Origin of the sequence: Atlanticothrix silvestris CENA357 (assembly GCF_016056295.1) — a bacterium.
In the GTDB taxonomy this organism is placed as follows: Bacteria; Cyanobacteriota; Cyanobacteriia; order Cyanobacteriales; family Nostocaceae; genus Atlanticothrix; species Atlanticothrix silvestris.
Genome location: NZ_JAECZB010000092.1, coordinates 1 through 57671, shown reverse-complemented (window position 1 = coordinate 57671; position 57671 = coordinate 1). Strand labels below are relative to the sequence as shown.

Sequence of the window (57671 nt, the reverse complement as noted above, 5' to 3'; positions counted from 1 at the left end):
AAAAAACACCATTTTCATCTATATAATCAGTCCAACTATAAGCAACTTTCGCCTCTACATTTTCCTGCAAAGCCTTAAATTGACTTGCTAATTTCTCATGTGTCCAAATATCATCTGCATCTAAGAAACTCACAAATTTCCCAACTGATTGATGTAGTCCACGGTTACGACTAACATTTCCACCAGCATTTTCAAAACAAAATATTTTGATACGAGAGTCTTGAATTTGTGAGACAATATCTAAAGTTGAATCTTGTGAACCATCGTTAATTATAATTAATTCAAAATCTGTAAACGTTTGGTTTAAGACAGAATCTATTGTTGCTTTAATAGTTTTTTCACTATTGTAAGCAGGTATAACAACAGAAATTTTTGGTATTTGTTGACTTATATCAGTCATAAGTTGTATTGGTATTGCTGACTGCAAGTTGATTAAAATAGTAAATTAATGAATAAAAAGGACTTAACATACTACTCAAATAAAATTCAATTTCAAATAGTGCAATTATATTATTTTTTAATTGCCCTCTATACTTAATGAGATGAAATAAAATTCGGCGCAGATTACCTAAAATAGTTTTGAAAAAAAGTATTGGTTTTTGCCAATTTTTAGCGTTGATTAACCGTAACTGAAAAATGCACAGCCCACACCCGCGTGCTAGATTCATTAAATAGTCTTTTTCTAATCGCCAATGTGGTATTTGATGTTCAACATGCATTACAGGGTTGTACCAAATTTCCCAGCCTGCTTTGTGTAAGTGTAGGAGTACTTCTAAGTCGTCTCCGCTAATCATTAATTTGCCAATTCTACCCTTCAAGCTTAATTGTTGAGGAACACTTTCACACCAAGCTTGTCTCCGAATCACTAATGCAGCACCGGGAGGAAGGATTAATTTATCTGCATCAAATAAATATGTTTCTTGTCCGTGTTCTCTAATAGCTAGAAAAGCCTGGATTCTAGAAAAGTTCTCTGGCGGTTTTACTTCAAAAGCACCATGAATTTGACCACTCCAAGCACCAGCTTGGGGATGTTCTTGACCAAAAATATAAGACTGCAAAACCCAATCCGGTGCAGGTAAATTATCATCATCTAAAAATGCGATAAGCTTTCCTTTAGCTTCATTTACAGCCCGGAGTCTTGCAAAAGTTATTCCTTGTTGTGTTTCTAAACAATACTTTAACTTAACATTATTATGCGATTTACACTTTTCTTGATAGTTCTGAACGATTTCAAATGTATCATCAGAGCTATTATTATCAACAATAATGATTTCCCAATTAATTTTTTCTAGTCCGGTCTGTGTCAAAAGCCGATCTAAAACTTGAGGAAAGCGTTTTGCTCCATTATATGTAGGAATGGCAACTGTGAAATCTAATTCTTTAATTGCTAATTCATTCATAAATTGATAAATTTTATTTACTAGTATTTAATTTTAAATATCCTTTTTTCCAAAGGTAAAAAGGACTAATTAGACTACTTAAAAATAATTGCATTTCACAAGCTATCACCAAATCATGTTTTACTTTGGTGCGATATTTGAGTAAATGTAAAATAATTTTACGTAAATCGTTAATCATGTAACCTACAACAACAGCAGGCTTATACCAAGGTTTGACGTTTACCATTCTGGTAACATAACGGCTAAGTCCAATACCTCTAAAAAATGGAATTAAATAATCTTTTTGTAATCTTGTATTAGGTATCTTATGATAAATTTCCATTTCGGGATTATACCAAATTTCCCATCCTGATTTTTGGAGGTAGCATAACATTTCTAAGTCTTCGCTAGTAAGCATATTATCAGTTACTCTACCAGTTAAAATAGGTTGACTTGGTACACTTTCTAACCAAGCTTGGCGGCGAACAACAAGTCCAGCAGAAGGAGGTAATAGTCTTTTTTTTGGTTCGTACAGCAGTGGTATATCTCCGCGCTCTGTGATTGCTAAAAAGGGAATGATTCGCCGAAAATTTTCTGATGGTTCTACTTCCCAATCTGGATGAATTTGGCTAGCGTAAGCTCCAGCATGAGGATATTTTTGAGCAAAAGTATAAGCTGCTGCTACCCAGTTTGATACCGGATAATTATCATCATCCAGAAAACCTATTAGTTTACCCAAGGCAACTTCAACTGCTTTTTTTCTGGCATAAGCTGCTCCCTGCTTAGCTTCAAAACAATATTTTAAGGGATAAGGGCATTGCCAGTTTTCTTGATAACTTTGAACAAGTTTTGCTGTATTGTCAGTGCTATTATTATCTACAACGATAATTTCCCAAGAAAAGTTTTCGGTGTCAAGTTGATTTCGTAGTCGTTCCAGTAATTCAGGCAAACGACTTGCACCATTGTATGTTGGTATTGCTACAGTAAAATCAAGGTTATCAGTCATCTTTATAAAATCATACTTTTATTGAGTAATGCTTAGCGATCGCTAAAAATATAACATTATTTACTATGTAGCTATTTAGCTAATAGTAAATAATAATACTTAAAATAAAAAACTGCACCTGATGTCACAATTCTGCTATCAAAATGCAGTTTAATGTACCGTATTTTACCGGATTTATCTTGAGTTTTGCTAAAAACACCATTTTTTAATTGCACTCACTGTCTTTTCTTGTGATCATGGCTCCTAAAAGACTTTTTACAATGACGCATCGCTTGACATTATTCGCAGCTACAATGATTTTTAAACCGGGTGGCTCTGTCGAACCTGTTGGTATTGCGCCAAAGTTAGGATTTGGTAGAGTTCCCAGATAGTCGAAGGTAATTGTTTGTGATTTATTAGTTGCATTATACACACTAGTATAAGTAGTACCAGCTGTGTTGGGACTGGCAATATTTGTCTCCAATAACACGGCTCCGTTTGGAATTTGTAAGTCCCCATCCAAGCTTTGCCAATTAGGCGTAGAAGTAGTGGGATAAATAGAAGTTTTGATGATGTTGCTATCAGTTGTAAAACTGACGCTGTAGCTAAGTTTTTTCTTTTTAGCTTCTGTCTGTGCATTCTGTATTGCAGCCAAAACAGCGTCGTTAGCTTTATTAAGTCGTTGTCGATTGACAAAAGCTGACCAACTAGGAAGGGCGATCGCTGCTAAAATTCCAATCATCAGCACTACTGCTATAACTTCTACTAAGCTAAATCCGGTATCTAGTTGAAGGTGTTTAGACCCATAGAATGATGACCAGACAAAACCTTTGTGATTATTGTTTTTTAAAATTGATAAATCTGCTCTGTGCATAATACCTTTTGATTGGTTAACTAAAGGATTTGTAGAGCCTATTTAGTAAATAAGTATCCACGTCCTTGGTTCCGAATATTCACGCTAGGAAAATAATTTCTTTTACTATCAGCGTAAGTTAGGGCATTATCTTGCACACGAGCAAGTGCATTGCCTGTTAAGTATACTTGTGCTAAAACTTCTGGGGCATCAACACAAACAAAAAACCCACTTGTTTGACTGCCTACAAGTTTGGGAGTAGGGTTCAAACCAGGACAAGCTGTAGCAGTAACACTGCTGTTAACTGTAAGACCAGGGGCAGTAGTGCTAACGTAATCAACTAAAGTAACTACAGGTTGATCATAATTAGCAGATGCCGCTTGCCACTGATTCATCTTTTCTTTGAGTGTGGCACCGATTTTATCTAGTGGTGGTTTATTAAACCCTGGATCACTACCTCTTCCTGTAGTATTAGCAGTAGCTGCGGCCACTTGACCTCGAATTTGAAATCTACCGATCCGCGCTTCTCTAGACCAATTCGGATTTGCCTTATTTGGATTGGTGATTAAGTAGTAAGCTACTAATGAATAAGCAAAACCATCATCTGTGAGAGTGGCACTAGTCTGGGTGTTGGCGCTAATGCCTATACTATTGGGTAAAAATTCACGTTTCCAAAAAACTAGTATTGGTTTACAAACAGCTGAATCGTTACAGTTAGTAGCTGTTTTAACTGGTGGTATTTGATCTTGAATCCCTGAGCTAGAAATAGTAGTAGTGTTGCTATTTCTCGTCAACCCATCAGCATCGTAGATGTAAACTGCCTGCTGCAAGTCACGAGCCATATAATCCAATGCTGCTTGTATTTCTTGCTCGGTACTTGCCTTTGCTTGTTCTTTGCGATCGCTATCCATCATGCTAATCATAAACCCCATTAAAGGTGTGATAACTAGGAACGCTAGAATCATTGCTACTAATAGCTCAATTAGGGTAAAGCCACTATTTGTGTTATTTATGCCAGAACGTTTTAATTGAGTATTCAGGATAAATTTTAGTGAACTCATCATGCTACTGTTTCCCTTATGCTGACAGATACCAAATAATTAATATTGAATTGTTACAAACAACTTTTGGTGACACTAGAATTGGGAGTAGGTATACGAGCGCACAGGTCATTATATGTGGGCACAGTATCGCTGATGTCTGCTGTCATTTCTACCAAAGGTGCTTTACGCCGATCATCTGCACCTGCTGTGAAAGTATTTTGTGTCACTTTTTCGTTGTTACCTGTAACGTTATTTCTAGAGAGAGTATTGTTGTTTTTAAAAGCATCTGCTCTATACACTCGAACTCCTAGAGCGTATCCTGTCTTACCAGGGGCTGTTGTACCAGTAGGATCAACAGTAGGGCGAAAAGCCTGCACAACCATATCTGTGACGCTTGAACTTTCACAGCTGCCACTACCATCAAAATCTATGCAGTACAAATTTGTTGGAGGGGTAGTTGATGTAGTTGTCGATGTGCAGTAAGAGTTTACCGTACAGTTAAAGCTACTACCTGTTGTAGGTGCAGGAATTACTGAGAGACTAGTGTTAGTAGCAGGGGGGGCTGGGGCTGGAATTTTTTGAGTTCGCACCGCATCGATATATGATCTAGCAGCTTGACTTGCCAATTCTACTCTTCGAGACTGTACACGGGTTGCCACTGACAAGGCAATAACCGGAGCGATCGCAGCTAGCAAAATACTCACAACAAGTATCGTTACCAAAGATTCAATAATAGTGAAACCACCTTCGGTATATACTAGGTAAAATAGGGTTATCTTGCCTAAATCAAAAGTCTTTAACCTTTGTTTGTTTGTTTGTTTGCTAATCATCATGGCAATTCACCCTAATTTAACTATCTGCTGGTATTGAAGGACAGCCTGAGCGATATTCATTAGGAACAGCAGGTGTTGTGTAAGTTGCTCCTGATGTAGTACCAGTATTATCATTAGCTTCTCCAGCACAGAGCAAAGTTTTCACCCAGGTATCATCTCGACCAACTTCTCTAAAATACTCATTTGGACGATCTGTTGAGGGGGAGGTAAATCTTTGGGCAAATAGGTCAGGTTGTTCTGACAAAATACCAACATCAAACCCCCACTGTCTATCTGGTGGATTGTAGAAGGGTAATAGACCAGAGAGGTTAGAGGTTGGGTAAGTATCTAATGCGTAGTCAAAAAAGCTGAGATTATTGCTCGCTGTTGCAGTAGTTGTTGATTTGGCGGTGAGAATAGGTGCAAGTGGTGCTGTGGCGTAGTTACTCCGTTTCAATTGAATAAAGCTACCACTAATTTTGCTTGTGATACTGCCCCAGTTTTCTAAGAACCGCACAAAGTTTTGCAAACCTGATGAGGTTTCTTCTGGTCTCGCAGGGCTATTTCCTAATACGAATGTTGCATTAGTAGTAGTGCTAGCGGCTTGCTGTATCCATCTATCCTTAAAATTGTTTTGTGCTGTTCCGTCACTCCTGATGCTAGAGGTATTGCTTGCGTCATGAATCTGCAAAACTGGCACTAAGAGTGGCTGACCATCTGTAGCGGTAGGAGCAGAGTAGAATAGGAACTCGCTGTTGCCGTAACTTGCATTAGCAATTGCAGTCGGATCGGTACTAGAAACAGTTTTTGTTCTAAACCAGAGAGCGCTGTTTCCCTTTTTGCCGTAATGAGTGCCTTCTACTAAGCTACTGGTAGCATGAATACATCCATTATTGGCATACGTAATGCCAGTAGTATCTAAGGGACAACCCACCCCCATAGGCTTATAAATACTACTAACCTGAACTAGGTTATTAGTGTTGTCACGCGCAAAGGCAACCCGACGAGGATAACGACGCTCTGTGGCAACCAAAGCTTGTTTATCACCTGTATCGCCAGCTCCAAGTCTTTCTCTAATACTTTTACTACATGTGGTCGTACTACCACTGGTACTACAAGAAGATCCAATGTACCAACTTGATGGGAAAGCGGAAGAGAATGCAGTAGTCCAATTTGATAGTGCAGTTGTAGTAGCAGTAGTAGAACCAGCAGCAGCAGCAATGGCTTGACCTAACTGATAGGTTTTGATGTCTTTTTCAACAAGCTGGATATTACTACCGTTTACTGTGTAAGTTTGTGAATTGGCACTTAAAACACCATCTCCATTAATATCAAACCCAATTACCCAATGTTTAGTAAGGTCTGGAGAACTATTATCACACTCTGAAACTGGCAACTGACGGCAAATTTCCATGACGTACATGGGGTATGTATCAACTCGTCGCTGAATGGGTGTTACTCCGTTTGCTGTGTAAGAGCCTAAACTCGTTTTGGGATAATTCTTATTACCTCCGCTGGTTTGCCACCAATCTGTACTAGTGGCAAAATTATTTTCCCAAAAACCATTTTTTAGACGATCTTGTCTTCTTGTATCATTAACCTCAACTGCAATACCAGTGTTATTGTTCAGGTCATAGTCCCCTTCAGTACGGAAACCATCTTGAAAACTATCAGAAAGTAAGGTCATTGAATCGGCAATAATTGTTGCAGGTCGCCAAAAGTCACCACTACCTGTAGGACAGCCAGTTCTTCCTGGACGACAGGCAAAGCTATTGTTAGGAGTGGCGCGATCATAAAAGTTGGTAGTTGGCTCTGTTTCTGTAAATTCTTCAATTTCTGTAGTGCTACTTGTGCTTGTGCGATGAAAGTTGAAATTACCCTTGATATAAGCGGGTAAATCTGTCGTCAGAATTAGACCTTTTTCTCTGGTATTGAAAGCATTCGTAGTAGTTCTGGCTAAAGTTGCCCCGTTGATTAGGCGTATGCCATTTGGGCGGCGTTTGGGGTCAAGCTGAAAATCGGTCGGACTGAGTAAATCTTTTTGAGCAGTTATGTCACTTTCATCACGCAAAGCATCTTCTCTAGTTGCGTAAATAATGCCACTATAAGGCAACAGATATTCAGTACTAATTGCAGTAGTGGCTATGGAACCTAAATCAATGTCTGTTACCCGAATTTCTAATGGTTGACGCTGTTCTAGGTCTAGGTCGTAGGTGGTTGATGTGCTTGATGCACCAATTTGCTTTGCTTCCCTAGCGTCTAAAAAGGTTGCTTCTTTGATTGCGCCATGAACAGGCTGATTAGTGGGAGTGCTAACGAAAGCAGTTGTAGGGTCTAGAATCGAAATAGCACAAAGCGCTGTATCAATTGCTGAATAATCAGTTAGTTGTAAACCAGTACTGGGTACTGTAGTACCACTGCCAATTTTTGCTAGGGCATCTTGCAAGGGTTCATTAGCCCAACGCCCATTGGGAAATATCAATTTGCTTTGTCGTACCAGAAGCGCTTTATTTGTCGTAAAGGCGTTTCTCCCAGGAAAATCATAGACAATGCCATTGTTAGATTTACCGCCAGTAGCAGCATTCCAAGGTAAACCGCTTTTATTCTTACTTGTAACATCAGTTGTTGGGTCATAGTAGCTACTTACACAAGCAATTGGGGTTTGATCAGTACCATTGCTTATCTTGTAATGATAGACGGCTGTAGCCCGCATTAGCAGATCGCCTTGCCTAGTGTTTAAAGGTTCTGGACTAGTCATCGGCATGGTATCTGGCCAAACAGAAATATAATCAGGGGTTGGAGTCCCAGGTGGTAAAGGATTTGGGGCTGGTGGTGAATTTAAGAAAGAATTACTACGTGCATAAGAAGATGTACCACCTACTATATTAGTAGCTCCATCATCTACATAAATACCTGCACCAGTAATAATCCTGACACCACCTATACTATCTAAATCATTGGCAGGATTTTTTGCGGCACTTTCCTCCCAAAAGCCGTTGCGGTTGAATATACCTAGATCGGCAAGTGGCTGTATTTGCGTATTACGCCATCTTTGTCTCTGTGATTCTGTGCCATTTCTAGTCCAGTTAACTGCCGAACCACTACTGGAGATGAATTGGTTAGCTTCTGAGCCAACATATTGAGTATCTTGTAGCCACTTAGCAGGGAGGTTGTTACCGATAAAAACCCGATCGCCTAATTCGGTTTGAACAGCTTCTTTCTTTTGTAAATTTGGATGTGTTGCTCTTAATTGAGTTGGAGTAACAGTAATACTGGTTGCACCCGTGAACTGGTTGCTTGAGTTTAGTGGCTCCCTCCAAGCTTGTGGAGGATCTAAGCTAACAGTGATAGTAGTGGTATACGCAGAGAGTATGGTTGCTGGAGTCGCATTTGATGCTGCTTCTGCAAAGGGTACTCGGCGTGTACGATTTCGTAAATAAATTTCTATTTCGTCATATAAAAAATTTTTAGCTGTAGTGCTATCGTCACCACTCTGTACTTTACTAGCAACATTCCTTTTCACTTCATCTGGGTAGCCACTGCCGTTAACAGCCGTTACTAAGGCGCTAGAACTAGTTGCACTATTACAAGTGGTACATAAAGCGATTGCATCCTCTTTCATCCTTGCAATGCGTTGATTATATGCAGCATCATTGAATCCAATTGCGCCACCACCAGCGCTGTTTGTAGATTTATTAGTACCGTTAATAACAGCATTGGTAGTACTTATAGCATTCCCAAAACCTCTATACAGGTCAGCTGTTACATCTTGAGTGCCAGTTTGAGAAAGACTACCATTACCTACATTTCCTCCAACAATAATTTGCCCGTTTTCTTGATTATAGAAACAGGATTTTTTGCTGCTAACTTGCCTAAAAGTTATATTACCACCACTGTTAATTGCCCCTACCAACAAGTTGCTATTAGTATGAACTCTGCCATTCAACAATAAGGTAGTGCTACCAACTATGACTTCTAAATCATTATCAAACCAAACCGCGTTGTTGGTAAGAGGAATACGTGTACGATCTTGTTGAAATTCTAGTGCAATAACACCTTTATTACCTTTGTATGCTTCTGAATTGCTGCTATTAATTGGCAATGTAGTACTAGTCGGCAGACTATTGTACATCTGTTGAGTAATTGGTACATTAACGGTATAAACAAAGAAACTTTTACCCAAATTACCGCTATTTAACTTATACCAACTTGAATTACCCACCAAACTAGAAAAACCAGTAGCATTTGGACAGTTGGGATTTCCAGAATCATTATCCATTGGTGGGGTTCTAGCTTCCAGGGAACTTCTTTCACGAGTAAATACCCCGCTAGAGTTGGTTTTAGGTGTGTGAAAGTATATGCCATAGAGAGTAAGTGTGTCTTTTTTACCGTTATTATCTGTATCAACTGCATATTTCCAAGCAGTTTTTAGTGTTTCATCGTCATCTATAAAGTCGTCGCTTGGGTCGCTTGGAGTACCGTTATTATTTGTCGCACCAACTTGAATAGTGTTGTCGCCATTGATGTCAAAAGCCAGCTTTAAACGAGTCTCATCACCAAGCCGATATTTATCTTTTTTGATAGCATCATATAAAGCATTATCAGAAGGTGTTCCCCGTGGTAGTGTTGGGTCTCCAAATAGAGCATCTAGCTTGGCTCTAGCGCGATCAATTGCTGGAGTTGCAGCGTTGATAACAACCTCATTCACCCGGACGTTACTAGCATTTTTTGCCCGTTCAAAAGACCTAAATAAAATTGCCGTGGTCAGCAGTACAACTACTAGCGATACCATTACTACTGTTGGCAACACAAAACCAGCGTTTACCGAACCTCGCCGTCTTTTAGTAATAAATAAGGTTCGCAATAACCAAACAATTTGTTTTTTAATTGCATATAAAAAACTTTTACTTAGATATTTTGAGACTTTTTGTATTGTCTTGAATAGCTGGCGTTTTAAAGACATAGCTACTTTCCTGTCAAATGGTTGATCACGGATAAATCCTTTTTGGACAAATAAAAATTATGCCTGTAGAAGTAATTTCCAGACATAAATTAAAAATTCTGTTTATGTAACTATCTACCCTGTTTAACTAACTCCCAAATGCAATATCAAAATATCAAGAATGGTTTGCTTAAGTTATATCATTTGTTAAGATTTTAGATTTTCTGGAAAATACTGATTTTTTCAAAATTATGTAATTCCTAGATGATGATGAATAACTTCACATTAACTTTGCAAAAATGTATTTTACCTAGGTGTCAGTTTATGAAGATATAGTTAGCGGATTTAAGCTTAGAGTACCCATCTGTTAAGAAAACATATCAATTGAGAGCAAAATAACATACATAAATTTAAAGCCTCCCCAATTTGGGGAGGCTTCTGTAGTAAATATTCTTAAACCTAGGCAAACGTCCAGGAATTAAAGTTGAGAGTCCATGCTTTGGTTGAGAAGCTTAGTAATGATTTAGATTAATCCCAGCTTCTTTAGCCATTGCTTCCAAGCCTTTGGTTTCTAAGGTTTTGATGGCTTTGGTAGACAGCTTCAGTTTTACCCAGCGATTTCCACCTGCCCACCAAACCCGCTTCGATTGAAGGTTGGCATGTTGAAGGCGCTTGGTACGGCGGTGAGAGTGAGAAATTGCAAAGGCGTTATTTGCCTTTTTACCAGTTAGTTCACAGCGACGAGACATAAAAAAGTATCTCCAGATGATGATTTAAGTACAGCCTTTCTATTTTAGGGGCTTATACAACAGAAAGGGCAGAATCAACTCAAGCCCTGGCGAATGGATTCGCGCGCCAGTTGCTTCAAGTCGGCAGAGCCGCCCAACGCACTGACTTGGCTACACAAACAAAGTCGGCACTTCGACAGGCTCAGTGACCACCTGCGCGGACTAAAAAAGTTAGGGTTTCCAAACCCACGAAGGTGGGTTTTGTTTGTGTAGTTGCGGTTTCCAACCGCCTTTTTAACTACTTGCTAGCTTGTTCTGTCAGCTTGGTGAGTACATCATTTGAGCGCTCAACAAAAGATTTCATGCCTTCAGCATCAAAACCTTTCTGAGACATCAACGCCAAATCATAAACGTGTTGGCAAATCATGTCTACCAATTGCGCTGTTGGTGATTGTCCATCACCTTGAATAATACTGCCTTGGCTGAGATTCGCCAGATTTTGAATTAGGGGATGAGCAGTATTGACTAGCAAAATGTGGTCTTCAGGAAACTCTGCATTCTGCTGCTGCATCATGGCGTTCATTTCGCGGAGGCGGCGGAGGATTTCTGGTAATAGTACCATCGCTGGCGGTGTGCCTTGAGGATCTTCAGATTTCAAAGCCTCGGTGCGGATATTTACTTTAGGTTTGTTGAGGGATTTCTCAAATAGTTCTTTGATGACCTCACTACGGGTTTTATTTGTCTTGGGATCAACTATTTCCCCAGATTTGTCTTGTTCTAGCAGGGTATTATCTAAGTCGGAATCTACCCGTGTAAATTTGACATCCTGATATTCCCGTTCTAAGAAGTTTATAAAGTGGGTGTCGATGAAGGAGTCCATAAACAGGACTTCCAAGCCTTGATTTTTATGTAGTTCTACGTAGGTAGCTTGAGTAGCTGCATCAGTGCAGTAAAAAACCCGGTTTTCGTGGCGTTCTTTATTACGTTCTAAGTATTCTTTCAGAGTGGTATATGGAGAGCCAGAAGTGGCGGCTGGGGAGTCAGAAGAAGGTGTAACATCTTGCCAAGCATCATCTTCATTAGATTGAACTTGAACTGAAGCAGTTTCACTATTTTCTACTTTCTCTGCTGTGGTACGGAAGATGATGATGTCTTCGATTTGCTTTTTGAATTTCTCGTCGTTGAGAACACCAAATTTGACAAAAGTACCAAGGTCTTTCCAGGCACTGATGTATTGTTCGCGGTTGTCGCGGTAAAGTTCTTTAAGGCGATCGCCTACTTTTTTGGCTATATAATCGCCGATTTTTTTTACTGTGCGATCGCCTTGCAATGCACTACGTGATACGTTTAGGGGAATATCAGTGCTATCAATTACACCCCGCATCGGCATAAGAAATTGGGGGATAATTTCTTCGCAGTTGTCACTGACAAAAACTTGATTACAAAATAGCTTGATCTGCCCTTTGGCAACATCTACATCAGGTCTCATTTTGGGAAAATACAGAATCCCGTTGATGATGAAGGGATAATCAGTATTTAGATGCACCCACAACAGTGGTTCTTCTTGAAAAGGATATAGGTAGCGATAAAACTCTAGATAATCTTCTTGAGTTAGGTTATTAGAAGACTCACGCCACGGTGCTTTTTGCCTATTTAAGACTTCGCCATCCATTTTAATTGGTACTGGCATGAAATCGCAGTAGGTCTTAACAAGATTTTGAATACGTGCTGTTTCTAAAAACTCCTCTTCTTCTCCTTGCAGGGTGAGAGTGATGGTAGTACCGCGAGTTGTGCGGGTTGAATCTTCTAGGGTGAATTGTGGGGAACCATCACAACTCCAATGAACAGCCTGCGCGCCTTCTTGGTAGGAGAGAGTATCGATTTCGACTTTTTGCGCCACCATAAAGGAGGAGTAAAAGCCTAAACCAAAGTGACCGATAATTGGTTGGTCTGATTTGCCTTGATACTTATGAATAAATTCTTCGGCACTAGAGAAAGCAACCTGATTGATGTATTTTTTAACTTCCTCTGCTGTCATCCCAATGCCATTATCGGTAATGGAGAGGGTCTTTTTATCTTTATCTATAGCGATTTGAATTTCTGGTTCACCGATGTCTCCCGCATATTCCCCGGCGCGGGATACCATGTTTAGCTTTTGAATTGCGTCTACAGCGTTGGATACCAATTCCCGCAAGAAGATTTGGTGGTCTGAGTAGAGCGACTTCTTGATGATTGGGAAAATATTCTCAGTATGAATACTGATAGTGCCTTGTTCTAGCATGATTGGTAATCTTCGATGTAAGTATTTGAAATTATGTTTGTGGCAAACATCCCACAGCCCTCCATTTTCCAAGATAAACCCGAAGAATATGAGAGGGCATGATACCAATTAGGATTTTAAAGGTATAGTTTAGGCGATCGCTCCTAGTTTTCTGCATTGTTTGCCCCCTAGAGACGATTCGGATTTCCCTACCTTTATATAATTGATGGGAGATACGTCTACCAAGTTGTAAGTATACAAATTAAATGCATATTACCCTAGTTGGTGCTGGTATTTAAGTATTACTATTATTTTTCTCCAATACGAAAAAGTAGTGATATGGATGAACAGGATCGATAAATTCTTGCTTGAGTGTTAATCCCGCTTTAGCAATGGAGTTTAAAATTCGCTTTTTAGGATATCCTTTGAGTCCAATTTCCCAGTAGTGCTGATCAGACATTGGCTTGCTACTCCAAAATCTTGGCATTTTCATTAATAAATATCTTGATCTTTGTATATAAGAAAACCTGAACTGGAGTGCCAAGAATTGCGTATTATAAGGTAGCGAAATTACCAAAAACTTTTTAGTTGCTTCTGCAAGCTTTTGCAGCGCTTGTTCTGACTGTTCATAAGGTAGGTGTTCCAAAACTTGGAAAAGTACAATCGCATCAAATTTATCTTTTGGCAGTGAAAAATCAGTTGTCAGATCTAAAACTATATCTGGCTCAAGTTTTGGATCAATATCGGCAGTAGATACTTGATAGCCATTTCGCTTGAGGATATCTGTTAAGAATGAGTTAAAAATCCCAACTTCGAGAATGTTCTTTACCTGATTGCCAAGTGTCAATATCAACCGTAACTGGTGATGATAACTAATGAATCGATCTTTTGATAAATACTCTGATTTCCTAAGATCTAACGATGTTATTAATTGCATAAAAATTGCCTGTCTAACCTGATGGAATGACAAAAATGGTGGGTATACAATTAAAGTTTTCCCCAAAAACTTGGTTCAACTAACATGACAAGCAAATTATCATTATTCTTTCTATGTCTTAGTACAGTTTGCGTTTAAAAATATTATTTTTAAACGCAGAGGAGCGCATCGAAAAGTGTAGTCTTGGGGATTTCGCCCATGAACAACTTTTTAAGACAAAGGTTGGCGCAGAGGTACGCAAAGATTCAATTCTAATATTTATGTTGTAATCTGTGGAACTGAGACTTTAACAGACAATTTTTTACTAAAAGTCAACCCTTGTTCTCCTTTGTCAATCACAATTGTGTCTCCAGAGATAAAAGTATTCTCCAACAACTTGGTAGCGATCGCATTTTCTACTTCTCGCTGAATTGCCCGTTTCAGGGGGCGTGCGCCGTAAACTGGGTCATAGCCTGCTTCCACGAGGTAATCACAGGCGGCGGCGGATATATCAAAGGAGATTTTTTGCTCTTGCAGGAGATTTTCTACCCGTTTGAGTTGAATGCGGATAATGTGCCGCATTTCTGAGCGACTGAGTGTATGGAAGATAATGATATCATCTACACGGTTGAGAAATTCGGGGCGGAAGTGCGAACGCAGGGAATCCATCACTCTTGTTTGCATCATTTCATACTTAGTATCATCACCAGAAACATCTAAGATATATTCGCTACCTATGTTACTAGTCATAACAATCACAGTATTACGGAAATCTACCGTTCTGCCTTGAGAGTCCGTAATTCTACCATCATCTAGCACTTGCAATAAAATATTAAACACATCTGGGTGTGCCTTTTCAACTTCATCAAGCAACACTACAGAGTAGGGACGGCGGCGAATTGCTTCAGAAAGCTGACCACCTTCTTCATAGCCAATGTATCCTGGAGGCGCTCCCACAAGGCGAGAAACCGAGTGTTTTTCCATGTACTCGGACATATCCAGCCGGACTAAGGCATCATCAGAATCAAAGAGGAACTGAGCTAAAGCACGGGCGAGTTCAGTTTTACCCACGCCAGTTGGCCCCATGAATAAAAATGAACCAATGGGACGGCTGGGATCTTTCATTCCTGCACGGGCGCGGCGAATTGCTGCTGATACTGCGGCTACCGCTTCTTGTTGTCCAATGACTCGTTCGTGTAAATGACTTTCGAGTTGTAGTAATTTTTGTCGTTCTGATTCTAAAAGGCGATTAACGGGAATTCCTGTCCACTTGGCGACGATTTCGGCAATGTCGGCTTCGGTAACTTGTTCTCGGAGCAGGGTAGAACCTTGGCTTTGAATTTCTAAAAGTTTGGCTTCTTTGACTTCGCGATCGCGCTGTACTCCTTCCAATTTGCCATACTTCAATTGGGCAGCCTTATTCAAATCATAGGCACGTTCTGCTTGCTCAATTTGCACCCGCAGGGCATCTTCTTCTTTTTTCAGGGTGCTGATAGCCTCTAATAATTGTTTTTCGCCTTGCCATTGATCATTGTATTCGTGCTGTTTGACCGTCAAATCAGCGATTTCTTGCTCAATTCGATTCAAACGCTCTTTAGTTGGGGAAATACTTTTTTCTTCTCCAGCTAATGACAGCTTTTCCATTTCTAGCTGCATCAAGCGGCGATCAATGGTTTCCAATTCGGCTGGTTTGGAGGTAATCTCCATTTTCAGCTGGGCGGCTGCTTCATCTACCAAGTCAATGGCTTTATCTGGTAAAAAGCGATCGCTAATATAACGCGCTGACAAAGTGGCCGCAGCGACTAATGCCGAATCAGAAATTTTGACGTTGTGATGAACTTCGTAACGTTCTTTCAAACCCCGGAGAATGGAAATAGTGTTTTCCACACTGGGCTGATCAACAAATACTTGCTGAAAACGGCGTTCTAGGGCTGCGTCTTTTTCAATGTGTTTGCGGAACTCATCTAAAGTTGTCGCCCCAATACAACGCAGTTCTCCCCGCGCCAGCATTGGTTTGAGCAAATTTCCGGCATCCATTGCTCCTTGTTGACTGGAACCAGTACCAACAACGGTGTGGAGTTCATCAATAAACAAAACAATTTGACCGTTAGATTCCGTAACTTCCCTGAGTACAGCTTTCAAACGGTCTTCAAATTCACCCCGGTATTTAGCTCCAGCAATCAAACTACCGATATCTAAAGAAATCAACTGGCGGTTTTTTAAAGATTCGGGAACGTCACCATTGACCATGCGCTGGGCTAATGCTTCGGCGATCGCTGTTTTACCTACCCCAGGCTCACCAATCAGGACTGGGTTATTTTTGCTACGCCGGGACAACACCTGAATTACCCGACGAATTTCATCATCCCTGCCAATTACTGGGTCGAGCTTCCCAGCTTTTGCCTGTTCTGTCAAGTCCCTACCAAATTTTTGTAAAGCTTCATAGCGGGATTCTGGGTTTTGATCTGTCACTTTTTGGCTGCCACGTACAGTTTTAATACTAGCTTCTAGCTTGATGTTGTCCGCATTAAAGCCTTTGAGTACCCGTCTGCCGATGCGATCGTCTTCGGCAAAAGCTAAGAGGATATGTTCTACGGAGATGTAACCATCTTTCATTTTCTCTCTGACTTCTTCGGCTCGGTCTAGCATCACATCTAAACTACGACCGAGATATAACTGATCGCTTTTGCCCACTTTGGGCTGACGTTGGGTAAATGCTTCTAGTTGTTGTTGCAAGCGGATGGGATCGACCTCGGCTCTAGCCAGAATACGGATTGCTAAACTGGTAGGCTCTTCTAACAGGGCAATGATTAAATGTTCAACATCTAATTGCTGTTGTTGATATGCACGGACTATATCCTGAGATTTTACAATTGCTTCCCAGGCTTTATCAGTAAATTTATTAGGATCTGTAGGCTGCATCTTTACGATTTTTGATGTGAGATTTTAGATTTGGAAGTTTAGTGTAAAGATTTGGTATGTTTTATGACGCTACGCGGGTCAGTTGTCAGTTGTCAGTTTTTATTCCCCACACTCCTCAAATAATTATCCAAACATGATTAGAGTACATCCGCGTGTATCTGCGGTTGCAGTTTGGGACTAGGAATAGGTGAGAGTTCGACTCTGACCTATTCCCTAATTTAAAACGAAAACACGGTTATGAGGTTACTTTGCTAGACAGTGTTATGGGTAATGTTATCCTTTCACCTTTTCCCGTTGATGATTTTCTGCCTCTGATGAGGAGTTAGCCAATTGAATCAGTTCAACTTTATATCCATCTGGATCTTCCACAAAAGCAATTACCGTTGAACCATGTTTCATGGGGCCTGGCTCGCGCACAACTTTACCACCATGATTTTTGATTTCTGCACAAGCAGCGTAAATATCATCAACACCAAGGGCAATGTGACCGTAAGCATTACCCAATTCGTACTTTTCCACTCCCCAGTTATAGGTTAGTTCTAATACTGTATTGTCGCTTTCATCGCCGTAGCCAACAAAAGCCAAGGTAAATTCTCCTCCTGGATAATCTTTTCTTCGCAGTAATTTCATTCCCAGGATTTCACAGTAAAATTTCAAGGACTCTTCAAGGTTGCCCACTCGCAGCATTGTGTGTAGTAGTCGCATATTGACCTTTTTTCTGTACTCAGTTCAGTATTGTTATCTGTCAACATTTTACAAAGCTTAAAGTCTCAAGGTTGAGAATCTGCCGAACCTCAATACAGCAAGTTGCCGCATCATTTTACCCAACTCAAAGTTTCAGTTGACTTTTAACCAAAAAATAATTCAAAATCCAAAGTCCACGCATCCGCCATCGATTTACCCAAACTCTGGAAATCTTCTTTAATCTCAGCCGACAAAGTGGATTAAACACCTATGCTAGCGATTGGGTGAAGCCACTGGACTTGTACGTAATCAACAGTAAAAACGCACTCGAACAAAGGATAAAGGACTGATGAATAATATTCTAGATACTGCAATTGAAGCGATCGCTGCGCGCGAAATTCTGGACTCACGGGGTAGACCAACAATTGAAGCAGAAGTACATTTAGCTAACGGTGTTGTGGGACTAGCGCAGGTTCCCAGTGGTGCTTCTACTGGCACTTTTGAGGCGCATGAACTACGTGATGGCGATAAAAGCCGTTATGGAGGCAAAGGAGTACTTCAGGCGGTCAAGAACGTCCAAGAGGCACTTGCTCCCAAATTGTTAGGCTTGGATGCCCTCGACCAAGAATTACTAGACCGGACAATGATTGCCTTAGATGGTTCGGCTAACAAGTCCAATTTAGGGGCTAATGCAATTTTGGCGGTTTCTTTAGCAGCTGCCAAGGCTGGTGCTGATTCTTTGGCAATTCCCTTATATCGCTATTTGGGTGGGCCTTTAGCTAATTTACTACCAGTACCGTTGATGAATGTAATTAATGGTGGGGCGCACGCATCAAACAACGTGGATTTTCAAGAGTTTATGATTGTCCCCATCGGCGCGCCTTCTTTTAAGGAAGCATTACGCTGGGGTGCAGAAGTTTTTGCCACTCTTAGCAAAGTCTTGGATGATAAAGGTTTACTCACTGGCGTAGGCGATGAAGGCGGTTTTGCTCCTAATCTAGAATCTAATCAGGTAGCTTTAGAACTATTGGTTGCTGCCATTGAGAAAGCTGGTTACAAACCAGGAGAACAAGTGGCTTTGGCGTTGGATGTAGCAGCTAGTGAGTTTTACAAGAATGGGCAGTATGTCTATGATGGTAAGCCTCATGACCCGACAGAGTTTATTGATTACTTAGGACAATTGGTTGATCAGTACCCCATTGTGTCAATCGAGGATGGCTTGCACGAAGAAGATTGGCAAAGTTGGCAATTGCTTACCCAAAAGTTAGGTTCGCGGGTGCAGCTGGTAGGGGATGATTTGTTTGTTACTAATGCTAAGCGTTTGCAAAAAGGCATCCAAGAAAAAGCAGGTAATTCCATTTTGATTAAACTAAATCAAATTGGTTCTTTGACTGAAACCTTGGAAACAATTGACTTAGCAACCCGTAACGGTTTTAGGTCAGTAATTAGCCATCGTTCTGGTGAAACTGAAGATACAACGATCGCCGATTTAGCTGTAGCCACCCGTGCCGGTCAAATCAAGACAGGTTCACTTTGTCGCAGCGAACGAGTAGCAAAATACAATCGTTTGTTACGCATTGAAGATGAACTAGGCGATCGCGCCGTTTATGCTGGTGTTGTAGGTTTAGGGCCAAAGTAGGGAGTAGGGACTAGGAGCTAGGGATGAGTAAACAATGGCACTAACCCCTAATCCCTAACCTCTAGCCCCTAGGGATAAAATCCCAACTTGGGCAACCCCAAAGTCTCATCCCAGCCCATCATTAAGTTCAAACACTGAATTGCTTGACCCGCCTGGCCTTTAATCAAGTTGTCAATTGCTGACATGACAATCACACGGCCAGTGCGCGGGTCAACTTCTAAGCCTATGTAACAAAGATTACTGCCGCTTGCCCATTTTGTTTGGGGATAAACACCGCTATCACAAATTTTGACCCAAGGACAATTGCGGTAGAATGCTGTATAAATTGTAATCAAGTCATCTCGTACTAATCCGGGATCGCGCAGTGTGGCATATACTGTTGCCAAGATTCCCCGTACCATTGGGATCAGGTGGGGTGTAAATTGAATTGTGACTTCGTGACCTGCTAAATCGCTGCAAATTTGCTCGATTTCTGGAGTATGACGGTGACGGGTAACATTATATGGGGCTAATGAGTTGTCTGCTTCAGCTAGCAATAAGTTGACTTTGGCTTGCCGTCCGCCACCAGATGTGCCAGACTTGGCATCGACAATGGCAGTTTCTGGCACGATTAAGCCTTGTTTCAGAAGTGGCGATAGTGCTAATAAGCTAGCAGTGGGGTAGCAACCGGGACAACCAACAATTTGGGCTTCGGCAATGCGATCGCGATACAGTTCCGGTAATCCATATACTGCTGTGGCGGCAGTTGAGCGATCGCTTCTCTCTGTACCATACCAAGTAGTATAAGTTGCCAAATCACTAAATCGGTAATCTGCACTCAAATCCAGTACTTTACATCCTTTTTCCACCAGTTTTGGTGCAATTTGGCAAGCCAGACCGTTTGGTAAAGAAAGAAACACTACTTCACAACGGTGAGCGATCATTTCTGGCTCAACTGTTTCTATTGGCAAGTTCACTGCATGAGCCAAATGCGGGTATAAATCCCCAAAGGATTTTCCCGTGCTACTCTCACCGCCTAAATAGACTAGTTCGACTTCTGGATGTTCCATCAGTAATCTTACTAGCTGCACTCCGCCATAACCTGACGCGCCAACAATCCCAACGGGTACGCGTCTAAAATTGCCCATGATTATGAAATCCTTATCCGTTGTTGGTTAAATTCGTTACCAGTCATTAACTTATCCGCTACCAAAAGCAAGGCGTAAAAAACACCATTTAAATCGGCCAGAGTTTTAGCTCTACACTTGGGTTGCAGCGAGATCACACTTTAACTGTCGTTGCATTTTAGTACTAAACCCCAATTTTAGCGGCAGAAATTTTGCCATGTTATCAAATCATTGCTAGTCTACTTCTCTGCCATATAAACGAGCTACAATCTAAAAGAAGAAATTGTTAAAAAAATTTACTTTTGGTAGCTGGAAATCCTCTGTGTCAAAGCCTAAGCCTACACGGCAGCCTGATGCTACTCCCCTCAACAAAGAAGACTCTACGAAGTTCCCCCCGGAGAAAGCCTCCGTTCGGACTTCTCCCCTCACGGGTACAGATTCTCCAGTAGGGGAAACCATTGACAGTGCTGCCTCTTCAACCCCAGCCTTTGAATTTGATTCGATTGATGCTGCTTTGGCAGACTTAAAAGCAGGTCGCGTCGTTGTGGTAGTAGACGACGAAAATAGAGAAAATGAAGGCGATTTGATTTGTGCTGCCCAATTTGCTACACCCGACATGATTAATTTTATGGCGGTGGAAGCACGAGGGCTCATTTGTTTAGCAATGACAGGCGATCGCTTGGATGAATTAGACTTACCGTTGATGGTAAGTAATATTACAGATACTAACCAAACTGCTTTTACCGTTAGTATTGATGCCGGGCCACAACTTGGTGTGACTACTGGTATCTCAGCAGAAGACCGCGCCCGCACTATCCAAGTTGCTCTCAATCCAGGCACAAAACCTTTAGATTTACGCCGTCCTGGTCATATTTTTCCGATTCGAGCCAGAGAAGGAGGCGTACTCAAACGAGCAGGGCATACCGAAGCAGCTGTGGACTTAGCTCGACTAGCGGGGCTGTACCCATCTGGGGTAATTTGTGAAATTCAAAACCCCGATGGTTCAATGGCGCGCTTGCAGCAGTTATTTTATTATGCGAGACATCATAATTTAAAAATAATCAGTATTGCCGATTTAATTAGTTATCGCCTCAAACACGATCGCCTGGTGTATCGTGAGGTTGTTACCAAGTTACCCAGTCAATTCGGTCAATTTGAAATTTACGCCTACCGCCACACTTTAGACAATACCGAACACGTTGCTATTGTGAAGGGCGATCCAGCTCACTTTAAAGATGAGCCAGTGATGGTGCGGATGCATTCAGAATGTTTAACTGGTGACGCTTTAGGTTCTTTACGCTGCGACTGTAGAATGCAGCTACAAGCAGCACTGAAAATGATTGAGACTGCTGGTCAAGGTGTAGTCGTTTACCTGCGGCAAGAAGGACGAGGCATCGGTTTAATTAATAAGCTGAAAGCCTATTCTTTGCAGGATATGGGGCTAGATACAGTAGAAGCGAATGAACGCTTAGGATTTCCCGCCGACCTGCGAGATTACGGGATGGGAGCGCAAATGCTCATGGACTTGGGCGTTAAAAAGATTCGCCTGATTACCAATAACCCCCGCAAAATCGCCGGAGTCAAAGGTTATGGTTTGGAAGTAGTCGATCGCGTACCATTATTAATTGAGGCGAATGACTACAATTCTTATTACTTAGCAACAAAGGCGAAAAAGCTGGGTCACATGCTGTTACAGACTTATCTGGTGACAGTGGCAATTCATTGGCAAGATGACCCAGAAGCAGTCACAGAACGCTATGAACGCTTAGAGAAATTGCGGCATTTGGCAAAAAATCATCATTTATTGTTGCAAGAAGAAGCACGTCCTTTAGGGTTGGCTTTATTTGATGAGCCATCCTTGACGGTGCATTTAGGTTTTGATCAACCAAAAGTTGCTGCTTGTGATTGGTATCGCCAGAGTGGTCATCCTTATTTGCAAGCAATATTTCAAATTTTGGATAATCTCGCAACTGTGCCTTATATCCAGAAGTTGGAATTTCTGATTTCTCCTGGTAGCGATCCCCTGAGTAATTTGCAAGTCCAACTAGATCGGCAGACAATACCAAAGGGTGAATTGCCTTCTTCTGTAAGTGGGAGTTTGGAAACGCAGAAAATTTATAGTCTGAGTCAAGGACTGGGGTAATGGGGTTTGTTCAGCCCTCTTGAATGAAGAAGCGCTTTACGTAATTCCTGATTCAGTAACATGGAAATACTTTACAGGTGAAAAGCTATGTCAGAAACTACTCTAGCTGCACCAGATATTCAACTCCCCCCTACTCAAGCAGAATTACCATTCGATGACGGTGTCCCGATGGAAAGCGCCAGGCATAAAGCCCAAATGGACTTGCTGATTAATGGCTTAATTCCTTGGTTAGACCAACGTGAAGATGGGTATGTAGGCGGCAATATGTTTGTCTACTACAGTTTGGCGCAGGTGCGGAACAAAGATTTTAAAGGCCCAGACTTTTTTGCCGTACTGGGAGTCCCTAAAGGAGAACGTCGCAGTTGGGTAGTTTGGGAAGAAGAAAAAGCACCAGATGTAGTTATTGAGTTATTGTCTGATAGTACCGCCGCCGCAGATAAGAACGAAAAAAAGCTGATTTATCAAAATCAAATGCGCGTACCAGAATATTTTTGGTATGACCCCTTTAACCCTGATGATTTGGCTGGTTTTTCGATTCAGCAAAGCGAATATCAACCAATTACACCAAATACTCAAAATCAGTTGGTGAGTAAATCTTTAGGGTTAGCATTGCAGCTTTGGCAGGGAAATTATCAAGGTATTGATGCAACTTGGTTACGCTGGGCTAATTTGAGAGGGGAATTACTACCTACGCCTGAAGAAAAACAAAGCCAACGTGCAGAACAAGAACGCCAACGCGCAAATAAGGCAGAGTTGCAATTACTACAGACCGCACGTAATTTGCTTGAGACTGGGATGACAGTAGAGCAAGTAACTAAGTTAACGGGTTTGTCTGCATCTGAAATAGAAAAATAAATAGTAGAGACGCGTCCTGGTGCGTCTCTACTATTTATTGGCTCTATATATTGGACTTAGCTGACGAAAAGTATCCAATAAAGTCAAGAATTTATCAAAATCAAAACTTACAGGGTCAACTTTTTGGCCGGAACGATCTACTGCTTGGTGAGTGGTGATGCGATCGCTCGGCACTTGACTTTGAGCAATTAACCAAGCTAAAGAATTATATTGAGCTTCTGTATAACCGCTATGAGCTTTTTGATAGTTATTGCCACGACCGTCTGGTGGCGTTTCTAAAGAAACATGATAAGCAAAATTGTTTACAGAAGATGGAAAATTGGGATTAGTTTGCACAGTTTCCGCCCCGTCAATACCATCAAATACTGAGTTAGCAGCGCCAAAAGCTCGCTTGTCTGGAGGGACTAAATAAATAATTGTCCCATCTAGTTTGATTAAGGCGTGGTAACTGGCTTGCACATTTTCATCTTCATGAGGCATTTGAAAAAAGTTAACAGCGCTGGATGCAGAATAACCAGTTTCATGAAGAACAATAATCGGTTGATTGTTCAGAAGCACACCATTAATGTCTTTAGCGTACCTCTGGCCGTAATTACTTGGGTCTACCGAGGCAATTTCATATCGTGGTTGATATTGTGCAAAAGCTTGGGTAGTTTTGTACCTTCCAGCAGCTTTATTTGTCTTGATTGGAGATTTGGGCAAATCTGGAGATTTTTCTGCTTGGTTTTCTGCTGATTGTAATTTTACCTGGGGATATTCACTCCAGGCTGTAGTAATCTCTTGATTTGATGGCGTTATTGTATTACTTTGTGATTGGGATATTTTCCCAGCTAAAAGTGCTACGCTCAAAGCAGTAAACATTAGAGAAATTAGTAGCACCCTAGTCGCCCAGTCTCTAAACCGCATTTTTCTCAGTATTTGGGGAAACAGTTAAAAAGAATCTCATTGTTTTAATGATAGTCAAAAGTCGCCTCAAAATATTCCTTTAAAATACTGAAATATTAGGTATTTTGTTTCAAGCTTTATCTCTCTACAGAGCTATTTAAATAATATATTTATTTTTCTATAATATGAATTTTAATATATTCATATATTCAATCCAATACAGATTCCATTTTTTAGGAAAGTAACGTGTATTGGGGAGATATTTAACGCTTCATTTGCAATACGGTTGGGTTAAGATTTTTTGATAGACCACAAAGACGGCGATAAATCTCGTCTTTACAAGAATCAGTCTTTTATAGAGACGGTGGTTTTTTGCCGCTTGTGTCTTAACCGAACAATATTGAGCCAAATTTTACCCATTGTGTAAAACTTCGCAGTTGATTGTGCGATCGCCCTCGCTCGCTAGTATTAAAGACTCATCTGCTTACTAAATATTTTGGAAAGACAGGGGATGTGTTTAGATACACGGTATCTACTTTATTTAATGAGATGATCAACGATCGCCTTTTTGCCTCCTATATTCTGCAAGGCATACATTATTACGAGCCAAAGGTATTGGTAATGCGATCGCTGTTTACTTACACCTATTTTTAGGTAAAATGAACCACATCTTTTTTATCTCACGCAGAGGCGCAGAGAGAAAGACTAGAGCGTGGTTTAAACCTACTAAAACTGCTATAAACATTTAAGTTGATAGACCTAGGGCTAAAACCCTTACTAAAATCAAATATCCTGGGAGGATGAATGATGGTTAGCTGACAAATTAGAGTATGTAGGACTCATATTTGATTTTTGAAAACATCAGTACATCTGTATTACTTATTTCCTGTTCCCTATCTCTACGAATGATTCAAAAATCAAATTCGGATTACTATGTATCAGGCACGAAACAGCTAATTTACAGTCTATATATGAAAAGCGTTATTGCCGCGAGTTGGAATTATGAATAAAAAATGGGCTGTTAAACGAATAACAATAAATCTGACATCAAGCGAGATGGAAAAACTTGAAGACTACTGCTCAAAGACAGGAAGACCTGCAACTGATGTGATTCGGGAATTAATCCGTTCTCTGCCAGTTGATGTGGCTAAAATCGCAGTTTAATTGAGAGTTTAGAATTCCTCCAAGCCTATTTTGACAAAGCGTTCAATTATCGGATCAGTTTCTGCAATCGATTTTTCATTAGAATGAGGTTCAGTAAACTGTCCGATATTTTGTTCAATTGTCTGAGCAATTGGTTGCATTGGCTGTTGGGCTTGAGTAACAGGAATCGCAGAAAAAGAGGGTGAATGCGATCGCGCTGACCCTGGAGATTGAAGTTTTGGCTTGAGTTGTGTAACTTGTCCAACTACACCAAGTCCTAGCATTGTCCCAGCAATTGCATACATCGTGGGTTTAGCAAAGTATTGAGCGCCCAAATATCCAAGAGCTATTGCAGATGTTGCCGCAGTGATACTTCCAAGGATGATTTGCTGTTGTTTCAATTGCTTATCCTTAATTGTGATAATTATTTGCAACTGAGTATGTAGTTTATTACATTTAAACCAACTGGACTACTGCCTTGGTTGAAAATAATCTTCCTAATCAAGCAGTCCGAGTTTATAAGAGAGTAAATTGCTACTGTTAAATATACCGCGCATCATAACTTACTTATGTAGCGATCGTTTTTTAAACTTGTCTGGTTGATCAAGAATGTCTCACAATGAGAAGTAACAGACAAAAATTTAAATTTTTTCTTACATTTACCCCGCCTCTCAATGACTCTCTTGCCTCCCACCGATCTCAGGAAGGTAACTGAACAACCTGTCTTTCCTGCACCTTCTCCTCGCTTAACACACCTGATTAACCGTTTTCAACTATCTCCAGAAACCGTTGTGTTGTTTCTAGCCATGTTAATTGGCGGTGGCACTGGTATGGGTGTGGTGACGTTTCATTATTTGATCGAGCTGATTCACCACCTAATGCTGGAAAATTTAATGGGTGCGATCGGCGTTTGGGGTGCTTGGACTTTAGCCTGTGTCCCTCTTTTGGGTGGATTAATCGTTGGATTTATGCGCTGGCGCACTCAAGATTTTGGCCCAGGACTTTCATCTCTCATTGCTGCTTCCCAAGGTACAGAGGTAAAGCGACAATTACGACCAGTTACCAAGATGCTGGCTGCATCTGTTTCGTTGGGGAGTGGTGCTTCTTTGGGCCCAGAGGGGCCAAGCGTCGAAATTGGTGCCAATTTTGGGATGTTGCTGTCTTTAGTACTACAAGTATCTCAAGAGCGACAGCGGTTACTTTTAGGTGCTGGTGCTGCGGCTGGATTGGCTGCTGGATTTAATGCTCCCATCGCTGGGGTATTTTTTGCTCTAGAAGTTGTGATGGGAGCTACATCCTTTGCCACTTCTGCTGTGAGTGTAGTATTGTTAGCCGCAGTGGTGGCCGCATTAATCGCTCAAATCGGTTTAGGCGCACAACCTGCTTTTGCCTTACCTGTCTACCAAGTTCTTAGCCCGTTGGAATTACCGCTTTATCTGGGCTTAGGTTTAGGCGCGTGTCTAGTTTCTCTGACATATACGCAATTAATTCGTTTAGCGAAAGCCTGCTTTGCTGGACATGTGCCGGGTTTTAATTTTTTGGGTCGGATTCCTAAGTTCATTCACCCCATTATTGGCGGCATTATTATTGGCACAGCCGCTTTGCAATTTCCACAGATTTTAGGTATTGGTTATGAAACTGTGGAAGCGATGCTTCAGGATGTGGAGTTTTCGCTGCTTTTATTAATTGAACTGCTAATAGTGAAGTTATTAATTACAGCAATTAGTGCTGGTAGTGGTTTCGTTGGTGGTTTATTTGCACCAGCAATGTTTTTAGGTGCTTCTTTTGGCTCAGCTTATGCCAAAATTTTAGTCCTTTTAGTCCCAGCAATGAGTGGACAAATGGCAGCACCTCCAGCTTATGCAATGGTGGGTATGGCAGCAGTTTTAGCTGCTAGTTTTAGAGCGCCGTTAACAGCTATTTTGATGCTGTTTGAATTAACTCGCGACTACCGCATTGTTTTACCTTTGATGGCAGCAGTGGGATTAAGTGTTTGGCTAATGGAGAGGATTCAGCCAAATTTTAACGCTAATTCTAATCTACAACAGATTGGTCTTTCAGCTTTGAAAGATGAACAAGCAGAAATTGTTCAACAAATTTTGGTAGAAGATGCCATGCTTTCTTGCCCCAAAAAACTATCTGCAACCTTGAATGTGCTAGAGGCGGCTATGGAAATGATCCGCGATCGCTGCCGTAGTGCTTTAGTAATTAATGAAGCAGAACAGTTAGTTGGTATCCTTTCTCTAGAAGATATCAACCGTACCCTTTCTCTATGGCAAAATCACCCCATTTCTAACACTGAAATTCCAAGTAATTTATCCAGTCAAACTCTCATTGATATTTGCACAACTGAAATTCTCTACGCTTGGCGCGATGAACCTTTATCTGAAGCTTTAGACCGCATGGCTTTACGAGGTTTGCATCAATTACCAGTGGTAGCACGAGAAGACCACGAACGCATTTTAGGTTTATTAGAACGCGAGCAAATTACATTGACATGCAACTTGGCAGTAACGCGCAAGGCACTCAACCACTATTTACCAGTACGTTCTACAACAGATATAGTTAATAGTCAGTAGTCAATGGTCAGTGGTTAATAGTCAGTGGAAAAAATCAACAACTGACTCAAGACTAGATTTTAAATGAGCAGTGGAAGATATAAACAACTGACAACTGACAACTGACAACTGACAACTTAATTAAGCTGTAGCTTCTTCGGCTTCAATACCTTCTCTATCGTCTGCGTCTACCTGTCTCAGACGAATGTGCTTTTTACCCAAAGTGATAAGAAACTCATCTCCTGGCTTGAGATTCATCTGTTTTGTATAAGCTGAACCTATCAGTAAATTACCGTTTGATTGCACACTAATTCTATAGCTAGCACTGCGTCCACCACGCCCATTGGCATTGGGTGCGCTGTCTAATTGAATGCCTTCGGCATCAATTAAAGCATTTAAGAACTTCATCATATTGACACGCTCTATACCATTCTTGGTAACGGTATAGTAGCCGCACTTCTTAGCTTTGTCTTCTTTGCTCTCGTTCTCTAGCTCTTTGACTTTTTTGAGCAGTTCTTCCCCGACTAGGGGTTCAATTTTTTTCTGTTTAGGCATCAACTTAGGTCGAAAATGAATGGTTGAAGTAGTTGAATGGATTTTATTTTAGCTGACGTTGAGCTATTAGGAACAGAATCCTTTAGTTTTTATCTCCGTCTAGCCAAGTATATTACACTCGTAGACGAAAATTCTGCACAATTTCCAATATTGCCAATTAATATATTTTAGAGAATGCTGATAACTATATATAGTTTGTGAATTGCTGCTAAACTATATTTGTTTAAGTTTTTTAAAGTAGTAAGGCTAAAAAGGTTATTTATTTGGTCAGCTTGATAAGCAAACCATAAAATGATAAGCAAACCTGATTCTTAGTAAATAGTCAAGAGTCTAAAAATTTTTGACTACTGACTATTGATTATTGAGTAAATGAAACTAACTACCAGAGGACACTATAGTGTAAAAGCGTTGTTAGATTTGAGCTTACAGCCAAATTATGGCCCTGTATCTGTAAGAGCGATCGCACTTCGCCAAAATATTCCAGCACCTTACCTAGAAAAATTGCTAATAGAAATGCGTCGTGCTGGGCTAGTAAAATCAATTCGCGGCAGCGTTGGCGGATATCAACTAGCACGAGAGCCTGTACAAATTTCTATAGGCCAAATTTTAGAAGCAGTAGGCGAAACCATCACTAATTTACCTCATCACACTCCCACACCAGCACAAACTGAAGATTGGGTAACATTCACTCTTTGGCAAAGACTCAATCAAAAACTCAAAGAAGCTTTGTACAGTATTACTCTGGCAGATCTCTATTACGATGCTCGTAGCTGGCAAGCTTCACTTGGGGAAGAAGCTAGTTTTGTTATTTAAAAGTGGTCAGTGGTTAGTTGTCAGTTGTTAGTTGTCAGTTGTTAGTTGTTGATTTTTCCACTGACTATTAACCACTGACTACTGACTATTAACCACTGACTACTGACTATTGACTAATGACTAATATCTATATTTTGATTGTCGCTGCCATTTTAGATTATTTAATTGGTGATCCTTGGGGTTGGCCTCATCCAGTACAAGTTATGGGATGGGTAATTTCTCGCCTGACAAAGTTTTCTCTGCAATTGTGTCAAAATCATTTAGCACAACGCATAGCTGGAATTTTACTAGGTATAATCTTAATTATTGGTAGCGGCTATGTAGGCTGGTTAATAATTCAAGTTGCCAGATGGTTGCATCCGCTGTTAGGAATTGCTTTAGAAAGCATTCTCCTCGCTAGTTGTTTTGCTTTTAGAAGTTTGCGAACAGCAGCAGAAGCTGTTTTACAACCTTTAACTACAGGAAATTTGCAAGAGAGCCGTAATGTTTTAAGCAATTACGTGGGTAGAGATACCCAAGATCTCTCAGAACCAGAAATTTTGCGGGCTGTTTTAGAAACAGTTACAGAAAATGCTACTGATGGGATCATGGCTCCACTTTTTTATGCAATTGTTGGTGCTGGTGTACCAGGGGTAGGAGCTGCTTCTTTGGCGCTGGCATACAAAGCCAGTAGTACTCTTGATTCAATGGTGGGTTATCGGGAAACGCCTTACACTTATTTAGGTTGGTTCAGTGCCAAGTTAGAAGATTGCTTGACTTGGCTACCTTGTCGCTTCGCAGTCATCACTCTGGGGCTTTTATCTGGTAAACCTTCGTATGTTTGGGGAATTTGCAGACGAGATGCAGTCGCTGACCCTAGTCCCAACTCTGGCTGGAGTGAATGTGCTTATGCTGCTATTTTAGGCGTGCAGATGGGGGGTACAAATTGGTATCGTGGGGTAGCTAAACAAAAACCACTCCTAGGAGATGCTATTTATTCCATCCAATCAACTCACATTCAAACTGCTTTGCAATTGACTCGATATTGTTTTTGGCTGTGGTTAGGGGTAGCGATCGCAATACTATTACTTCTAAACAAGTAATGATAAATATAAAGTTAGACGTTAAGAGTTTTTATTCATAACTCCTAACTCATCACTCAGGGGTATCGGTCTATAACTATGTCTGCCAAAATAGTTGAAATTCTCTCATCAGAAGACCTCCGTCGCACTGTAACTCGTCTTGCTTCCCAGATTGTGGAAAGAACGCGTGATTTATCCCAACTAGTGCTTCTCGGTATTTATACGAGGGGGGCGCTATTAGCCGAATTATTGTCCCGTCAAATAGAGGTACTGGAAGGCGTATCTGTAGCAGTAGGCGCGCTAGATATTACATTTTATCGAGATGATCTCGACCAAATTGGGTTGCGGACTCCAGCAAAATCAGACATTCCTTTTGATCTCACAGGGAAAACAGTTGTATTGGTGGATGATGTGATTTTCAAAGGTAGGACAATTCGGGCTGCTTTGAATGCGGTCACTGAGTATGGTAGACCAGAAGTGATTCGTTTAGCTGTGTTAGTAGATAGGGGTCATCGAGAGTTACCAATTCACCCAGATTTTATTGGCAAGCAGCTACCTACGGCTAAAGAAGAGGTTGTAAAAGTTTACTTACAAGATTGGGATGGGCGAGATGCAGTAGAGTTGATTGCAGATTAAGTTTACTGAGCCGGAAAAGCAGGATATTGGCTCTAACTCTCTATTAGTATTTAAAGACTTGAGACTTAAGCTTTGTGTGATTCGCAAGTGTTAAGTGGGCAAACTTAACTGAGAATAGGAGATCAAAATGCTTAAGGTTGTTGTTGGTCACAGTGAAGATTCAGAGTCTCAAGATGCAATTTTAGAAGTCTTAGACCAATGTTCTCAAGATTTAGCAGGTGTCATACCTCAGGCGGGTATTTTATTTGCAGCTATTGATTTTAATCATGCTCTCATTCTGAAAGAAATTGACCAGGTATTTCCTGGAATTGATTTAATTGGTTGCACTACAGATGGTGAAATTTCTTCAAAATTAGGGTTTCAACAAGATTCTTTGACGTTGATGCTTTTTTGCTCTGACACTATAGAAATCCGTGCTGGTGTGGGGTATGGAGCAAAGGATAATCCTCTGGCTGCTGCTCACCAAGCAGTGCAGCAAGCAACCGAGAAAAGCACTAATGCTGCAAAACTATGCATCTCTATACCTGCTAGCTACATAACAGATGGTTCAACTACTAATGGAGAGTTAATTCTTAAAGGGTTAAAACTAGCTTTGGGTTCCCAAACCCCTATTTTGGGTGGTACTGCTGGAGATCAATTTAGATTTAAAAAAACTTACCAATTTTTCGGCAACGAAGTTCTGACAGATTCACTACCAGTTCTCATTTTTTCGGGAGATATTCAATTTTCTTATGGAATTGCCTGTGGTTGGCAACCAATTGGCCGCAAGAGCATTGTCACCAAGGCTGAGGGAACCGTCCTTTACGAAATTGATGGTAAATCAGCATTGGAATTCTATGCACGCTATTTGGGCGATCGCCCACCGACTGCGGAAAATCCCTTAGCAGTGTATGAAGGAGATAGCGATCGCTACTATATGCGAGTGCCTAATACTTATGATGTTGAAACCGGTAGCATCAATTTTCTAGGAGATATTCCAGAGCAAGCTACAGTTCAAGTTACAGATATCAGTCGGGATGAAGTTATTGCGGCGGCTGAGGTTTCATTGAAAAATGCCTTAGAAAATTATCCGGCAACAGAACCAGAAGCTGTTTTATTATTTTCCTGTTGCTGTCGCCGCTGGCTTTTAGGTACAAGGGCAAAGGAAGAATATCAACTTGTCAAAAATTTACTCTCTGAAGAAGTGCCTGTTTGTGGATTCTATACTTATGGTGAATTTGCACCATTAGAACATCAAGGTTCAACTTATTATCATCAAGAAACTTTTGTCACTCTACTTCTGGGAACAAAGTAGAGATTTATGGAACCTACAGACTACGAGAGCAGACTAAAACTGTTAGAAAAAACTGTTCGGATTCTCCAAAAAAAACTTGATCGTTCAGAAGCAGATCGACAACAACTTGAGAACGCCAGTGAACTCAGAGAATCACTTCTCAAAAGTGTGATTCGAGAACTAGAAGAGTCACAAATTTCTCTAGAAAAACGAGGTAATGAACTCGAAACAGCACTGGCAAATCTCAAAGCTTTGCAAATGAAACTGGTTGAATCTGAAAAAATGTCTGCTCTTGGAGTTTTGGTAGCTGGGATTGCTCATGAAATTAATAATCCAGTTAGCTTTATCTACGGTAATTTAAATTATGCTCATGAATACTTTCAAGATTTGCTGAGGTTAGTGGAACTTTATCAGCACTATTACCCTGAACCAGTAGCTGTTATTAAACGAGAAATTCAAGTAATTGAACTCGAATTTATTAAGCAAGATTCTATAAAACTCTTTCAGTCTATGAATATAGGAGCAGAGCGAATTACTGAAATCGTCAAATCACTCCGCACGTTTTCTCGTTTAGATGAAGCGGATTTTAAGTCAGTAGATATTCATGAGGGAATTGACAGTACATTAATTATTTTAAATAACCGTCTCAAGGCATCAGTAAATAATCCAAACGGGATTAAAATAATTAAAAATTACGGAAATCTGCCATTGATAGAATGTTATTCTGGGCAAATGAATCAGGTATTTATGAATATTTTTATCAATGCAATTGATGCTTTGGAAGAATCACTATTAAGCACTGATTTTTCAGTATGTAATAAAAAGATTACTAGTTATAAAGAGCTGGTTAATAATAATCCACAAATTCAAATAAGTACAGATATCATTAATAATGACTGGGTAGAAATTCGTATTGCTGATAATGGTCTGGGAATGGATGATAAAGTGAAAGTAAAATTATTTGATCCATTTTTTACAACTAAGGATGTTGGAAAAGGAACAGGCTTAGGTTTATCAATTAGTTACCGAATTATTAACGAATTGCATGGTGGTAAATTATATTGCCATTCATCACCTGGAGCAGGAGCCGATTTTGTAATTCATATTCCCATTCGACAGTCTAAAATTAAGTAATAATTGTTAGGGAACAGAGAAATATTTCCCTGTTCCTTTGCATGTTTTTTATGCGCGATTGTTCCACTCTTGCGCCGCATCTTCTACGGCTTTATCTACAGTTTTCTCTCCTAGCATTGCTGCTTGCAAATTCTCATAAATTGCTTTTTGCAGTTTATTAAGATCCTTCAATGTGGGGGTTAATATTTCTGCTTGTTGCAGTTGTTCGGCAGTAATAACTCGCGCTTTCTCCACTGTTGAAGCAGTAGCTGGAACATCTTTAAAATAGCTATCAGACAGTGCTTTAACTGTCGATGGCAAAACGTTAGCAGCTTTAGCAAAAGCTAGCTGATTTTCATCATTAGTCACAAATAAGGCAAATTTAACAGCTGCATCTGGGTGTTTGGTTTCACGGGGAATAACTATGTTCATGACAGCGACATTTTTCTTACCTGTGTCACCTGTAAGTTGGGGTGCGATCGCGGAAGCTTGAGCAATTTTTGGAGCATTATTGGCGATCGTTTTCAGAAACTCTGGCCCAGAAGCTAAAAATGCTGTCTCGCCAGCTTGGTATAAATCAATTGCATGGCGATGTCCTTGTGTCAAAATTTCTTTTGGTAGCAAACCTTTCTTATACAAATCTACCCAGTACTGAAACGCTGCTTTGCCTTGGGGAGAATTAAAAGCCGCTTTTCCCTCAGTATCTACTAGAGTTACACCCATTTGTACTAACGATTCCATTACCTCACCGGAATCTTGCGGTACAACAGTCACAAAAAATGCATATTTGCCAGTCTTATCTTTAATTTGTTGCGCTGCTTGTGCCAATTCTCCGTAGGTAGCAGGTACTTTTGTGATACCTGCCTGTTTTAATAAATCAGTGTTATAAATGGTTAGCCGTGTGGTGAGGTACCAGGGTATACCAAAACTCTGGCCATTCAGTGTGCTTGCTTTCCAGATATTTGGTAGATAGGAGGAACGTGCTTCATTTGAGACTTTTGTATCTAGATTCAGCCAGGCATTTCGCCCAGCCAGTTGGGAAGCAAAACCTGGATTGAGGTTAACAACATCAGGTGGCGTTTTTGCTGAGACAGCTGTTAAAATTTTGTTCTCCATAGCCGCCCAAGGTATATCGACCCAGTTAACCTTTATACCAGAATTTTGCGATTCAAAAGTTGTAATTAGGCTTTGGAAATAATCGGTAAATTGAGGTTGGAGTTGCATAGTCCAAAACTCAATAGTTGCTGCTCCTGAAGCAGTCTGTTTTGTACTTGTGCCAACGTTTCCAGCACTACAACTTACCATCCAACTGGTCAATAAGCCAATTAGTGCCCAAGCAGCCAGTTGTTTAAATTTTCGCAATTGCATCATCTTTCCAGTATTTTTACGCTTGATGAAAGTAAAAAGCTTATGCAGAATTGTCGAGATTATAGGCTAAATAAATTACCTAGTACCAAGACTATTCTTTAGTGTCGTTTAGATTTTCAATTTAGCAGTCCAGCGGGCACAACTGTGGTGAAAAGCTTCAATAATCTATTTGGCAAATCTAATAAAGGGGTGGGTATTGAACTTGCACCAGAACGGGTGAATATAGTTCAGCTACGCAAGCATCGCCAAGGCTTGAAATTAGAATCTTTGACATCGGTACCAGTTCCAGAAGGCGTTGTTACTGATGGTCAAATTACCGACCCCCCAGCAATGGCGCAATTAATCCAACAAGGTTTGGCTGAGAGTAAAATCAAAGCCTCTCGTGTGGCGACTGGTGTACCAGGACGAGATTCGATTGTACGTCTAATTCCTGTACCAGCCGAGTTAGATGACAAAGAACTGCGAGAGATGGTGTTAAACCACGAAGCAGGTTTGTATTTACCCTATCCTCGTGAAGAAGCTGATGTAGATTATCAGAAACTTGGGTATTTTGTAGATGAAGATGGCATCGAAAAGGTACAGGTACTACTAGTTGCCACCCGCAAGGAAGTGACAGATACATATATTAGTACGTTTGAGCAGGCAGGATTGCAAATCGATGTTTTAGAGATTAGTAGTTTTGCGCTGATTCGGACAATTCGTGATCAACTGCGGCAATTTGGGCCACAAGAAGCAGTAGTGCTAGTTGATATCGAATTCGACAGTACAGAAATTGCGATCGTGATTAATGGAGTACCGCAATTTTCCCGCACTGTACCTATTGGTACATATCAAATGCAAACAGCCTTGGCCAGAGCCATGAGCTTACCTACATCACGTGATATGGAACTGTTACAGGGAATGACAATTCCCTCGACTCCCATAGATGGAGGTAAAACTGGGGTTACTGAAATTGATCCTGGTATGGCTGCTGTGTTGAGAGTGTTAGGAGAACTAACAGATGAACTGCGCCGTTCCATCGATTTTTACTTGAATCAAAGTGAAAATTTGGAAGTAGCACAGATTTTATTAGCTGGGCCAGGAGGTGGACTACAACAACTAGATGAGTTTTTCACTCAACGATTGAGCTTACCAACTATCCAAATAGATCCTATTGGGTCTTTGTCGTTGGAATTTGATCAAGAAAAGTACCCCATGTTAGGACGCTCTGGCTTAGCGATCGTACTTGGTCTAGGCATGAGGGAGGTGTAACATGTACAGTCTAGATATTAACTTTCTTAAAGACCGTCCAATTTATCAGAATAATCCTCAAAAACGGGAAGGAATCAAACTTCCAGTCGGGGATTTAACACCAATTTATGTGGGAGCAACTTTAGGTGTGTGTCTACCACTTTTTATGTTAACTGGTTGGTGGTTTTTACAATCTAAAAATGGCGAATTAGAGCAGACAATAGCACAACTAGATCAGCAAAACAAGCAATTAGACACAGAAATAGGAAACATTAACAAAATCCGGGAAGAGACCAATCAAGTTAAAGCGTCAACACAAAGTTTAGTCACCGTATTTGACCAGATTCGTCCTTGGTCAGCCATGTTACAAGATTTACGCGATCGCATACCAGCGACAGTACAAATTGATAACATCAGGCAACTTCCACCTACTGCCGCAGCAGAAGGTAAACCATCACCCAATCCCGCTGGGGGATTAGAAATTAACGGATTGGCTCGTTCTTATAATGATGTCAACGATTTTTTGTTGATTCTGCAACAGTCTCAGTTCTTAAAGTCTTCAGAAAGCAAAATTATCTCAGCCAACTTAGTAGATGCACCATTACCACCAACTACCGCCAGATCTACTAATGCTGTACCGATTAAACCACCCCAAATAGTTAAATATACTATTCAATCTAGCCTAAGTGATGTTCCAGCTTCTGAACTCATGCGGGAGCTAGAAAAAAAAGGCACAGTGGGTCTAGTGACTCGTATTCGCAGTATGCAACAAATAGGAGTCATTCCAAAATGACACTGAGTGATGATTTAAATTTTGCCGAACAAGCCGGGGAATTCGATTCAGTTTCATCAGGCTATCCCGTTCTTTTTGGTCTTACCTTCACTCCCAAAATTATTGGGCTTTTGGTAGGAGTTGTAGGAATTGCTGGGGCATTTTACATACTTTTTAATATGGTGATGCCAGCTTGGGATAACTATCAACAACAACAAGCAAAAAGCAGCGAACTCCAAGGGCAACTTGAACAAAAGAAAAATACTATCAAACAAGCAGCCAAAGTCAAAGAAGATTTAGACCAAGCAAAGCAACAAAAAATCCAGGTTTTAGGTTTATTTGCTAATGAAAAAACTTTAGATACTTTGCTGCTAGATCTGAATTGTTTGGTTGAATCTGGTAATACTCAAATTCCTGGTAATGCAGTCGCAGCCAAACTACAAAAGTTTCTACCAGCTTCACAGCAAGCAGAAGTAATTACTGATGGTTCTCTCGGCCCATTAGTCAACGGTCAACTCAAACGCATCAGCATTAATCTTGAAATTATCGGAACTTATGAACAAACACAGTCAGTTATTCGTAATATAGAGCGTTTACAGCCTTTGTTAATCATTAAAGACTATCAATCGACATTGGCTCCAGCAGCTGCTACTAACCAATTAGGCAAAGTAGTACGTAGAATAGGCCCTGCACCAATTACCACCGCCTTTCAAGTACAGGCATTGATGCCACTTAATCCAGAAGAAATTGCTGCTGCTAAAGCAGCACCTAAGAAGTAAAAGTTAAAAGTGCTGAATATTGATGAATGAGTAAGTTCGTAGTAAGGACTTTAGTCCTTCTTTTCTAAGTACTGAAGTACTTAACCTTCGGCTTCGTTAGTCGCTCATGGGGGAAACCCCAAGACCCTACGGGTTCAGCAGTTGCTTCAAGTCGGCAAAGCCGCCCAATGCACTGCTTCACCGCGCTAACTCACTACAAACCTTCAAAACAGCATTCATAGCGAACTACTCAAAAATTGTTGGTTATTTTTATAAGGTGAGGAATGAACTGTGAAACAGCTTCACGGTAATAGTTTAATATTGGGCACTGCCGTTTTTGTATATTTGGCAGCTCAACCAGTTTCGGCACAGATAACTCAAATTAATGATGTACAGCTAAGTCCAGTTGATGGTGGAATTAGCGTAGTTTTAAAAACTTCTACAGGGTCACGCCCGCAAGTTTTCACCACAAAAAGAGGCAATACTTTAGTTACAGATATTATTAATACTCAACTGCGTTTGCCGCAAGGTAATAATTTCCGCAAAGATAATCCATCTCCCGGAATTGCCTCAGTTGAAGTTGGTCAGCTTGATGCTAATAGCATTCGGGTAACGGTAACTGGTAGTAAAAATGCACCCAACACTCAACCTGTAGTGCGAAAGCAAAACGGTCTTACCCTCAGCTTTACCCCATCTACAGGTACTACAGCCTCAGTACCAACACCTCCAGCACCTTCAACATCGGCAGCGCCACCTGCTTCTATCCCAGTCCTACCAGGTCAAAAGCCAGATGTTCTCGTTCCTAACCCAGAAGTCACAATTGACGGCAGACCTGCTCAGCCAGCTGGCCCAGGTCAACCTGTAAGTCAGGCTCCACCATTTTTACCTAGAGCCGTCGCCCCACCAGTGGGAGATATTGCTATATCCAATACTGATGCATCTCCTAGTAATGTTGACTTAGGAACCCAAGAACGCGTTCCTCGTTTAGTCTTGCGAGATGCACCAGTGCGCGAAGTTTTGTCATTGCTAGCACGGGCTGCTGGTATGAACTTGGCTTATGCAGGAGGAGGAGAAGATAGCAAGCAAACTTCTGGCTCTCAAATTAATACTGGTGCTACCGAAAGGCTAATATATCAAACAATATCTTTAGATATAGAAAACGAACCAGTACAAGATGTGTTTAACTACGTTTTGCGACTGAGTGGTTTAGAAGCTAACCGCAGTGGTCGCACGGTTTTTGTTGGGCCTAGACTGCCTAATTCTACTCGTGATGTAGTAGTACGTAACTTGAGACTTAACCAAGCAACAGTACAAGAAATTCTGAGGGTTTTGGTTAACTTAGGAGCTGAAAGTGCTGTCAACGCGGAACCTAAAACAACTAGGGTTACTACAGATGTAATAGGTACAGAAGAAGGATCAAAAAGAAATGTGGCTGAAGATAGTAACCTGGCAGCTCAAAGAATTACTTTTACTGACTCAACTCCCATACTTCGAGGATTACAAGTATCAGGAGACGTGAGAACCAGTACTCTTACCTTGATTGGCCCACCGAGGTTAGTTGATATAGCAATCGCTCAAATTGTTCCGCTTGATCTCCGTCGTCGTCAAGTAGTAGTTAACGTTAAGATTATTGATGTTAATCTGTTGAACACCAAGGATCAAAACACCAGCTTTTCCTTTGGAGTTGGTAACAATTTCTTTACTAATGATGGCGGTGCGGCATCTTTTAATTTTGGTGGTTCCAGACCTGCGACTAGTGCTGAAGCGGCAAATAGTGTGACTAGTACACCAATCGTCAGGAATCCTGTTACAGGAGCGCCTTTCTTTGACCCTAATGGTTCCGTATCTATTCCAGGAACTACCCCAGGCACAGTAGTCGTAGACCAAAATGGCAACATCACTAGAGTCGCAAACCCAGGAAGTGGCTCTTTTTATCAACCTATTGCACCTACTGGCAATGGGAATCCCCTACAACCTGGTTTCACCGATATTACTCCAGCAACCGATAATATTATTACTAGAAACGCTGATGGTACATCTACCATCACGCAAGGCACTCTTGGTACAGCTACCGCATCTTTGCCAACTTTATTCCAATTCCCAAAACGTTTTCTAGCTAGTCTACAGGCTCAAGTCACAAATGGCAATGCCAAGATTTTGACTGACCCGACTTTAATTGTGCAAGAAGGTCAGACAGCTGATGTTAAACTGACCCAAGAAGTAGTAGGCAACATTAAAAGAGAAATAACTCGTGGTGATGGCACATCCTCAGAAACAGTTACAGCTGATAAAGAAACTGTAGGTTTAACTCTAGCTGTGAAAGTTGAACGAATTGATGATAATGGTTTTGTCTCTCTCTCTGTAGCCCCAACTGTTTCATCTCCTCAAGCTCCAGCAGACATTAATTTGGGTGGTAATAGCCAACGAATCTTTTTGGTTTCTACACGTTCCCTTACTTCTGGCTTGATTCGCCTGCGAGATGGTCAGACTCTCATTCTGTCAGGTATCATTCAAGACTCAGACCGCACAAGTGTATCCAAGATTCCCATCTTGGGTGATTTGCCACTCATTGGTTCGCTGTTTAGAAGGACAAACAAATCTAATCAGCGCAATGAGGTAATTGTGTTACTCACACCTCAAATTATGGATGACTCTGAGAACTCTGCTTATGGTTATAACTACACCCCCAGTCCAGAGGTGCGGCAAATCCTTGAGCGTCGTGGGTTAAACACACCTAAACGATAAACAGTTAGGCTGGCGAGTGAGTACTTTAGTTTTCATTCGGTAGGGTGCGTTAGTACTAAAGTCCTAACGCACCTGTTTTGTGTTGGAGCAGCTATTCTCATAATAAGAATAGCTGCTGTTGGAGCGCTGTACTATGTTGCAGTTAGAGGAAAAATGTAAGCAAAGTCTAGATTTACAGCATATTTCATCTGGATGAGGTACATTACTTTCGCCTCTAGTCCCTAGCCTCTAGCCCCTTTCTTCGTATACTTGTTGGAGTTGATAGTCAGTAAAAAGTTGAAATCTATGCTTAAATATTTTATTGACGAATTACACCACTCTAGATGTGAGTAGTATTAAAGTTAGTGTAGCTTTGCTGTGAAATTATGGCTCGTGATGTATTCCACAACATTGTGAGGTCTGCACTAGAAAAAGAGGGTTGGGCTGTTACAGATGATCCACTCAATATTAGGTGTGGTGGGGTTGATATTCAGATTGATTTAGGTGCAGAGCGACTTCTAGCTGCGGAAAAAACAGGAAAAAAGATCGCAGTTGAAATCAAAAATTTTGTGAGTGCTTCAAAAATTTCTGAATTTCACATGGCATTAGGACAATTTATTAATTATCGGACAGCATTGCGTGCTGAAGAGCCAAATAGAACTTTATATTTAGCTGTACCATTGGTAACTTATAACGACTTTTTTAATTTGTCTTTTATTCAAACTGTAGTCACTGAAAACAAATTAAAGCTAATTATATACGATGTGGAAACTGAGGCAATAGAACAATGGATAAATTAAATGAGTATCGGAAAAAAGTTAGGCAACTTTTAACTAAATATCTCCAGTACAAGCCTAGTTATGGAGATGTAGAAGTCGAACAAATTTTTGATACAGAACATGACCATTATCAAATTATTAGCATTGGATGGAATAATCAAAAGCGGATTTATGGACCAATAATGCACATAGATATTAAGAATAATAAAATTTGGATTCAGCAAAATACAACAGAAGTTGATATTGCTTTAGAACTGATGGAAATGGGTATAGATAAACAAGACATTGTAATCGGTTTTCATACTCCAAAAATGCGTCAATTATCAGGATTTGCTGTAAGCTAAAGGCGGAAAAGCCGATAATAAGTAGAACAGCTGGAAAAACCAAACTATGTTGATAAAGGTAAAGTTTATTACTTGTCCTGGCGACTAGAAGTCGCGCGCCACTTGCTTCAAGTCGGGGAACCCGTCCAACGCAGTGGCTTGGCTACACAGACAGGACGCGTAGCGGCTACTCTACGAGAACGCTAAGAGCGAACCCGAAGGGAAGGCCGCCTGCGCGGGTTAGAAACTTTGCTTTTGTAGTAGCGAATTATATCGCCTAATACTTTTAAAAGTCTAAAGCACTACGTAGTTAGTTACACACATCTTCGTACAGAAGTAATATTAGATGAGAACTTGGAACGATAAACAGAGATGGAGCCGCTTACTCTAGTAAATTCTCTAGTAAATTATCCAAGAAAAATAATTGACGATTAGCTGACCGTTTTTTGCTAAACCAGCGAAAATAAAGTTATATAACAAACTAAGTATAAAAAAAAGTTTGAATTTAGCAAAGAAAAAGGGTTTGATACTGTACCCTTTAAAGGTAATATTTACTGTTCTTTACAAAAGATTTTGAAATATATCGCTCAAAATCTACAACATGGAAGCATCTTTTGAAATCACCCTACAGATGGTGATCGCTGTTTTTGCAGGTATTAGCGCCCAGGTACTAGCGGCGTACTTTCGTGTACCCAGCATTGTCTTGTTGTTGTTATTAGGCATTTTGCTTGGCTCTGATGGTATTGGGTTGTTGCACCCCAATTTGCTAGGTATGGGGCTGGAAGTGATTGTTGCTTTAGCGACGGCAATAATTTTATTTGAGGGCGGACTCAATTTAGATTTGCGAGAGTTGGGCAAAGTTTCACTTAGTTTGCAATTGCTTGTGACTCTGGGAACGCTAATTACGCTGCTCGGTGGTAGTATGGCGGCTCATTGGCTGGGCGAATTTCCTTGGAATATAGCTTTTCTTTACGCTTCTATAGTTGTAGTGACAGGGCCAACTGTTGTTAATCCGCTACTCAAACAAATCAATGTAGATCGGCAAGTGGCAACTCTTTTGGAAGGCGAAGGGGTTTTAATTGATCCTGTAGGAGCTATCCTGGCATTTGTTGTTCTTGACACGATTGTGAATGGTGATGCTGACCCTATCAATGCCATCATTGGTCTAGCTATGCGCCTGGGTATTGGTGGGGCAATTGGCGTTGTAGGCGGCTATTTGATGAGTTTGATTTTTAAACGTGCCAATTTTTTGTCATTTGAACTAAAAAACTTGGTGGTTTTGGCAATACTGTGGGGTTTGTTTTCTTTGGCGCAGACTATCCGCAGTGAATCGGGTGTGATGACAACAGTAGTTGCAGGAGCAGTGTTTGCCAATTCTTCGGTACCAGAAGAACGTTTGTTACGTAGCTTCAAAGGTCAACTAACAATTCTCAGTGTTTCTGTACTATTTATTTTGCTAGCAGCGGATTTATCGATCGCTAGTGTGTTTGCTTTGGGTTGGGGTAGTTTATTTACCGTTTTAGTATTGATGTTCGTCGTTCGCCCGGTTAACATCCTCTTATGTACTTGGAATAGTGACCTCAACTGGCGACAAAAATTATTTTTAAGCTGGGTTGCTCCGAGGGGAATTGTTTCGGCTTCGGTTGCTTCTTTGTTCGCAATTTTGCTGACTCAGCGCGGTATCAACGGTGGTGATGCGATTAAGGCTTTAGTCTTTCTCACAATTATTATGACAGTTGTCTGTCAAGGGCTAACTGCTGGCTGGGTGGCTAACTTGCTACGCATCACTTCTAAAGAAGCAACTGGGGCGGTAATTGTTGGTTGTAATCCCTTGAGTCTGTTAATTGCCCGCTTTTTTCAAGAACGGGAAGAAACAGTTGTGATGATTGATACTGACCCGGAACGTTGTGAAAAAGCAGAAGCTCAAAATCTCCGGGTGATTGCTAGCAGTGCGCTAGATGTTACGGTTTTGGAAGAGGCGGGACTAGATTCTATCGGAACTTTTTTGGCTATGACCAATAATGGTGAGGTGAATTTTGTCTTGGCTCAACGAGCTGCTGAGGAGTTTAGTCCGCCGCGTGTTTTAGCAGTTTTTCCTCGCGATCCGCAAGCGACTCCGAGTTCTAATAATAAGGTTCACCAAGCTTTTGCAACAGATTTGACAATTAAGACCTGGAATGAATATTTAAATGATGGGCGAGTGAAGTTAGGGACAACTACACTGAGTGAGCCAGAACTTTCTCAACAACAAGGTCGTATTCAGGAAAAGATTCGGAGTGGGGAGTTGATACCGTTGCTGGTGGAACGAAAAGAACGCCTCCAAGTGATACCAGCCAACCAAGAGTGGGAAGCAGGCGATCGCATTATCTATTTGTTGCATGACCCCAGGCCTAATCTGTTAAAGCGTCTATCTGGTAGTAACCAATCTACTCGTTTAGCTCTAGAAAAGTTACCGGAGGTTGAAGAAGTACCGCTAGACAAATTATCTGAACTTTTTACCAGCGATGCTCCTGGTAGTTAAGCCTTGTTTGCGCTGTCTTAAAACTCAAGCGTTCGCCTAGCAGAAAATAAACTTTGGCAATTCCATCAGGGTAAGCACCAGATTATCATATCCATGCTGAAACTCCTCCCCAAACAAACAGCCTCTATGCACACCCGCGATGGTGTACGCTTGGATGCAGATATCTATCGCCCCGATGCACAGGGTGAGTTTCCTGTTTTATTAATGCGACAACCTTATGGTAGAGCGATCGCTTCTACTGTTGTCTATGCTCATCCTAGTTGGTATGCTGCCCACGGCTACATCGTAGTAATTCAAGATGTGCGTGGACGAGGTACTTCTGAAGGGGAATTTAAGTTATTTGCTCATGAAATTACCGATGGCGAAGATGCAGTCAATTGGGCAGCAAATCTAGCTGGTAGTAATGGCAAAGTTGGTATGTATGGTTTTTCCTATCAGGGAATGACTCAGCTATATGCCGCAGCAGCTAAACCTAGTGCTCTTAAAACAATTTGTCCTGCTATGATTGGCTATGATTTGTATACAGATTGGGCTTATGAAGGCGGCGCATTTTGTTTACAAACTAACCTTGCTTGGGCGATTCAATTAGCTACAGAAACTGCCCGCTTGCGAGGTAAAAAAACAACTTATCAATCATTATTTGCTGCTGCTCGTAATTTGCCTGTAACTAATCCCGAAATTTTTCAGCAACTTGCCCCTCTTTCGTTCTATCACGAGTGGGTAGAACATTCTCAACCTAATGCATATTGGGAAAAACTTTCGCCCAAATCTCACTTACAAATTGTTGACTTGCCAATGTTCCACATCGGGGGTTGGTTTGATACTTACCTGCGGGGAACTCTGCATTTATATCAAGATATGGCAGATCGTAGTACTACACCCCAACATCTATTAGTTGGGCCTTGGGCGCATTTGCCTTGGGGTCGCAAAGTTGGCGAAGTTGACTTTGGTATTAAGGCAATGAGTCCTGTAGATAAAATGCAAATCCGCTGGTTTGACCAGTTTCTTAAAGGTATAGATACAGGTTTACTTCAAGAACAGCCTGTTTGCCTATTTGAGATGGGAAGTAATATTTGGCGCACTTTCCCTAATTTACCTAAAGCTAACCAAAAATCTTATTTTTTGTCAACTATCGGACTTGCTAGTATCCGCGAAGACTCCGGAACTCTTATCCCCAATTCTCAGCCTCCAGTCACCAATACCTTCGATGTATTCGTTCATGACCCTTGGCGACCAGTTCCAGCTTTGGGTGGTCATGCAGCCATACCTGCGGGTATATTTGAGCGATCGCATCTCGATTGCCGTTCTGATGTTTTAACTTACACTAGTGAGCCGTTAGTAAAAGACTTGTATTTGGCAGGGGATGTGTCAGCGGAAATCCATTGCACCGCTGATCAGCCAAGTTATGATTTGTGTGCAGTGCTGTCGCAAGTCTATCCTGATGGACGCGTGTATAGCTTTACCCAAGGTTATATACATTGTCGAGATGGAATTAATCACATCACCACAAAAATACAATTGCAAGCGACTTGTGCGCGAATTTTTCAAGGTAATGCTTTACGTCTGAGTTTGAGTGCAGCTTGTTTTCCAGCATACGCAATGAATTCTGGTAATGGTGGAGTAATTAATAGTGAGAGTTTACTAAACGCTCAAATCATCACCTTGACTGTGAATTGTGGAGGAAGCTTTCCCTCACAGATTTTATTGCCAGTTATACCATCAAAACCAGCCCCTGGCTGATTGAACCAGGAGAATTCAGAAAAAACAACTGTAACTTTACAACCGCTGAAGTAAGTTCAAACCGTGGGTATCAGTACCACAGGTATTAAAAATACCATATTCACCGGCCAGCTTTTGTACCTGTTGTGATTCTAAGGCTGTTGGTCTCCAGGGATTAGGGTTATTGTAAGCGTAGAAAGTTTCAACACCGTCAATTCCCTTTTCAGCCGCAGCTGGAATTAAATCGAAATGCGATCGCTTATAGCGAGCTGGATGAGCTAATACTGCTAATCCTCCAGCATCATGAATGGCAGCAATTACATTACTTGCTTGATATAGGTGTCCTGTTGTAGCCTTTTTTTGCAAATAAGGTTTAATACTAGAGTGTTCTGGTTCAAAAGCGTAAGCCAAGATGTGAACTTCATTATCCAAGAGGTTGGCATTAATTTCTGTCCCACTCCATAGGTGCGGAGTGTTAGCACCAGGATTGTTCCACTTCCAATCTTCTAGATAAATTTGCGCTGCTTTATATCCGTCAATACAGTGGTGGTCGGTGATGGCTAATCCTTGCAGACCGATCGCGATCGCTTGTTCCATCAATGTACTTGGCTGCAACCTACCATCTGAGTGGACAGTATGCATGTGAAAATTAAATATTGTGGGACAACTTTGGGCATCAATCCTTTGAAATACTTGCTTTAGTAGTTCGGTGGGAGCAGATGTTCGAGTAAAATTTACAACCATAATCCTCTGTAAATAAAAATGTGTGATTCTTTACACCAACACACCATGCCTCTAGATAAGAAAATTCCGACACTGTAAATTAGTGTGGGAGGCTATTGTATTAGCTTCACCCGTGAAATTTTTCAATATGTTAAGACTACGTTAGCAAATCTCAATGATTATGGCCATGAGGATTTTGAATCGCTTTTATAAGTATAAGTAAAAAATATTGCTAAAAAATATCTCTATATCCATGAAAAAGATTTGCCAAATAATTAGCAAAAATCAGATTTAGTGAAGCATAAAGCTTCACTAAGCTCAAATCAAAATTTGGCTACTATGTAAATATTATTTCTATGTTATTAATCCAACTAATTCACCAGAACCACTAATCACTTCACCAATCGCCATAGAAGGAATATTCTGTGATTGAAAAAAAGTAATGGTCTGTTCTGCTTGATGGGGTGGCACAAGCAGCACAAATCCAATCCCCATATTGAAAGTGTTATACATTGCTTGGGGACTGACTGATCCGGCTTCAGCTAGCCACTGAAATACAGGTGGAATAGTCCAACTATTGGGGTTAATTTTAATCGCTTGATTTTTTCCCAAACATCTAGGCAGATTTTCTGGTAATCCTCCACCTGTAATGTGAGCCATCCCATGAATTTCTAACCCGGCTTGACGCGCTGCTAAAACTGGTTTGACATAAATGCGTGTGGGTTGAAGGAAAGTTTCTCCTATCGTTTCACCACCTAATAATTCTGGGCTTTCACTCCAAGAAAACCCGCCATCATTAACTATTTTTCGGACTAAACTGAAGCCATTGCTATGTACACCAGTGCTAGCAAGAGCGATCGCTATATCTCCTACTTCTACTTGGGAGCCATCCAACATTTGGCTTTTTTCTACAATTCCCACACAAAACCCAGCCAAGTCATACTCACCCACTTGGTAAAAACCAGGCATTTCTGCCGTTTCTCCTCCCAATAAGGCACAACCTGCTAACCTACATCCAGAGGCTATACCTGCCACCACTTGAGTTAATTGCTCTTTCTCTAACTTACTAGTTGCTAGATAATCTAAAAAAAACAGTGGTTCTGCACCTGATGTCAGTACATCGTTGACGCACATTGCGACTAAATCAATACCAACGCTATCGTGGCGGTGAAGAATTTGAGCGATTTTCAACTTTGTACCCACGCCATCTGTCCCGGAAACCAATACTGGTTCTTTAAAACCTCCCGGTAATTGAAAGCACCCCCCAAAACCACCTAGTCCACCAATTACTTCCGGTCTAAAGGTGCTGTGAACCAAATTACGAATTTGATCTACAAAGGCTCGACCAGCCTCAACATCAACCCCAGCATCCCGATAATCCATAAAAATTAGTCAATAGTCATTAGTCCATAGTTCACAGTAGGTGAATCTAGAGTCAAAAGTCTATAGTCAGTGAGTTTTTGACTCTAGATTCTTAAACTGATTAAAATACTTCATCTTCAATACCGCGCCACCATTCACCCAAATTCATCAAATCTTGGTGTATGTCTGCTAACTCATTAGCATAAGTGTCTGCTGAAATCATCTCTCGACGTTCTTGTAATTTTTTGAGGCGTAGTTGCACTAATAGCCAAGGTTTAGCAATGCTATTCGTTGCTTCCATGTATAGTGCCAGTTCTTTGCTATCCATATATTCTATTTTGATTTTAATTTCACTACCTTTTAAGATACACGAGACAGTTCGCTGCTGCGACACTTACAGCGTTTCTCGATTGAAAGTACTATATTTTAAGAAGAAAGGGGCTAGAGGTTAGGGATATCTCTGTCAAGGTGTAATGTATTTTTCTTGGTGTCTTGGAGCCTTGGTGGCTAAAAAGTCATTTTAGAACCACCTACGAAGGTATGGTACCAGATCAAAAACAACTGACAACTGACAACTGACCCGCGTAGCGTAAATAAATTAAAAGCAGCCACGATAATCATCGTGACTGCTCGCAATCTTGATAAATCAATTGATTGTTTCTGCTCTATATATCCAGCAAAAGCTACTATTGCAGCCAGTACAAAACTGACAGATGACTAGGCTTTAGCGTAATTTTCAGCAGCGAATTCCCAATTTACTAACTGTTCTAAGTAATTTTTGATAAACGCTGGACGAGCATTTCTGTAGTCGATGTAGTAAGCGTGTTCCCAAACATCCAAGGTTAGGAGTGCTTTTTTGCCATGAGCTAGAGGGTTTTCTGCATTCGGTGTCTTGATCACTTGTAGCTTACCACCATCATCGATCAGCCAAGCCCATCCACTACCAAACTGAGTTGCAGCAGCGTTAGAGAACTCTTCTTTAAATTTGTCGAAGCTACCAAAGTCTTGATCAATCTTGGTTGCGAGTTCACCGGTAGGTGCGCCACCACCAGCAGGCTTCAAAGAATTCCAGAAGAAGGTGTGGTTCCAAACTTGAGCAGCGTTATTAAAGATTCCTGTCTTGGAGGAGTCTTTAAAGGAAATTTGGATTACCTCTTCCAGAGATTTATCAGCCAGTTCTGTACCGTCAGTGAGCTTATTTAGGTTATCTACATAAGCTTTGTGATGCTTACCATAATGATACTCAAAAGTCTCACCTTTCATGCCATACGGCTCTAGAGCATTGAAGTCAAAAGGTAGGGGGGGCTGTGAAAATGCCATTTTGTGAAATCCTCTGTTTACTGTTTTCCAGTTTAAAGCTGTTGCAAAAACTTAGGAAATTACAGGTTTTGTACATGCTAGTTTGATATCCAAATTCCAGGATATAAAACTTAACGAGGTCATTCTACTACCAAAATGAGGATATAAGGCAAAATACTCTTGTAAATCATCCCAAAGCATTGGTTACAAGTTCAACCTGTAGGGATATGACTTTTATTTACGCTACGCGGGTCAGTTGTCAGTTGTCAGTGGTCAGTGGTCAGTTGTTGATCTGGTTTAATAGTCCATCCCCTTTTGGGTAGAGTCTTTTTCAGGTTTATTGCTTAAGTGTTATCTGTATGCGACGTAATCCATTCGTTCAAGATCGCTACGATTTAAATTTTCTAACCGCAAAATAATTTTTTCATCAAGGTTAGGACATTCAAGAACAAATAGGGCGGGAATATAAGCATCTTCTGCCGTTGCACCGACTGGATAAGGCAAGTCTGAATCATAGGGTGGCTTGCAAAATCTATAGATTACAGTCCAGGGGTGTCCTCGCAACTGAAAAACCATAACACTTTGACCAATAAATTTAACTTCGTGTTCATACGCGTCTCGCATCCATATTTCTGCCTGTTTCAATTGGCTGAAGGCTTGTGACACTAATAATGTTGCTTTTTAATAACTATTTTTATAATGGTGAGTTGATGACTACTCACCATTACATTTAACCAAAAACTACCGTTGAGCCAACTGCTGCTGGTAACTATTAATAATTTGCGCTGCAATTTCAGACACGCTCAAACCGTCGGTTTGAACTTCGATTGCATCTGTTGCTTTTTGTAAAGGAGAAACTTTCCGAGTGCTATCTTTCCAATCACGTTCAGCAATATCTCGTTCTAGCTGCTCTAAATTTACTTCAGGTTGACCTTGTTTTTTAAAGTCTTGCTGGCGGCGACGTGCGCGTTCTCCAACAGAAGCAGTTAAAAAGATTTTCACTTCAGCATCTGGGAACACATGAGTACCAATGTCCCTTCCTTCAGCTACTAAACCACCTTTTTTTCCCCAGCTTTGTTGTTGTTTAACTAATGCTTGACGCACAGCACTTTGGGCAGCGATCGCCGATACTTGAGATGTGACATCAATCGTGCGAATTGCCTGGGTAACATCAGTATCATTAATCCAAACTCGCACTGGAGATTGCAGATCAGGGCTGGGAGTAAGTTCAATTTTACACTGGCTAGCTAATTCTGCGATCGCACACTCATCGTCAATGGCAATATTTTGTTCTAACACTAGCCAGGTAACAGCACGGTACATTGCCCCCGTATCTAGATACACTAAACCTAATTCTGTCGCTACTCGACGAGCCACTGTGGATTTTCCGGCTCCAGCTGGCCCATCAATAGCGATGATGGGCTGGCGATCACGCAAGATGGTATTATCAATTAACCGTGTAGAACCAAGACGAGCTGCGATCGCCAGCATTCCTTCCTCCTCAATTTTTTCTAAAGACATCAACGTAGTCGGCTCAACCAATTCAATATATTCCACAAATAAAGTAATAACCTTTGCCACTTCTTGTTGTACTACTGCTATTAACTGGCTACTATCGCGAACACCTGCCTGAAACGCGGCTTCAGCTTGCCGCAAGCCACGACATAATACCACTGCTTGCTCTTTTTCTTGTGCAGTCAAATATTGATTGCGGGAACTCAAGGCTAGACCTGATGCTTCCCGTACTGTTGGACAGGCAACAATGTCTACGGGCAAATTTAAATCAGCCGCCAGCCGTTTAATAATAGCTAGTTGCTGACCATCCTTTTGACCGAAGTAAGCTCGGTCAGGCTGCACTAAGTTCAAAAGCTTGGTCACAATCGTAGCCACACCCTGAAAGTGACCTAGCCGCGAACGACCACACAAGCCTGTTATCATAGCAGACGGAGGGATTACTTGTGTAACTTTAGATTCTTGTATACTCTTCGGAGGAACCCCCATTTCTTCCGGAGTAGGTGCAAAAATGGCATCTACTCCCGCATGTTCACAAAGTTGTTGGTCTTGCTCTAAAGTACGAGGATAGCGTTCGTAATCTTCATTAGGAGCAAATTGCAGGGGATTGACGAAAATACTGACAATCACCGTAGAATTTTCTTGCCGCGCTCTTTTAATCAAACTTAAGTGACCTTGATGCAAGCCTCCCATCGTTGGTACTAGGCCGACTGCCGTTTTATACCAGCTAGTCATCTCATCTAGTGCTAGATCCTCTGGAAACTTCAGCTTGTTTTCCGAGCTACATTTAGCTAAATAGCAGCGTAAAGCTGCAACTGTTGTCAGCAGACGCACAAAATACCCCTAGTTCTTCTTGAGCCTCTCCCCCGTTAGTTTATATCTGAAATAGGAGGAAGAGATGGTTGAACTAGGGGAATTAAGAATTGAGTTTGGGAAAGTGGAAGTCAGGTAATAGGGATTAGGGACTAGGGACTAGTAATCAGGGGGGCAAAAGAAGTAGAGAAGTTAAGACTTCTTGCCAATGCCCGATGCCCCGTGCCCTAATAATTATCGACCCAGGACTTCAATACGCACTGGTGCTACACCACTGCCCATCATTCCCAAAAGCCGAGCTGCACCAGTAGATACGTCGATAATTCGACCCCGAATGTATGGGCCGCGATCATTGATTCGCACTACAACAGAACGACCATTTTTGATGTTGGTAACACGGACTTTTGTATTAAAGGGTAAGCTACGATGTGCAGCAGTCATTCCTTCTGGATTGAACCTTTGACCGCTAGCAGTACGATTACCAGAACCGTCATAGCCGTAATAGGAAGCTATCCCCTTAAAGTTGAGCCGCACTTTGCTGGCAATTTCTTGGGGGAGGTTTGGTAAAGAAATTGTCGCACGTGCTGGTAAGTCAGCAATTTCCTTAACGGGGGATGCATTACCTATGAGTCGCCGCAAACGATTGGTTGCTTGTAGTGCATCTTCTGCAAGATTTTTGGTGGTGCCTGCTAAGCGCGTATTTTCATTAATTTCCACCAATTCTTGTTTGTCGATTTTGATCGTATAGCGATTGCTCGGCTGTTGTTGGCTAAAGGAGCTTTTATTTTGGGCTTGATTAGTAACTGTAGATTCGCCCTCTCCCTTCCAACTTACTGTAATCTGATCGGCAGCCACATTTTCCCGGATCATCTGGTTGATTTTAGCTGCTATCATCCCAGCTCTTTGAACCGGGTCATCTTGAAGCGAGCTGATCTGGTTTCTTGCATCCTTGAGGTTGCCAACACTCGCCACCTTTACCGAGTTATCACTAACAAGGGCGTACGGTTGTACGCCCTTTGTATCTCCAACTACACCGACTTTTGTATTAACACTCGCAACAGGCTTAGAACTCAAAAAGGTGATAACTGGAATATTTCGGATAAACAAGGTTGCCGCCTGACGGCCCCCAATGTTGTGAGAATGGATGTTTGTAATCACAGCATCCGAGGTTGGTTTCCCTGCTGGGGATTGGAACTCACCTACCTTAACTACATCACTAGCTGGTGATTTTTGGGAATCTGAAACACTTCCTTTGGTAGTTTGAGCGCGACCGACTGAGGGCATTCCCCAAACAGTCAGAAACAGGGCGACAATAGTCCACAAATGTCTTTGATTCATGCGTCCGATTTTAAAGCGACTATAGAACAGCAGCTATTCGGTTCGTGGGATTCCTTTAGCCACTTGTTTGTGAGTGACACATCCTTTACAACTCGAACTCGTTCCGCTTTCACTTTTTTATTTATAACTGCATCACAGTAACACGAACCTTTGGGCTTGGGGATCAGGGTTTTAGCGTAGATCTTAGTAACTTCATCAAATTCAAATTCCAATTTGAGGGGCAGAACCTTTCTCGAATGAGGATTTTGACTATGTAACGTTTTTTTCGCTTAGCAAAATCTTTCTTATAAAAACTTAATATTTTGGACTATTCAAATTACCTGTGACTCTTTTAAAAAATCTTGTATTTTATGCGACATATAATTTTTTGAAATGTCAATTATAATAATTAAATATATGAAGAAAAAAGCTTACTAAGAATACTTAATTAATTTTAATCTATCAAGTCTTAATATTTGATATTAGTTAAGCGATATCAAGCGTTAACGAGAAATTTATTTTTCAACAATCTAATAACAATAATATTTTTTTGCAGTTTTTACGCAGAACCAACTTATGTAAAAATACTTAAGTATTACTTTCTCTAAGTAGCTCACATAGCAAAAAATCACAGTAATAATAAGGTAAAAATTAAGTATTATTGTAGCTAGCATTTTTTATACTTGAAGAAATAAGAGTGAAAAAATACTCATTGAAGTGTGTAGAGCCTTTTTAAAATGTGCCTAAGATAACACAGGAAATACTTAATTCAAGTATGAATTTTTAAAGTGAGCGATCGCACTCATAAACCGAGACGTTTAATTAAAGCTATAGCACTTGCAGATTGTGAACTCATTTTTAAATGTAAAAGTCAATATTTTGAAGAGATATTTATAGCAGCGGCCACTTAGGTTAGGACTTACGCACTATTTACGGAATAACGTAGACACGCTAGTGGCTTGCCGCAGGCTACCGCAGAGGCACAGCGAAAAGTTGTCAGGAGGAGCCACTGCTTTGGGCGGGTTTCCCAGGCACTCCGTTGGGAAGACACTGCGTTGTGGTGAGGGGGTCGCAGTCTTGGCGGTTCCCGTCGATTGCGAACCCCCGAACCTGAAAGGGGGTTCCCACGCCACTTGCTCTACTTGGGGAAACCCCAAGACCGCAGTGGCTCCCCGTTGTAGCAAGTGTCGTCGGCTATGCCGACTTGAAGGAAGTGCCGCCGACTTGTAGTAAGTGGCGTTGGTTTCCCTCCGTAACAAACTTTTAAAGATAGAGGACACTGAGGAATGAGAGTTTGAGAGATATTTTGCGTAAGTCCTGATAATCTTGGGAAAAGATCAAAAAATAAACCTTTTAACCCTGTTCCCTGCTATGTGTACCAATAAAAAAACCCCGGCGAAACTAACCGAGGCGAATAGGAAGTTCAAATGACAATCAGACATACGGATACAGAAATCCAAGGATTTTAGCTCACACTAAAAGCAACCAAAACTAAAGCAGTAACAATCAAAGTAGCAAACATACTTTGTAAAACATATTTACGTTGTTCCCAAATTGCAGGGTACTCAGCATAGTAAACCTGAGGTTCAGTTGCGTAGTTGTTGAGAACGCCGTCTTCGTTAATGGTGGTATACATAAATTTTTTCCTTGTTTATTAACTTATGTAAATAAATTTAACAAATTTGTTACAAAGTGTCAACTAGGCTTGACAAAAAAATATAGATGATTTATATAAAAGCTCCTTCTTAGGGACAAAGAGTCAAGCGATCGCGCCTCAGTCTACCCAATCCGTAGTTTAATGATTTTGAGCTTGATCATTATTGTTGTCTACTGTTGCCACACTTTGAGCTAAAGCTTGACGAGCAATTTTTGTCATATATATAGTTACAGCAACGGCAGCTATCAACCCAACGCCTTGCATTACCCATTGCCAGATTTCGGCTTGTGGATTAGTTGGCTGATTGGAGGTATTGATCATGGCCAAGTTACCAGCAAGAGAACCGATGTAAGTGTACATAACAGTACCTGGAACAATGCCAAATGAACCTAACATGTAGTCTTTGAGTGAAACTTGTGTAACTCCAAAAGCATAATTTAGTAAGTTGAAGGGAAATAAAGGACACAAGCGAGTTAGCAGCACAATTTTCCATCCTCCTTTGGCAACTGCTAAATCAATAGCTTTAAATTTAGGATGTTTGTCAATTTGCTGAGCAACCCACTCACGCGATAGGTAGCGTCCGATGAGAAAAGCCAAGGTTGCTCCAATAATTGCCGCAATCAACACATAAACCGAACCCCACAACAAACCAAACAGGCAACCGCCTTTCAGCGTCAATAGGGAACCTGGTATAAACAACAATGTTGCTAAATTGTAAATAACTATGTAAGCAATGGGGCCTAAAGCACCAAGACTATTAACCCAAATAATTGAGGTTGATAAAATTTCTTGAACATTGGAATGTCTAGCGGCAATTATCAGGGTAGCAACCAAAAGACTTAGTAGTAATAGCTTGAGTTTGCCTTTGAATCGGGGCTTGTGCTTCGTAAGCATAGTATTTACTGGAGTACTACTTGCCAAGATATGCTAATTGAATGAGAAACAGCTTAAATTCTCTTAAATTTTTCCTGGTCGAACAAAAACAAGGATGCAAGCCCACGCCAGTTATTTCAAGTCGGCAAAACCGCATACAAGATTGGCTCAACTTTTCGCTGTCTTGAAAAGTTGGGCGCACGGAAACCGTGACGCGCCCACTTTTCGCTGTCAGGTTCTGAATTTTTAATTTTTAATTTTTAATTTTTAATTTTTAATTCCCCCTACGGGGATTGGCGATACCAATTACGAAGTCGTTTTGGTGAAACTCCTAAAAAGTAAGCAATAATTACTATTTGGTTAAGCAGGGTAGTTTTAACGATTCCCTTTTGCAACCATCTGCGAGCTGAAGTGATAACTGGTGCAGGAAGAATGATAATTTTTCCAATGCGTCTTAGTCGCTGCATAAGTTCAAAGTCTTCCATGATCGGTAATTCTGGAAAATTACCAATTTGTTGAAATATCGGTTTTGTTAAAAAAATTGCTTGGTCGCCATAAGGCATTTGCAGAAAATGCGATCGCCAGTAAACCCCGCGTTCTACCCATCGCAAGCCCCAAGATGGATCATTAATATGCAAAGCAAATGCACCTCCTACAGTTTTCGGCTGTTGTAGGGCCGTGCGAATCATCTCATCAAACCCAATCGGCAAACGGGTATCTGCATGAAGAAACAGCAAAATCTCACCACTAGCAGCGATCGCACCTGTGTTCATTTGAATAGCACGACCAGAAAGAGATGAGATAACTTTTACACCCAATGATTGAGCTATTTTTACCGTGTCATCTTGTGAGCCACCATCTACCACGATGACTTCTATATTTGTACTAGGTTGAGTAGTGGCGATCGCAGCTTTAATATTTTCTTGTTCATTGAGAGTTGGAATAATTATAGAAATTTTAGCAGTGCTAAGATCACCGAGATATCTGCTGTGTACCTCTGAAGACATAAGAAATTATGATGTTGCTAGCTCTCGTTATGTTAAGCGATCGCTTGTAAAAATAAATATCCATCTTCAGAAATTTGCGGTTTTGAAATTGATGATATAAATTAGTGCTGAGTTGTGAGGATAACTTTATCAATGACAACAATACAGACTGATTCAACTACTAAAGAAAAAAGATCCGCGAAGAAGAAACAACAGTCTTTTCCAGGCATCAATATTGGTACTCCAAAAGTACCACTGGGAAAATGCAAGCATCCCCAGCAAGAGCATGAGTTACTTAGTGATTGGAACCACGCCAGTTAACTTGCTACTTTAACTTCCATTCACACAGTTGAGATGGAGATGTCATGCGGGGGTAATTATATTGATAAAATTCATCAATATTTAGTGAAGCATGGCGGTAGAGAATCCATTTAACAGCATCCTCACCATTATTAACAGTACTAACAATATTTCCTTGACTGAGTGTCAAGTTTCCTTCAAAATCCCACTTGAATGTAGATTCTGGTGTATTTTTCCACTGATTAATATCCCAAGATATCGCTAAAGCTTCACCTGCAATATGGTTGCCGTTGACTGCCCCTCGAATACAGATAAAGTTATCTGAATGAGGATAGCCATAATATCCCTCAACACGATTGCCGATTTTATTGAAATTGAAACAAACTCCAGCCCCATCTCGCCAGTCTTTAGGGTCAGGTTGACTACAAAATTGATAGTTGCCGTTTGTTAAATTTGCAATCTTGGCTGCATAGGCTGTATCTCCAAAAGCTGCGATCGCAGAAGATGAAATTTGGTTGCCTTGAACTGAGCTATCAGAAATTAGCGAACCTATTAATAAGGTTGCAAAGACTACACCCAGTTGCCAGAGATTGTTTTTATTCTGCATAATCTCACCTCCAAGTCTCTTAAAGACTGGTATATTTGGGAGATTTGAGATCAAAATTGGTTAATCTCTAAATTGCTGGGGCTGCTGAGATTACTAACAATACTATTATTGCCAAAATTAACAGACTGATTTTAACAATCAGATAGGTAGAGGGATCAGATAATGTCAAGTTGTAAATCATTTTACACCTCCATTTGCAGATCTTTTACAGTCATTTGAGGTGCTGGGCAAGTTTTGCTAGTAGAGATAGTATTTTGTCCAGTCCTCATTTCCTGATACCTTTATTGTCTCTCAAAAATGACTACGTGAGATCTTGAGGAAAGTTAAAGTAACATATTGTAGCTCTGACACACTTCGTCCCATGTCCAGTAAAAGACTTATCATTAAGACCGCAGGGAGTAGGGAGAAGGGTGAAAAAGAGTTTTAAGATTTTTGCATAGATGATGTGATTCAATAGTAATCGGCTTGCAGAGACTAATACCAATTCACTAAAAAAATGATAGAAATAGTTAAGTCAGAAATATGAGCAGAAGTTCATGGCTGGAGTCACCAAAGTAAAAATAGAAGAATCGGCAGAGGAATTACGTGAACTGCTGAAAAAACAGAAAACAGCATTAGGAAAAGAACGTATTCAAGCATTGTATTTACTAAAGATAGGTCAGGTAAGGACAATACAAGATTTAGCGGTAGTGTTGGGAAGAGGAAGTGCCACAGTACAAAGGTG

At 40.9% G+C, this 57671-nt stretch carries 49 protein-coding genes and 1 pseudogene (1 of these 50 running past the window's edge); 21 read left to right on the top strand and 29 right to left on the bottom strand.

The window, feature by feature from the left end; all coding sequences use genetic code 11:
• From I8751_RS22405 to gloA, 12 genes are all read right to left on the bottom strand, one after another.
• A protein-coding gene (locus I8751_RS22405) for a glycosyltransferase (RefSeq protein WP_214441304.1) crosses the window boundary here: on the bottom strand, positions 1-400 show its 5' end (the start). 599 nt of this gene lie to the left of the window's left edge; only the first 400 of its 999 coding nucleotides appear in the window; the start codon lies at positions 398-400; its stop codon lies off the left edge, out of view.
• Positions 393-1400, bottom strand: coding sequence for a hormogonium polysaccharide biosynthesis glycosyltransferase HpsE (gene hpsE / locus I8751_RS22400; RefSeq protein WP_214441303.1), 1008 nt, complete (start codon positions 1398-1400; stop codon positions 393-395). The genes I8751_RS22405 and hpsE (I8751_RS22400) overlap by 8 nt, the downstream gene beginning before the upstream one ends.
• Positions 1401-1413: 13 nt before the next feature.
• Positions 1414-2385: a hormogonium polysaccharide biosynthesis glycosyltransferase HpsE gene (gene hpsE, locus I8751_RS22395; RefSeq protein ID WP_214441302.1), complete on the bottom strand. Its 972-nt coding sequence runs from the start codon at positions 2383-2385 to the stop codon at positions 1414-1416.
• Positions 2386-2590: 205 nt separating this feature from the next.
• Positions 2591-3238: a pilus assembly FimT family protein gene (locus I8751_RS22390; RefSeq protein WP_214441301.1), complete on the bottom strand. Its 648-nt coding sequence runs from the start codon at positions 3236-3238 to the stop codon at positions 2591-2593.
• Positions 3239-3276: 38 nt separating this feature from the next.
• Positions 3277-4281, bottom strand: coding sequence for a hormogonium polysaccharide secretion pseudopilin HpsC (gene hpsC, locus I8751_RS22385; RefSeq protein ID WP_225894335.1), 1005 nt, complete (start codon positions 4279-4281; stop codon positions 3277-3279).
• A 50-nt stretch (positions 4282-4331) separates the two neighbouring features.
• Positions 4332-5093, bottom strand: a complete 762-nt coding sequence (gene hpsB, locus I8751_RS22380; RefSeq protein WP_214441300.1) for a hormogonium polysaccharide secretion pseudopilin HpsB — start codon at positions 5091-5093, stop codon at positions 4332-4334.
• Positions 5094-5109: 16 nt separating this feature from the next.
• Positions 5110-10035, bottom strand: a complete 4926-nt coding sequence (hpsA, locus tag I8751_RS22375) for a hormogonium polysaccharide biosynthesis protein HpsA (protein WP_214441299.1) — start codon at positions 10033-10035, stop codon at positions 5110-5112.
• Between the two features lie 491 nt (positions 10036-10526).
• The gene (gene rpmB / locus I8751_RS22370) at positions 10527-10763 is read right to left on the bottom strand and encodes a 50S ribosomal protein L28 (RefSeq protein WP_214441298.1); all 237 of its coding nucleotides are present in this window, start codon (positions 10761-10763) and stop codon (positions 10527-10529) included.
• 277 nt (positions 10764-11040) lie between these two features.
• Positions 11041-13023 carry a molecular chaperone HtpG gene (gene htpG / locus I8751_RS22365; RefSeq protein WP_214441297.1) on the bottom strand — a complete coding sequence of 661 codons (1983 nt, stop codon included), beginning with the start codon at positions 13021-13023 and terminating at the stop codon, positions 11041-11043.
• A 274-nt stretch (positions 13024-13297) separates the two neighbouring features.
• A complete protein-coding gene (locus tag I8751_RS22360) occupies positions 13298-13939 on the bottom strand; it encodes a class I SAM-dependent methyltransferase (RefSeq protein ID WP_214441296.1) in 642 nt (213 codons plus the stop codon).
• A gap of 258 nt (positions 13940-14197) precedes the next feature.
• Positions 14198-16840: an ATP-dependent chaperone ClpB gene (clpB, locus tag I8751_RS22355; RefSeq protein WP_214441295.1), complete on the bottom strand. Its 2643-nt coding sequence runs from the start codon at positions 16838-16840 to the stop codon at positions 14198-14200.
• A 273-nt stretch (positions 16841-17113) separates the two neighbouring features.
• Entirely contained in the window at positions 17114-17545 is a 432-nt protein-coding gene (gene gloA, locus I8751_RS22350) for a lactoylglutathione lyase (protein ID WP_214441294.1), read from the bottom strand.
• A 328-nt stretch (positions 17546-17873) separates the two neighbouring features.
• Here gloA and eno point away from each other — a divergent pair, with 328 nt between their 5' ends.
• Entirely contained in the window at positions 17874-19163 is a 1290-nt protein-coding gene (gene eno / locus I8751_RS22345; protein ID WP_214441293.1) for a phosphopyruvate hydratase, read from the top strand.
• Positions 19164-19231: 68 nt separating this feature from the next.
• Here the strand turns inward: eno and argC are convergent, their stop codons facing one another.
• Positions 19232-20290: an N-acetyl-gamma-glutamyl-phosphate reductase gene (gene argC, locus I8751_RS22340; protein ID WP_214441292.1), complete on the bottom strand. Its 1059-nt coding sequence runs from the start codon at positions 20288-20290 to the stop codon at positions 19232-19234.
• Between the two features lie 436 nt (positions 20291-20726).
• Between argC and ribBA the strand changes: the two genes are divergently transcribed.
• Entirely contained in the window at positions 20727-22412 is a 1686-nt protein-coding gene (ribBA, locus tag I8751_RS22335; protein ID WP_214441481.1) for a bifunctional 3,4-dihydroxy-2-butanone-4-phosphate synthase/GTP cyclohydrolase II, read from the top strand.
• Between the two features lie 87 nt (positions 22413-22499).
• Positions 22500-23267, top strand: coding sequence for a Uma2 family endonuclease (locus tag I8751_RS22330; protein ID WP_214441291.1), 768 nt, complete (start codon positions 22500-22502; stop codon positions 23265-23267).
• A gap of 30 nt (positions 23268-23297) precedes the next feature.
• On the opposite strand, the gene I8751_RS22325 is transcribed toward I8751_RS22330, so the two are convergent.
• A complete protein-coding gene (locus I8751_RS22325; protein WP_214441290.1) occupies positions 23298-24173 on the bottom strand; it encodes a peptidoglycan recognition protein family protein in 876 nt (291 codons plus the stop codon).
• 492 nt (positions 24174-24665) lie between these two features.
• Between I8751_RS22325 and I8751_RS22320 the strand changes: the two genes are divergently transcribed.
• Positions 24666-24806, top strand: coding sequence for a hypothetical protein (locus I8751_RS22320; RefSeq protein ID WP_214441289.1), 141 nt, complete (start codon positions 24666-24668; stop codon positions 24804-24806).
• Between the two features lie 348 nt (positions 24807-25154).
• Positions 25155-25316 (top strand): ribbon-helix-helix protein, CopG family, encoded by a 162-nt coding sequence (locus I8751_RS22315; protein WP_214441288.1) that lies wholly within the window; start codon positions 25155-25157, stop codon positions 25314-25316.
• Between the two features lie 8 nt (positions 25317-25324).
• On the opposite strand, the gene I8751_RS22310 is transcribed toward I8751_RS22315, so the two are convergent.
• The gene (locus I8751_RS22310; RefSeq protein WP_214441287.1) at positions 25325-25696 is read right to left on the bottom strand and encodes a hypothetical protein; all 372 of its coding nucleotides are present in this window, start codon (positions 25694-25696) and stop codon (positions 25325-25327) included.
• 273 nt (positions 25697-25969) lie between these two features.
• Here I8751_RS22310 and I8751_RS22305 point away from each other — a divergent pair, with 273 nt between their 5' ends.
• Positions 25970-27874, top strand: coding sequence for a chloride channel protein (locus I8751_RS22305; protein ID WP_214441286.1), 1905 nt, complete (start codon positions 25970-25972; stop codon positions 27872-27874).
• A 120-nt stretch (positions 27875-27994) separates the two neighbouring features.
• Here the strand turns inward: I8751_RS22305 and I8751_RS22300 are convergent, their stop codons facing one another.
• Positions 27995-28408, bottom strand: a complete 414-nt coding sequence (locus I8751_RS22300; protein ID WP_214441285.1) for an AbrB family transcriptional regulator — start codon at positions 28406-28408, stop codon at positions 27995-27997.
• A gap of 369 nt (positions 28409-28777) precedes the next feature.
• Between I8751_RS22300 and I8751_RS22295 the strand changes: the two genes are divergently transcribed.
• The 5 genes from I8751_RS22295 (at position 28778) to I8751_RS22275 (ending at position 33325) form a co-directional block, all read left to right on the top strand.
• Entirely contained in the window at positions 28778-29221 is a 444-nt protein-coding gene (locus I8751_RS22295; RefSeq protein ID WP_214441284.1) for an Rrf2 family transcriptional regulator, read from the top strand.
• Positions 29222-29337: 116 nt separating this feature from the next.
• Positions 29338-30303 (top strand): adenosylcobinamide-phosphate synthase CbiB, encoded by a 966-nt coding sequence (gene cbiB / locus I8751_RS22290; protein WP_214441283.1) that lies wholly within the window; start codon positions 29338-29340, stop codon positions 30301-30303.
• A 78-nt stretch (positions 30304-30381) separates the two neighbouring features.
• The gene (gene pyrR, locus I8751_RS22285; protein WP_214441282.1) at positions 30382-30918 is read left to right on the top strand and encodes a bifunctional pyr operon transcriptional regulator/uracil phosphoribosyltransferase PyrR; all 537 of its coding nucleotides are present in this window, start codon (positions 30382-30384) and stop codon (positions 30916-30918) included.
• A 127-nt stretch (positions 30919-31045) separates the two neighbouring features.
• Positions 31046-32212, top strand: a complete 1167-nt coding sequence (locus I8751_RS22280) for an FIST signal transduction protein (RefSeq protein ID WP_214441281.1) — start codon at positions 31046-31048, stop codon at positions 32210-32212.
• A gap of 6 nt (positions 32213-32218) precedes the next feature.
• Entirely contained in the window at positions 32219-33325 is a 1107-nt protein-coding gene (locus I8751_RS22275) for a sensor histidine kinase (protein WP_214441280.1), read from the top strand.
• Positions 33326-33373: 48 nt separating this feature from the next.
• Here the strand turns inward: I8751_RS22275 and I8751_RS22270 are convergent, their stop codons facing one another.
• Positions 33374-34675, bottom strand: a complete 1302-nt coding sequence (locus tag I8751_RS22270) for an ABC transporter substrate-binding protein (RefSeq protein ID WP_214441279.1) — start codon at positions 34673-34675, stop codon at positions 33374-33376.
• 141 nt (positions 34676-34816) lie between these two features.
• On the opposite strand from I8751_RS22270, the gene pilM reads away from it, so the two are divergent.
• The 8 genes from pilM to I8751_RS22230 all read left to right on the top strand — a co-directional run bounded on the left by pilM (position 34817) and on the right by I8751_RS22230 (position 45519).
• On the top strand, positions 34817-35923 hold the full coding sequence (pilM, locus tag I8751_RS22265; RefSeq protein WP_214441278.1) for a type IV pilus assembly protein PilM: 1107 nt from the start codon (positions 34817-34819) through the stop codon (positions 35921-35923).
• 1 nt (position 35924) lies between these two features.
• Positions 35925-36695, top strand: a complete 771-nt coding sequence (locus tag I8751_RS22260) for a PilN domain-containing protein (protein ID WP_214441277.1) — start codon at positions 35925-35927, stop codon at positions 36693-36695.
• The gene (locus I8751_RS22255) at positions 36692-37453 is read left to right on the top strand and encodes a type II secretion system protein M (protein ID WP_214441276.1); all 762 of its coding nucleotides are present in this window, start codon (positions 36692-36694) and stop codon (positions 37451-37453) included. Before I8751_RS22260 ends, I8751_RS22255 begins: the two co-directional genes overlap by 4 nt.
• Positions 37454-37723: 270 nt before the next feature.
• The gene (locus tag I8751_RS22250) at positions 37724-40177 is read left to right on the top strand and encodes an AMIN domain-containing protein (RefSeq protein ID WP_214441275.1); all 2454 of its coding nucleotides are present in this window, start codon (positions 37724-37726) and stop codon (positions 40175-40177) included.
• 365 nt (positions 40178-40542) lie between these two features.
• Positions 40543-40956 carry a XisH family protein gene (locus I8751_RS22245; RefSeq protein WP_214441274.1) on the top strand — a complete coding sequence of 138 codons (414 nt, stop codon included), beginning with the start codon at positions 40543-40545 and terminating at the stop codon, positions 40954-40956.
• Positions 40944-41279, top strand: coding sequence for a XisI protein (locus I8751_RS22240; RefSeq protein ID WP_214441273.1), 336 nt, complete (start codon positions 40944-40946; stop codon positions 41277-41279). The genes I8751_RS22245 and I8751_RS22240 overlap by 13 nt, the downstream gene beginning before the upstream one ends.
• 580 nt (positions 41280-41859) lie before the next feature.
• Positions 41860-43779: a cation:proton antiporter gene (locus tag I8751_RS22235; RefSeq protein ID WP_214441272.1), complete on the top strand. Its 1920-nt coding sequence runs from the start codon at positions 41860-41862 to the stop codon at positions 43777-43779.
• A 93-nt stretch (positions 43780-43872) separates the two neighbouring features.
• Positions 43873-45519, top strand: coding sequence for a CocE/NonD family hydrolase (locus I8751_RS22230; RefSeq protein WP_214441271.1), 1647 nt, complete (start codon positions 43873-43875; stop codon positions 45517-45519).
• A 36-nt stretch (positions 45520-45555) separates the two neighbouring features.
• Here the strand turns inward: I8751_RS22230 and I8751_RS22225 are convergent, their stop codons facing one another.
• From I8751_RS22225 to I8751_RS22175, 11 genes are all read right to left on the bottom strand, one after another.
• Complete coding sequence (locus tag I8751_RS22225; protein ID WP_214441270.1) at positions 45556-46242, bottom strand: PHP domain-containing protein; 687 nt, start codon at positions 46240-46242, stop codon at positions 45556-45558.
• Positions 46243-46575: 333 nt separating this feature from the next.
• Positions 46576-47604 (bottom strand): phosphoribosylformylglycinamidine cyclo-ligase, encoded by a 1029-nt coding sequence (purM, locus tag I8751_RS22220; RefSeq protein WP_214441269.1) that lies wholly within the window; start codon positions 47602-47604, stop codon positions 46576-46578.
• A gap of 100 nt (positions 47605-47704) precedes the next feature.
• Entirely contained in the window at positions 47705-47911 is a 207-nt protein-coding gene (locus tag I8751_RS22215) for a hypothetical protein (RefSeq protein ID WP_214441268.1), read from the bottom strand.
• A 389-nt stretch (positions 47912-48300) separates the two neighbouring features.
• The gene (locus I8751_RS22210) at positions 48301-48903 is read right to left on the bottom strand and encodes a superoxide dismutase [Fe] (RefSeq protein ID WP_214441267.1); all 603 of its coding nucleotides are present in this window, start codon (positions 48901-48903) and stop codon (positions 48301-48303) included.
• 330 nt (positions 48904-49233) lie between these two features.
• The gene (locus I8751_RS22205; protein WP_214441266.1) at positions 49234-49506 is read right to left on the bottom strand and encodes a hypothetical protein; all 273 of its coding nucleotides are present in this window, start codon (positions 49504-49506) and stop codon (positions 49234-49236) included.
• Between the two features lie 117 nt (positions 49507-49623).
• On the bottom strand, positions 49624-51228 hold the full coding sequence (locus tag I8751_RS22200; RefSeq protein ID WP_214441265.1) for a bifunctional pantoate--beta-alanine ligase/(d)CMP kinase: 1605 nt from the start codon (positions 51226-51228) through the stop codon (positions 49624-49626).
• 213 nt (positions 51229-51441) lie between these two features.
• Positions 51442-52545: a septal ring lytic transglycosylase RlpA family protein gene (locus I8751_RS22195; RefSeq protein ID WP_214441264.1), complete on the bottom strand. Its 1104-nt coding sequence runs from the start codon at positions 52543-52545 to the stop codon at positions 51442-51444.
• Between the two features lie 905 nt (positions 52546-53450).
• On the bottom strand, positions 53451-53804 hold the full coding sequence (locus I8751_RS22190) for a hypothetical protein (RefSeq protein ID WP_214441263.1): 354 nt from the start codon (positions 53802-53804) through the stop codon (positions 53451-53453).
• 185 nt (positions 53805-53989) lie between these two features.
• Positions 53990-54160 carry a photosystem II assembly protein Psb34 gene (gene psb34 / locus I8751_RS22185; RefSeq protein ID WP_214441262.1) on the bottom strand — a complete coding sequence of 57 codons (171 nt, stop codon included), beginning with the start codon at positions 54158-54160 and terminating at the stop codon, positions 53990-53992.
• Positions 54161-54319: 159 nt separating this feature from the next.
• Entirely contained in the window at positions 54320-55075 is a 756-nt protein-coding gene (locus tag I8751_RS22180) for a TVP38/TMEM64 family protein (protein WP_214441261.1), read from the bottom strand.
• Between the two features lie 263 nt (positions 55076-55338).
• Entirely contained in the window at positions 55339-56061 is a 723-nt protein-coding gene (locus I8751_RS22175) for a TIGR04283 family arsenosugar biosynthesis glycosyltransferase (RefSeq protein WP_214441260.1), read from the bottom strand.
• Positions 56062-56193: 132 nt separating this feature from the next.
• Between I8751_RS22175 and I8751_RS22170 the strand changes: the two genes are divergently transcribed.
• Positions 56194-56361: a hypothetical protein gene (locus I8751_RS22170; protein ID WP_214441259.1), complete on the top strand. Its 168-nt coding sequence runs from the start codon at positions 56194-56196 to the stop codon at positions 56359-56361.
• A gap of 4 nt (positions 56362-56365) precedes the next feature.
• Here the strand turns inward: I8751_RS22170 and I8751_RS22165 are convergent, their stop codons facing one another.
• Entirely contained in the window at positions 56366-56947 is a 582-nt protein-coding gene (locus tag I8751_RS22165; protein WP_214441258.1) for a hypothetical protein, read from the bottom strand.
• A gap of 536 nt (positions 56948-57483) precedes the next feature.
• On the opposite strand from I8751_RS22165, the pseudogene I8751_RS22160 reads away from it, so the two are divergent.
• Positions 57484-57671: pseudogene (locus I8751_RS22160) on the top strand (IS630 family transposase); the annotation flags it as partial.

Bases quoted from the DNA above. Each gene is read 5' to 3' on its own strand.
- I8751_RS22295 (WP_214441284.1), top strand. From the start codon at position 28,778: ATGAAACTAACTACCAGAGGACACTATAGTGTAAAAGCGTTGTTAGAT.
- I8751_RS22315 (WP_214441288.1), top strand. From the start codon at position 25,155: ATGAATAAAAAATGGGCTGTTAAACGAATAACAATAAATCTGACATCA.
- I8751_RS22165 (WP_214441258.1), bottom strand. From the start codon at position 56,947: ATGCAGAATAAAAACAATCTCTGGCAACTGGGTGTAGTCTTTGCAACC.
- I8751_RS22230 (WP_214441271.1), top strand. From the start codon at position 43,873: ATGCTGAAACTCCTCCCCAAACAAACAGCCTCTATGCACACCCGCGAT.
- I8751_RS22240 (WP_214441273.1), top strand. From the start codon at position 40,944: ATGGATAAATTAAATGAGTATCGGAAAAAAGTTAGGCAACTTTTAACT.
- htpG (WP_214441297.1), bottom strand. From the start codon at position 13,023: ATGCTAGAACAAGGCACTATCAGTATTCATACTGAGAATATTTTCCCA.
- hpsB (WP_214441300.1), bottom strand. From the start codon at position 5,093: ATGATGATTAGCAAACAAACAAACAAACAAAGGTTAAAGACTTTTGAT.
- purM (WP_214441269.1), bottom strand. From the start codon at position 47,604: ATGGATTATCGGGATGCTGGGGTTGATGTTGAGGCTGGTCGAGCCTTT.
- rpmB (WP_214441298.1), bottom strand. From the start codon at position 10,763: ATGTCTCGTCGCTGTGAACTAACTGGTAAAAAGGCAAATAACGCCTTT.
- I8751_RS22255 (WP_214441276.1), top strand. From the start codon at position 36,692: ATGACACTGAGTGATGATTTAAATTTTGCCGAACAAGCCGGGGAATTC.
- hpsA (WP_214441299.1), bottom strand. From the start codon at position 10,035: ATGTCTTTAAAACGCCAGCTATTCAAGACAATACAAAAAGTCTCAAAA.
- I8751_RS22175 (WP_214441260.1), bottom strand. From the start codon at position 56,061: ATGTCTTCAGAGGTACACAGCAGATATCTCGGTGATCTTAGCACTGCT.
- I8751_RS22270 (WP_214441279.1), bottom strand. From the start codon at position 34,675: ATGATGCAATTGCGAAAATTTAAACAACTGGCTGCTTGGGCACTAATT.
- I8751_RS22195 (WP_214441264.1), bottom strand. From the start codon at position 52,545: ATGAATCAAAGACATTTGTGGACTATTGTCGCCCTGTTTCTGACTGTT.
- I8751_RS22280 (WP_214441281.1), top strand. From the start codon at position 31,046: ATGCTTAAGGTTGTTGTTGGTCACAGTGAAGATTCAGAGTCTCAAGAT.
- gloA (WP_214441294.1), bottom strand. From the start codon at position 17,545: ATGCGACTACTACACACAATGCTGCGAGTGGGCAACCTTGAAGAGTCC.
- hpsE (WP_214441302.1), bottom strand. From the start codon at position 2,385: ATGACTGATAACCTTGATTTTACTGTAGCAATACCAACATACAATGGT.
- psb34 (WP_214441262.1), bottom strand. From the start codon at position 54,160: ATGTATACCACCATTAACGAAGACGGCGTTCTCAACAACTACGCAACT.
- cbiB (WP_214441283.1), top strand. From the start codon at position 29,338: ATGACTAATATCTATATTTTGATTGTCGCTGCCATTTTAGATTATTTA.
- I8751_RS22275 (WP_214441280.1), top strand. From the start codon at position 32,219: ATGGAACCTACAGACTACGAGAGCAGACTAAAACTGTTAGAAAAAACT.
- I8751_RS22300 (WP_214441285.1), bottom strand. From the start codon at position 28,408: ATGCCTAAACAGAAAAAAATTGAACCCCTAGTCGGGGAAGAACTGCTC.
- I8751_RS22305 (WP_214441286.1), top strand. From the start codon at position 25,970: ATGACTCTCTTGCCTCCCACCGATCTCAGGAAGGTAACTGAACAACCT.
- I8751_RS22235 (WP_214441272.1), top strand. From the start codon at position 41,860: ATGGAAGCATCTTTTGAAATCACCCTACAGATGGTGATCGCTGTTTTT.
- I8751_RS22245 (WP_214441274.1), top strand. From the start codon at position 40,543: ATGGCTCGTGATGTATTCCACAACATTGTGAGGTCTGCACTAGAAAAA.
- I8751_RS22170 (WP_214441259.1), top strand. From the start codon at position 56,194: ATGACAACAATACAGACTGATTCAACTACTAAAGAAAAAAGATCCGCG.
- hpsE (WP_214441303.1), bottom strand. From the start codon at position 1,400: ATGAATGAATTAGCAATTAAAGAATTAGATTTCACAGTTGCCATTCCT.
- I8751_RS22210 (WP_214441267.1), bottom strand. From the start codon at position 48,903: ATGGCATTTTCACAGCCCCCCCTACCTTTTGACTTCAATGCTCTAGAG.
- I8751_RS22225 (WP_214441270.1), bottom strand. From the start codon at position 46,242: ATGGTTGTAAATTTTACTCGAACATCTGCTCCCACCGAACTACTAAAG.
- eno (WP_214441293.1), top strand. From the start codon at position 17,874: ATGAATAATATTCTAGATACTGCAATTGAAGCGATCGCTGCGCGCGAA.
- I8751_RS22325 (WP_214441290.1), bottom strand. From the start codon at position 24,173: ATGCGGTTTAGAGACTGGGCGACTAGGGTGCTACTAATTTCTCTAATG.
- hpsC (WP_225894335.1), bottom strand. From the start codon at position 4,281: ATGATGAGTTCACTAAAATTTATCCTGAATACTCAATTAAAACGTTCT.
- I8751_RS22260 (WP_214441277.1), top strand. From the start codon at position 35,925: ATGTACAGTCTAGATATTAACTTTCTTAAAGACCGTCCAATTTATCAG.
- I8751_RS22205 (WP_214441266.1), bottom strand. From the start codon at position 49,506: ATGCGAGACGCGTATGAACACGAAGTTAAATTTATTGGTCAAAGTGTT.
- I8751_RS22180 (WP_214441261.1), bottom strand. From the start codon at position 55,075: ATGCTTACGAAGCACAAGCCCCGATTCAAAGGCAAACTCAAGCTATTA.
- pyrR (WP_214441282.1), top strand. From the start codon at position 30,382: ATGTCTGCCAAAATAGTTGAAATTCTCTCATCAGAAGACCTCCGTCGC.
- I8751_RS22215 (WP_214441268.1), bottom strand. From the start codon at position 47,911: ATGGATAGCAAAGAACTGGCACTATACATGGAAGCAACGAATAGCATT.
- I8751_RS22390 (WP_214441301.1), bottom strand. From the start codon at position 3,238: ATGCACAGAGCAGATTTATCAATTTTAAAAAACAATAATCACAAAGGT.
- I8751_RS22360 (WP_214441296.1), bottom strand. From the start codon at position 13,939: ATGCAATTAATAACATCGTTAGATCTTAGGAAATCAGAGTATTTATCA.
- argC (WP_214441292.1), bottom strand. From the start codon at position 20,290: ATGGGCAATTTTAGACGCGTACCCGTTGGGATTGTTGGCGCGTCAGGT.
- I8751_RS22330 (WP_214441291.1), top strand. From the start codon at position 22,500: ATGTCAGAAACTACTCTAGCTGCACCAGATATTCAACTCCCCCCTACT.
- clpB (WP_214441295.1), bottom strand. From the start codon at position 16,840: ATGCAGCCTACAGATCCTAATAAATTTACTGATAAAGCCTGGGAAGCA.